The organism is Methanolobus sp. ZRKC4, assembly GCF_045291305.1.
GTDB lineage: Archaea > Halobacteriota > Methanosarcinia > Methanosarcinales > Methanosarcinaceae > Methanolobus.
Genome location: NZ_CP146983.1, coordinates 403,035 through 460,705, shown reverse-complemented (window position 1 = coordinate 460,705; position 57,671 = coordinate 403,035). Strand labels below are relative to the sequence as shown.

The following is a 57,671-nucleotide window of genomic DNA, read 5'->3' as shown; positions in this document are numbered from 1 at the left end:
ATGAAGGATTAAAGCCTAGGTTTTCAGGAGGATGTCCTTCCAAACTCACTGATGATCAAAAAGAAAAACTAAGGGACATGTTACATGAAAGAGATGATTGGTCTACAAAAGAAGTTCAGGAACTCATTTATAATGAATTTAAGGTTCAATACACCATTAAGCAAATACTAGTGATCTTGAAGAAGTTTGGCATGCATCATGCCAAACCATATGCGCATGATTATCGAAGACCACAAAATGCAGAAGATTGTTTAAAAAAAACTTACCGTTAATCGATGATGATTGCGTTATCGGATTTCTTGATGAATCATCTCCCCAAACAACATCAAATACGGTTCGTTTATGGTCTTTCAATAAACCTGCCATCTTCAAAAACACAACCAGGATAAAAGCAAACTCCTTCGGTTTTTATGCATTGAATGGTAATTCTGTTATTGATTTCAAAGAACATTCAACCAAGGAGGATGTATGTTCGTTTTTATCAGCTGTTAAAAACAATAACATGGGAGAGAGAATCGTAATTATTCTCGACAATTTTAGATCACATCGAGCAAAATATACAGTGGAATTTGCACAGGCAAATGATATTGAATTGGTCTATTTACCTCCATATTCACCCGACTTGAATCCAATCGAATTCATCTGGAAAAGTGTCAAAAGAATTATTTCTCGCAATTTTGTGAAAGATCTGGATCATATGAAAAATCTGATTGCTGAGGAGTTTATTGATTGTTCATCGAAGATTAGCTTCGCAAGAAAATGGATTGAGACATTTCTGGATAATAAGTTGAAAATGTTAAGTTAATAACTATAATCATCTTGCCGTTCCCAACCTCGGCATTTTCCTAGTAACCAGAAGCCAATTTGAGAATCATGATAACTTTACCTTTGATTAAATATATGTATCATGAGGCGTTACTGTAGTAACGTGAAAGAGTGAGGCTTTGGACTCCCGTTGCAGGGCTCTTCCTCAGCATTTTCCTTGTGAACGGAAGCCTATTTTGAAATTATAATTACTAATTTTGCGATAAAATATATGTGCTATTAGGTCTTAACGTAGCACGGTGAGAGGGTACGGCATTATATCGGTGAGCCCATTCCAACCACCAGCATGACTACTATATTAATAGGAAGCTCGATGGCCCTATCATCATTGAAGAGTTTTTCAAGAATGGTCAAAAAATCACCGAATGCAAGGAAAGGCACATCAGATATAAATTTATTGTTTTGTTCCTGATTTTTATATTGTGTCCTGAATGATTTAGATGAAAAACAGGATCAATAGAGACATTAAAGACATAAAGAATTTGACAAGTCCAAAAAACATCATATAATGAAAAAGAAATCATGAATTATTTCTGCTTCTTCTTTCCATGAAGACGTTCTAGCCTATTTAGTCTTACTCCTAGCCACATGGCATAGAGGATGCCGATAACAAAAACAGAACAAATGTACTTGATAGTTAAATCGAGTTCTAGTGAACTAACAGTAACCAATATACCGAACACTGCGACAAAAACAACTACTGTGAACTATAGTTATTCCAGTCGGCATTGGAATCAATTGTTACCAAGTAACACATCCTTAAAGAAAAAATAAATTGGATTCAAAAACCTAACATTTGATTTTTTTGAATGGTGTGACCATAGAAAACGAGGATACCATGCAAAATGGACAGGCATGTAATGGATACTAAGATGCATACTATGATGTTTGAGTTTCAAGTATATAAAAGAAAGTTGAAACGCTTAATTGCTTGCTTTTTGAAAAAGAAGACTCATATAAGATTAAGCAACCATGTTCATCAAAAACCCACATCGTTACATTCATGTACCAAAACCCTGCTTTAAATCTTCATGAAAAAGATTGTCATCATCGATTACGGACTCGGTAACCTCAGAAGTGTTCTCAAGGGGCTTGAATACGCAGGTGCCAATGTAGTCATATCCAGTGATCCTGCCGAAATTAAAAGCGCAGACGGGGTCATCCTGCCGGGAGTCGGCGCATTCAAAGATGCAATGAAGAACATTGCAGGGCTGCTTGATACCATAAACGAGTATGTGGATTCCGGGAAGCCAATGCTTGGAATCTGCCTTGGACAGCAGATACTAATGAGCAAGTCAGAAGAAGGCGGCCACACGCCCGGACTTGATCTTATCAAAGGTGAGGTCCAGAGGTTTCCGCATTCCGATCTCAAGGTTCCCCACATGGGCTGGAATTCCATCAGTATAAACAGCAAACATCCTTTTTTCGAAGGCATACCCGATGGGTCCTTTGTTTACTTTGTTCACTCATATTTTGTGGACACCGGAGAGAAGAACACACTCATATCATGTGATTATGGCACAGACTTTGCAGCATCTGTAGTCAACAACGCAGGTAATGTCATAGGCACGCAGTTCCACCCGGAAAAAAGCGGAGATATGGGCCTGAAGATGCTCGAAAACTTCGTGGCAATGTGTTAAAAAGAGGCAAACATGGACATCGAAGGCTACGCAAAAAGAGGACTTAAAAACAACGAGTCTGACATCGAAGACAAACTCATTGCCAGGATACTTGAAGTAAAGAAGACAAGTCCTGAACATGCACGTAAACTTGCACAGGCAACAATCACAGAAGCCAGAGCTACCCTTGATCTGAAAGGAGATGTGCTCGAGCCCACCATATCCGGCATCAGCATGGGAGAATTCGGTGTAGGTTCAAGAGGCATCGGCGATTTCTATACCCATGAAAAGATAGCGGAAGTCATCGGCAAGACCAATGCTGTGGTTGACACCACACACCTTGATGACTCAGGTGTTGTCAAGACAAAGGAAGCCGGAGAATACATCATACTGACCGTTGACGGGATACATTCCCGCTTAAGCGACTTCCCCTTCCTTGCAGGTTTCCACGTAGCCCGTGCAGCCCTGAGGGATGTATACGTAATGGGTGCACGTCCCGTGGCAATGCTCTCGGACATCCACGTAGCTGATGACGGGGACGTCGGCAAGATACTGGACCACATCGCAGGCATCACAGCCGTTGCCGAACTTTCCGGGATACCACTCATAACCGGAAGTACTCTCAGGATAGGCGGTGACATGGTCATCGGTGAACGCATGACAGGTGGCGTCGGAGCAGTGGGTGTTTCATCAGACCTCACCGCACGCGAGCAGACTCAGGTCGGTGATGTAATCCTCATGACCGAAGGAGCAGGCGGAGGCACCATATCCACAGCAGCACTGTACTACGGAATGCACGAGGTTGTTGACGAGACAATCAACATAAAGTTCCTGGAAGCATGTGAAAAACTCCTGGACTCAGGACTTGTAAAACATATACACGCAATGACAGACGTAACCAACGGCGGTATACGCGGTGACGCAAAGGAGATATCAAGAACCGCAGGCGTCAGGCTGGTATTCCGGGAGCAGGAAATGAGAAAGCTTGTTAACCCCGTTGTACTTGACATGCTCGAATCCCTGGAAATCGACTATCTGGGAGTCTCCCTTGATGCTTTGCTCATAATTGCACCTGAGGAATATGCCGAAGATATAATGAAGACCATACGAAGTGCAGATGTAGATGTTGCTGTTATCGGAAAAGTAGTGGAAGGCACAGGCTCTGAAATAACAATTGACGGAGAGGTCAAGGACTTCACCCCACGCTTCAGGGAATCCGCATACACACCCATCAAAAAAATGATAGGCGAAGAAGAGCCCCGTGACTTTGCAGAGATGCAAAAAGCCATTGATACAGCAGCACTCAATGCCATCGAAAAGAAAAGACGTGTAATAGAGATGGTAAAAAGAAAATAGAAAGGTTTTACCTTTCTTATTTTCCTTATATTACTTATCTAATTCACCCTCTTTCTCTAATTTCTCAACCACAAGCACCACACCATCTTTTTCAATTATTGTCACTTTATCGCCTTTTTCAATTACACCCGATGAGCGTGCTTTCCAGTATTGCCCATGATGGAGAACGTACCCTTCCTGACCATTGCCTATTGGGTCAAGAGCCTGCGCACTGTCACCAACCAGTTCACCGAACAACGGTCTTCTCTTTCTGACCTCAACCACCTTGTAAATGACAAAAACAAGGAAAAGCCCGAGGATAATAGTCGGAGCTGAGACTGAGATTATCAACGTCCTCTGGAAGTCCGCAGGAGTGTAGTTTCGCGGGAAATCCGTTGGAGCAAGAAGCACGCTTCCAGCAACAATACACACAAGCCCTGCAATCCCGAATATCCCGAAACCCGGTGCCTGAAATTCCAGCACTAGCAGACCAATACCTACCAGGATGAGGAAAACAGCCCCGATGCTAACATCAAAACCGGTACCTATGAGACCAAGTGCAATAGCCACGACTCCGAACAGTTCTGCACCAAATCCGGGATTTGAGATCCCGAGTATTATCGCATAGATACCCAATAACAGCAGCAACGAAGAGACAATAGGGTTGGATATGATATTCATGAAAGCAAGGCGCAGAGACGGTTCATAATAGGTGATATCCGCCCCCCCTGTGTTGAGCACTCTTTCTTTAACCTCTACCCCATCAACCTGTGACATCAGATCCTCGACGGATGGAGACACATACTCTATCACCCCATATTCAAGGGCAGTATCAGCATCAAGATTCAGGTTCTCAGTAATGAACTCGGCAGCAGCAGTCTGGTTACGACCGTGTTTCTCGGCATTCTCAGTTGCACGTGTCACCAGGGCATTTACGACCTTGGAATCATTAACAGGTTCAGTACCACTTGGAGTCACGGTCACAGGCTGGGCAGAGCCGATGACAGTAAACGGAGCCATTGCAGCAATATCCGTACTGATAAGAATGAGCGTCCCGGCAGACCATGCCTGCGTACCCTCCGGATAAACATAGCCGATCACAGGCACATCGGTAACTGCAATCTGCTCCACAATATTGAGAGTCTCATCAAGACCCCCCCCGGGAGTATTCAACGTTATTACAAGAGCCTCATAATCCTCCCTTTCCGCAAAAGCGATAGCATCGGCAACAATATCATCAGTGACCGGTGTGATGGAATCGGATATCTCAAGAACCAGTACTTTCTCCTGCCCGGCAGCACAGGCCATACCTGAGAACAGGGACAAAGTCAATGTCAAAAAAAGAAAAGTGCTCAGGAAGAACCAGCACTTGTGTCTCATGTTTCCTCCCTTCACTCTTTCTTAGCAAACGCCTTTGAAAGTGCCGCTACCTCTCCAACATTGGCAGAGTTGGCTACAACAATCATGTTCTTTTCCCTTGCTATTTCCGCATATGTCTGCAGTTCCCTTAGTTTGATGGCAACCGGCACTTCCTCGTACAGGCGTGCAGCTTCCTTCATCTTCTCAGCAGCATTGAACTCACCGTCTGCAAGGATCATACGGGCACGCTTCTCACGTTCTGCCTCTGCCTGTTTTGCAATTGCACGCAGCATTGTCTCGTCAATGCTCACATCTCTTATCGTTACATTGGTAACCTTGATACCCCAGGGATCCGTGGAAGCATCCAACAGTTCCTGTATCTGAAGGTTTATTTCCTCTCTCTTGGACAGAACATCATCCAGTTCGATCTGACCGATTACATCACGGAGGGTTGTCTGGGACAGGGTCGATGTAGCATACCTGTAGTTCTCAACTTCATTGACAGCCTTTGAGGGCTCTATAACCTTGTAATAAATAACAGCATCAACTGCAACGGTGACATTGTCCTTGGTGATAACCACCTGTTTGGGAACATCTATGGTAACCACACGAAGGTCCACTTTCACCACCGTATCTATGATAGGGATGATGAAGAACAGACCGGGGCCTTTCACCCCACTCAATCGCCCTAAACGGAAAATTACCACACGTTCATATTCCTTTACTATCTGTATCGCTTTTGACAGTATAAAGACTGCCACAATAGCTAAAGGTAAAATAAAATCAACTAAAGGCATGTAACCACTCTCCTGAAGAATTTTAAGTACAGTACATATAAAGAACCTGTTTCTTATGAATATATCGGTGACTACCAGGAAAGAATTTAGAATAATATAAGAAGAGGAACACAAAAACAAGAACTGAGATTTTTATAGGAGACGGGCCTGAAATCTGGTTTGAGGGGATTGTACACGAAAGCATGATAGCAAATTGTTATCATTGGATCAATAACCTTCAGGCCCAGCAAACAATAGAACTATTTTATTCTTTATTAATGTGATTGATTTTGATGTTAATAATTTCAAACTAGCTTTTTGAAACGATAGCAAGCGAGCAATATATAAATAGAATATATAATTATTGGTCCGTTTTATCTCTTGAACACACGCAAAGACATAAATCTAACATACACCATTTAAGACTTGATATAATGAGCGAAAAATGTCAGGAGTGCGGCGGAAAAGGCTACAAGGTCGTCGGCTCAAATAAATGCCCCGAATGCAAAGGGGCTGGGAAATCAAAATCTATAGATCTTATGAAACTTTCCGAGAAGGATATGGCCAGTTTTTTGGAGAATGGCTCTTCCTGTACTAACTGTGAAGGAAGCGGAGAGATAGAGGAAAGGGAGACATGCGCTGCATGCTCCGGTAAAGGTGTTTTTTACAAGTGTAAGATATGTGGAACACCTATGGACAGGCTTTATGAAGGAAATGAAGTTTGTTCCTCATGTACAAAGAAACAGATCGTGTACAAGCTTGACAACTCATGTACTCTGGATGAACTTGAAGTTGGAAGTATTACCACGCGGTTGTCAGGAACCTTGCTGATTTTGGAGTTTTCGTCGACATGAACTCCAGTCTCAGAGGACTGATACATTCCAGCAATATGAGTGGACCACTGGAAGTAGGAGAAGCTGTAATTGTAGGCCTCAAGGAAATAAAACCAAGAGGTAAAATGGATCTGGTACCCCGTAAGCTCAAAGAATACGAGACCGTGGAACTTGAAAAAGAACTCCCTATAAAACTTGCAAGTGAAGTCACCCAGATGGTGGGCAAAACGGTAAAGATCCAGGGAGAGGTCATACAGGTAAAGCAAACTGCAGGACCGACCATATTTACCATTGCTGACGAGACAGGTCAGGTATCTGCTGCTGCTTTTGAGAGTGCAGGAGAAAGAGCCTACCCGCACATAAGCTCGGATATGATTGTTTCTGCAACAGGAGAGATAACTTCCCGTGGTGACAGCGTACAACTTGAGATCCAGAGCCTTAAAAGACTAAACGGACCAGAAGAAACAGAGATACTTCAGCGCATAGAAGCTGCCATTGACAGCAGGGCAGAACCCTATGATATAGAATATATGGTAGAAAGTGAAGTTCTTGAGAAACTCAGGCCCGCCATGATGAAAGTTGCAAAGGAGATACGCAAGGCAGTCATCAAATCGATTCCCATACTGCTCCGCCACCATGCGGATGCAGACGGAATGACAGCCGCCATAGCAATTGAAAAAGCAATTTTACCCCTTATACGTGAAGTTAACGGCCAGGACGGAGAATACTATTTTTACAAGAGAGCCCCTTCCAAGGCACCTTTCTATGAGATAACGGATGTTGTACGTGACATAAGTTTTGCACTTGAAGATGCAGCACGTCACGGCCAGAAGATGCCCCTTGTCGTAAGTGTCGACAACGGTTCTACACTTGAGGACGTGCCTGCCATGAAACAGGCCAGGGTATACGGCATCGAGATGGTCGTAGTGGACCACCATCATCCGGACAAAGAAGTTGACGATTACCTTATAGCACATGTGAACCCCGCACACGTTGGCGGCGACTTTGGCATGACAGCAGGAATGTTGTGTACAGAAGTAGCACGCATGATAAACCCGGAAGTTGAGGAGCAGATAAAGCATCTGCCTGCAGTTGCGGCCGTTGGGGACCGTTCTGAGGCTGAAGAGGCGAAAAAGTATATCGAGATGGTATCGGACACATACTCCTTGCAGGATTTGAAAGATATTGCTCTTGCACTTGACTTTGAAGCATATTGGCTCAAGTTCAACAACGGAAAAGGTATACTTGATGACATACTCAACTTTGGTGATACAAAAGTACACAAGAATCTCGTGAAACTACTGTGTGAGCAGGCAAACGAGATGATAGATGAGCAGATAGACGTATGCATGGCCCACGTTAAAACGCAGACACTTCCAAACGGAGCACTGTTGAATGTCCTGGATGTCGAGAACTATGCCCACAAATTCACCTTCCCTCCACCGGGAAAGACGTCAGGAGAAGTCCATGACCGCCTGTGCAAAAAATTTGAAGGCAAACCTGTGATAACCCTGGGTTATGGTCCTGACTTTGCAGTCATTCGTTCAAAGGGCGTCAGGATGAATATCCCACAGATGGTAAGGGAACTCCATGACGAAGTAAAAGGCGGCGGAGTCAACGGAGGAGGTCACCTTGTCGTAGGCAGCATCAAGTTCGTGGAAGGTATGCGTACCGACGTCCTGTCCAAGCTTGCAGAAAAAATAGGAGTCGTAGAAGTAGATTAATACTTCTACCTTAATATCTATTGACCTTAAATTCTTTTTTTTATATTCAGTCCACACGTACAATACTTACAAGGGCATGTATCGGAACCTCAGAGAGTGATGTTGAACCACTTTTATCAACAAGAACTGCAACTGCAACCGGTTTAGCACCTGCTATCCTCAGGTGATCGATTACATCATTCATTGTGCTTCCTGTTGTAATGACATCGTCAACAATCACGCATTTCTTGTCTTTAATACTTGCAAAGTTTCTGCTGAACGCACCTCTGGTCTGCGCCTCTTCACTTTGCTCGTTGTACGCGTGGTAGACAGAGAGTTCAAGCTCAAGTTCATCCGCCATGAGACTCGCAAGGGGAACACCACTAAGGCCGATTCCGACAATGACTTCTGCCTGGGTGCCTGCTTTTTCCAGGGAATCAAGTACCATATCACAAAGAGCAATACCAATGTGGCGGAGTCTGAAAGCACTTGTGCCGATATTGCTCCAGTTAACGGAGATGTCCTTGGGAGCAGGAGGAACCTCTTCTTTTTTGGAACGGGTCAAAAGCCATGTAACCGTGTCCCTTGAAACATTCAATTCATCTGCTATCTGCCTTGTAACAAGCCCGTTAGCCTGCAACTCCTCAGCTTTCTGGATCAATTTATCAATATTCTTCATGTGAACCCCGCTATCGTAAGATAAGATTCATTAGTTCCTAATACATGTGAAAGATGTTATATTTTTCTTTTACGCCTTTTTTTCAAGGTACACCCACAAACCTCACAGACTTCTCCGGTGTCAAAGCGCCTGCGGCATCCCGTACATTCTTTTTCCCACTGGAGCACATCACGTATCTTTTTCTGAACCACAGGCATTACTTTTATGCCCAACACTTCCGCAACATTCTGAACTGCATAGTCATCGGAGAACAACACAGCTTCATTCCCATACTCAAGGGCCTTGGAAAGTATATCTATATCTGTTGCCGATAATTCCTCGGCATCCCGTGTTTTGTTTGCGATGTCCAAGACAGACTTTCGAAAACTATCCTCCGGCATTTCCACACGTGCCCCACTTTCACGGGCGAGCTCAAAACGCATTGATGCCTCATTACTTTTGAGTTCATTGATAACTGAAGGTATAGTAATTATTCTGTGAGGTTCGATTCCGACCCCCATTATGAAGACCGCAGAATCTGCAATGTAATATTCCATGTAATAACAAATACCGTCTGAACATAGATTAATTCTTTGTCAGTTTCAAAAATGAACACACTTCTTATCCCCCGAAGAATATGCAAATCAAATATATAATTATACGTTGTATAAAGAAGAAAGGAAATGATAAATTATGACAAGAATATCAAGTGGAAATATTGACCTGGATAAAAGATTACAAGGAGGCTTTCCTGAAGGAGAGTGTGTTCTCATAACAGGAGAACCCGGAACTGGTAAAACTATTTTATGCATCCAATTCCTTTACAATGCATGCAAACAAGGCAAGAAATGTATGATGATAGCTACTGAAGAGACACCTGAAAAGATACTTCTCCATGCAAAAATGTTGGGTTTTGATCTTGAGCCCTTCTTTGAGAACAAGCAGCTATCTATGATACACTTCCTTGAAATGAGAGCAAAAAATGTAACTGATGGGTATAACAATATCAGCATGTATATAGACGACCTGAACAACCTTGGACACATCATCCAGGAAGATACTGAGGTCGTTGTTCTTGATAACATGGGCACTTTTTCAATAGGGATGGATTTGAAAACATTCAAAGACAAAATTGAGAAATTGGCATATGTACTGTCAAATCAAAAAATGACATCTTTGTTGATGATGGATGGAACGGCCCATGAACTCACGCACAGGATTGCCGAGTACTCCACATACGGGACAATCAAATTGATGGTTAAGGAAAATCCATATACAGGAAAAATGGAGCGCTTCATGCATATTCCCAAGATGAGAGGAACAGAAATTTCACTAGATCCTATTATTTATGATATAACCGACGAGGGTATAAAATTGTCAATATCCCAGGGCAAAAAAGATTAAGCATAATTGCCGATAGTCTCTAAAATAGCAGGTCTGGTAACATGGACATCAGTAAAGCCAAGGATATTATTGTTGATTTCATAAGGGAAAGAGCAAAGGAAGCAGGAGTAAAAGGAGCTGTTGTAGGAATTAGCGGGGGTATTGATTCAGCTTTGACAGCATACCTTACTGTTGAAGCCCTTGGTAAAGAGAATGTGCTGGGAATCCACATGCCTGAGCTCAATCTCACCCCTGCGGAAGATGTTCTTGATGCAACGGAGGTTGCAGAACGCCTTGGTATCGAATTCAAGACTGTAAATATATCAGAGATACTTTCCGGATATATGAACACAATTCCAGAGAGTTCAGCTTTCAATTCACATGCTAACGGTAACCTAAAGGCAAGGATACGCATGTCAATACTCTATTATTATGCCAATATCATGGGAAGGATGGTCATGGGAACAGGCAACAAAACGGAGATACTGCTTGGCTACTTTACAAAATACGGCGACGGCGGTGTTGACATTGAACCAATAGGTGATCTCTATAAAACAGAGGTCAAAGAGATGTCAGCACTCATGGGAGTTCCGGAAGAGATAATCACAAAAGCTCCTTCTGCAAGGTTATGGGCAGACCAGACCGACGAGGATGAGCTTGGCATCACATATGAACTGGTTGACAGGTTCCTTGCTCTTTTACTGGAAGGAGAAAGCCCACAGGTTGCACAGAATACACTTGGCCTAACAGGCACCCAGAGAGATTCAGTGGTAAAACGCATTAATGTAAACCTCCACAAACAAAAAGCTCCTGCAATAGCAGAACTTAACTCTCTTAGATAAGCAAAGATAAAGACTATCTGCCAGGGAAAACGGGCAGATTCTCTTCTTCAAATCTCAGAAGCTGCTTTGCAAGATGCCTTCTTGCACAGGGTGGAACCTCATAGAATCCAGCTTCAATTTCTCTTTTCACTTCTAATCGTTCTGTAACATCAGACCTTGTGCTACATTTTTTGCATCTGTAGCCCTGACCTGAGCCAGCAGATTTCATTCTCTTTCCACAGGAAGTGCATACCGGATTTTTAACCTCATATTTTGGAGAAAGCCCGGTTATCTTAATTTTTTCAATATTAACTGTTCTTTCAGTAACACTGCCATAGACAACAACCACATCACCTGGGATCAGTTTGCGTATAAGTTCCCTGAAGTTCTTTGTAGGCTCAAAGGCAGCACAGTCAATTGTATCCCCAACAGCATCCTTCAGAGAGAAGATAGTATGCCCTCCCTTGATTGTCTTTGGTTCGCAAAACACCACTCCTTCCAGAATATAGGAATGCATTTCCTGAATATCACTGATTGTTGATACCGGGATCAGATGCATATCAGTACCTTGATTTGTCTTATATCTGCATATACGTTCCACCGGTTCGGAACTAACAAAGGATGCAGACCTTTCCACAGAAGATGCATTCCTTCCCCTTATTCCGTAAAGGACAGGATCGCCAGAGTGAGGTACGCAAACTACCATGTTATTTTTTATATCAACGGTGTCCCATGTATCGGGATATGTCTGTACATCAGCTTCAAAGAGAGAATCTTCATCAACGCAGCGCTGGGTACCCCATACGTCTGTTTCTCTGTATGCAAGATACTCATATGTATGATCCCAATCAGGACTTAGAATTGCACCACATGCAGAAAGAGCACCGATAAGTCCACGGCCATTCTTGAATACTTCAAATGTGATGTCAAGTTCTGAAGCCAGTTTTTTCGCTTCATCTATTGTTATCACTTCTTTGACAGCACGCCTGAAAAAATCGCTCAGTGTATCTCTAACCTTGTCGAACTGATCATCAGTAATAAAAACCACACCAGGGTTGGTGTTCTCATTCTCCATGCACGCCATGGAAGTAACCCTTTGGAGCACATGTTCCATTACTTTCCCTGGTTCTTTGCACTGCACAAACAACGCTACAGATGCATTCCCACGGGTCTTGTATGGAATAGTAGGATTAAGGCGGACAAGTATAGGTTCTGCTATGATATTTGCAAAAGATGAAAGCTCATCCCTTAAAAGAGCACAGAGGTAGGTAGTACACATACCTTCCCTTGAATCCGTATCGTCAATACCTATAACCATTTTAGTGTATTCAGTACTCATTGAACCAATAGCAAATATGACTGATCAGTGTTAAATGATTCTCTGATGATCAGGATTTTTCATCATTAATTGCTGGAAGAAGCACATGTATCTCAGTCCCTTTGCCTTCTTCACTTGTTGCCCAGATAAAACCAGCGTGTGCCTCCACTATACCCTTACATAGATATAATCCAAGACCGTTGCCACCATATCGACGTGTAAGAGAACCGTCCATCTGATAGAACCTTTTGAAAATATGTTTTATTTCATCTTTGGGAATACCTATTCCAGTATCTTTTACAACAGAGGATTTCGATAAACTACCATCAATACTCATACAATTCAATAAAATTTAAATAATAGCAAAGCAAATTTACTATTATGGATTCTTTTACTGATTTTGCCTTAAATGAAGAATATAAGCGTCTCCAATCTGTCGGAGATAAGCTTGCTGAAATTGAATATTTAGTAGATTGGAAGCCTTTTCGCCCTATTCTGGAGTCAATGTACATAAACAGAACAGCTTCAGGCGGACGGCCTGAAGCTGATGTTATTGTAATGTTCAAGATGCTTGTTCTGCAACAATGGCATGGTCTTTCTGATGCTGAGCTTGAAAAGCAGTGTATTGACAGGATATCCTTTAGGAAATTCCTGGGATTTCCTGAATATGTACCAGACAGTACAACTGTCTGGTCATTCAGGAAGAGAATTATCGACAATGGTAAAGAAAAAGCGGTGTGGGATGAAATGCAGAATCAGCTTGATGCTCTTGGTTTGAAGATTAAAAAAGGAATGATCCAGGATGCAACTTTTATTCACTCAGATCCAGGACATGCAAAAGCAGATGTACTCAGAGGAAAAGATGCGAAAACAAGAAGAAGCAAAGATGGAACCTGGACTAAGAAAAATGGTAAATCTCACTTTGGATACAAACTTCATACAATTATTGATAAGGATTATGAACTAATCAGAAGATTTGAGACAACAACTGCATCACTTCACGATTCACAGGTTGATCTGTCTGAAAAGGGTGAAGTGGTGTATAGAGATAAAGGATATTTTGGAGCAATAGCAAAAGGTTTTGCAGCAACAATGCAACGAGCTGTAAGAGGACATCCTTTAGGAATAATGGATATCCTCAGAAATGAAAGAATAAGTGTGAAAAGAGTCCCTTGCGAAAGAGTGTATGCAGTGACAAAAGAAATATTTAAAACCAGAAAGGTTCTTGTTACAACTGTAGAAAGAGTGAATGCAAAAATGTTGATGACAGCTTTTTGTTTTAATCTGCATCAATTGAGGACACTAAAAACCAAAGGAGTAATTTAGGATAGCGGGAGCTATACTAAAAATAAGGATTAATGAAGAGAAATTAAACAAAATGATAAAAAATGAGAGGATATAATTGAGTTTGAATACTTTAATGATCTAAAATGAGGGAATATCGAAATCCTCAACAACATGTACATTGTCCTTTTCTTGAAATGCAGCCACAGTTACCGAACCTTCGGAAGATGTAAATTTGAATGCATTTTCAAGTATATGGGAAAATACCTGTTCCAGATAGGTTACATTGCCACAAACAAAGGGAAGAGGTGAAACATATTCTTTATTCAAAACCGGACTTTTTTCATTTCGCATAGAGAACTGATCATCAGTTACTTTGTCAAGCACATTGACAATATCGATAGAATCAAGATGATACTGTATATTCCCTGAACGAATATTCTGCATATACAACAGGGAATCTATCAATTTATGCAATCTCTTAGCATTCTGCAAAATAATTCCTACTCCCTTCCTTTGTTCTTCCTCCATGGTTCCAAGGTGTCCATCGAAAAGAAGTTCACTGTACCCTTTGATAGGAATAAGGGGGGTCTTTAGTTCATGAGTTATATTTGCCATGAATTCATCTTTCATACGATCCAGCGATTCAAGTTCCTTATAGTTTTCAGCCAGCTCCTCTGAATATGTTTTTATTTGGTCCTCATTTTGTTTTTTCTGCAGGAGCTTCCATGTTCCTTGCATAAGAAGCGTCATTTGCCTTATATCAGAACTGTTATAATCGCTGTCTTTATTTCCCACACCTGCAATCATAACGATCCTGTCATTATCGAACACAGGAATTCCAAGATGGTTTCGGATATCCATATGACCTTTAGGTAGTCCTTTTTTAAAGGAACCATCCCGTGCATAATCATTCGTTACTACTGGTTTTCGCTGTCGTATAGGTTCGCCCCAAAGTCCCATTTCCTCAAAACTGAAGATAGTACTTATGTTATCAATTCCACAAAGTTCCACTGCTTTTTTTGATGGGTCATACACATTTGTAGTGGCCTCATCTTCATTTATAAAAGCAATATATCCAACCTGGCTTTCTGTGAGCTCAACAGCTTTTTCAAGCGAGAAATTTATGACATTGAACCTATCTCAAAACTATAAATACTACTTCTTTGTATTTTATTATGGGGATATGAATGGAATTCAGAAAACTTTCTGATGTGCAATGGAAATTTATTCGACCGCATTTACCACCACAACCAATAACTGGAAGAAAGAGAGCTGATGACCGTAAGGTCATCAATGGTATTCTCTTTGTTCTGATAACCGGTTGTAGATGGGGGGATATGCCAGCTAGCTATGGTTCCAGAGCAACTGCTTGGAGAAGGCTAAAAAGGTGGTCAGAGGAAGGAGTGTGGAATGAGATTATGGAATCCCTTCGGGATTCCGCTTACCAAAAAGGTAAGTTCTCCATGGATCTTGTATGTGTTGATAGTAGTTTCATCGAAACAAAAAAAGGGGAGAAAATTCCGAATACAACGGCCACAAAAAAAGAAATGGAATAAAGATACATGTTTGTGTAAGTTCTGAAAGCTTTCCTTTGACCGTTCTGATAGCTTCTGGAAAAGCACATGATAGGCAGCAGTTTGTTAAGATCATGGAAAGTATCAAGGTCAAAACTGCTGGAAGGCCAAAAACAAGACCATTGGAAGTACTTGCAGATTCTGCTTATGATGATGTGGCCATCAGGAAATACTTGAGACATCGGGCAATCAAAAGTAACATTCCTGTTAATATCAGGAATCAGAAATATCCAAAAAGAGGAAGACCTACAAGATTCGAGTATGAGTCATATCGTAAAAGAGGGACAATAGAACGTTTCTTTGCATGGTTGAAAATGGGATTCAGAAAAATAGCAAGTAGATATGAAAGGCTTATGTTGTTTTCAAGGGACTACTGGATATTGCATGTTTTCTATTATGTTGGAATAAAGTTCAAGAGACGTTTTGAGATAGGTTCATTGTTTGTTGTTGAACCGGTAAATTGATTAAGCTCAACAAGGGCCTCTAACCTCAGTTCATCTAAGAAAAAAGCTTTCTTTGCAGCTTTCATTTCAGTTATATTTTTAAAAACAAGGATAGATACACTATCTGTTATTTTTGCAAAATTGAACAATATATCTTTTACAGAATTATTTTTGCACAATATCCTACATTCTTTAGTATCGACATTGTTTATTTCATCCCATGACGAAGATTGGTTTGAACACCAGGATTCAAAGATTGTTTTTCTACGTTCCTGATTGGGATGCACAAACTCCCACCATTGATCCATTTCCGGTACATCTTCAAGAGTGTAACCGAAAGTTTCCGTGAATTTCCTGTTAAAATAAATTGGGCTAAAATTAGAATCCAACAAAGCAACAGATATAGGAGATAATTCTACCACTCTTTTGAAAAGGAGATCACTTTCTTCAAGTTCTTTCCGGGAGATTTTTTGTTGGGGAATTTCTTCACCTGAAATAATAATACCCTTAAAAAGACCATCATTTGTAAGTGAAACGGCATTCCAAAGAACAGAAATTTTTGTGCCATCTGTTTTCAGAAGGGGAATTTCAAGATCCCCGACAGAAGTTATTTCGCCAGAAATGAATTTATCCCATATAGAACGAGATTCAGATTTAAATTCATGAGGTACCAGTACGTCAAACCATTGCGTCCCTGAAATCTCTTTTTCTTTATAGCCGGTCAATTCAAGAATTCTTTTGTTAACAAATGAAACACTACATTTCGTATCCAAAAAAAGAATTACCATTGGCATTATATCCATTGTTTCATTGGATATTTTATTTTCATTTACCAGATGGTTAATTTCTGCTCTATTGGACATAGGCATCAGGGATTGCTCCTAACACTACTTTTTGCATGTTCTTTGTTCTTATCCTGAACCTTCATATTCATATTACCAGCACGACCATTCTTAGAAAACAGGGAATTATTGTATATACAACTGTATTTCAACACATCTAATAAATAATTTTCTAGCTAGAGATTATTAGAGGACACTCCAAAAAATAGAAGTAAATATTATGTAACTATTCAGCCTGACTGTTTTAATGATGCAAAAAACAATATACTATGGCTTCATTTTATGTGTTAAAAAATATTCAGTAAAATATCATAAAAAACGTCTATCAATCTGAGGGGATTTGTATAGACCGCGAAGAAATACTTGCAGTTTATGAAGCTGGTCCAGAAGCAGTAGTAGAACTTGTAACTCGATTACTTGGGATAATTGAACATCAATCTCTCCAAATTGCACAACTTGAAGAGCGTGTCAGGCATTTGGAAGAAATGCTTGAAAAGAATAGTCGCAACAGTAGCAAACCACCTTCTACTGATTCTTATGCACGGAATAAACCAACCGTTAAAAGTCAAAGAAAAAAGACCAATAAGCATGTAGGTGGTCAAAACGGTCATCCTGGTACTACATTAAGAATAAATGATGATCCGGATGAAGTTATTGTTCATCCTGTTAATCAATGCGTCAATTGTGGGAGATCGTTAGCTTCTGTTCCCTCTGACTATGAAAGAAGACAGGTCTTTGACATTCCTCCTATAACTATCAATTGCATTGAACATCGTTGCGAGATTAAAACATGTCCCAAATGTTCTCATGTAAACAAAGCTCTTTTTCCAGATGGTGTAACTCAGCCGACTCAATACGGTCATCGAGTTAAGTCATTTGCAGTTTATTTGCACACTTACCAATTACTTCCTTATCAGCGTGTTACCAAGTTGTTCTCTGATATTTTGGGATGCAAGATAAGTCCTGCTACTTTGGTGAACACGGAACGTAGTTGTTTTGAGAAGCTTGGAGCTTTTGAAAATACAGTGAAACATCTCCTGAAAGAATCTCCTGTCATCAATCTGGATGAAACAGGAATGAGAATAAATGCAGTTCGTAATTGGCTTCATGTGGCAGGTACAGACAAACTGACCTATTATTTTGCACATCGCAAAAGGGGCTCAGAAGCAATGGATGCTATGGGCATATTACCAGGTTACACTGGTGTTGCAACACATGATTTTTGGAAACCGTACAACAAATATGAATGTCAACATTCATTATGTAATGCACATTTATTACGAGAGTTAACTGGAGCTTCCGAAAACAGGGATCAACAGTGGCCAAAGATAATGAGTGATCTCTTGATATGCATTAAACATCATGTTGATAATGATCTTTTAGATACTGAGCTAATTCAAAGGTTCAGTGAGGATTATGATCACATAACTTGTTTAGGAGTGAATGAAAATCCTCCTGATCCGGAATCAAATGTGCGGTCTAAAAAACGAGGACGTAAGAAGCAGACCACGGTAAAGAATTTGCTGGATAGGTTTATTGGCCATAAAGAGGATATCTTGCGATTTATGTACGACCAAAACGTTCCGTTTGATAACAATCAGGCTGAAAGAGATATCAGAATGACGAAAGTACAGCAGAAGATATCAGGTACTTTCCGCAGTGAACAGGGTGCAAAAAATTTCTGCCGTATAAGAGGATACGTGTCTACTGTTAATAAGAATTCTGAATCTGTTATCGATGCAATTAGTGCAATATTTTATGGCAATTCATTTGTTCCAAAGTTGCAGAATTGATCGTGGATGAAGAAATCAGCTTGGTGGAAGTGAGCTAGGCTGAATAGTTACAATATTATAACTATAGTTTTTGCGATAAAGTTATATAGACCTGCAAACAAAGCCTATTTTGTAATGACGAAGGAAATTCTAATACATCAGATAGTTGATGTATTAAAACAGGCAGGATTCATCGTTTCAAAACGCTGCAACATAAGGCCCCGGAGTTTCGATCTGGCGGCCAGGAATGCTGAAACACTCCTTTTCTGCAAGGTGTTATACAATATCGACGGCCTCAATGAAGAGACTGCAAAGGAGATGAGATGCCTTGCAAGGTACCTGGGTGGCTCGGCGTTGCTTGTAGGAGCAAAGACCAGAAACCAGCTGCTAGAAGATAGTGTAGTTTACATGCGTTATGATATTCCTGCGGTTAGTGTCCAGACCTTTTATGATTATTTTGTAGAAGATACTCCCCCGCTTGTTTCAGCATCACCGGGAGGACTCTATGTATCGATAGATGGCGATGTACTAAAAGAAGCACGTCAGAAAGTCTCCATGTCACTGGGATCACTTGCCTCCGAACTGGGAGTTTCACGCAGGACAATAAGCAAGTATGAAGACGGCAACATGGATGCTTCCATAGATATTGTACTGCATCTCGAGGAAATACTCGACGTAGCCCTAGCGCAATCCATAGATATTCTTCGTGGTTTTGAGAAAAAGGCAAATGTTGAAGCTAAACAGGAAAAGGTGCCTGAGACACAACCAGATGATGGTATCCTGAACATGCTCTACGCTCTTGGATATCAGGTGATGTCAACCAGCCAGGCACCTTTCAGGGCCATCTCAAAGGATACATCCGACACACTACTTACAGGCATCAGCAACTACAGCAGTGCAATGATAAAACGTGCTGACCTTATGAGCAGTATCTCATGTGTGACAATGACAAAATCAGTGTTCATCATCAACGGGGAAATTAAAGCCCAGAATGTTGAGAACACTGTTCTTATCGAAAAAAGGGAACTTGATCAGTTATCCGGCACTGAAGAGCTGGCGGAATTGATCGATGAGAGGACGAAAAAGCACAATATCAATATTTGATGTTTTGTTTCAGTGCCCACATTTAATCGTTTATCACATAGTTTCCAGTTGTTTTGAGTAAATCCAAAACCCTAATATATGGAAATCCCTTTAGGAGTAGCAATGACTACCAACATCGCAGTGCTTGTTTCAGGAAGGGGCTCCAATCTACAGTCTGTTATAGACAACATAGAAAACGGCTATATCCAGAATGCAGCAATAAAGGTTGTTATTAGTGATGTAGAGGATACCTATGCTCTGGAGCGGGCCCGAAATCATGGGATATCTGCTATTTTCATAGACCCTTCTGATTTCTCAAATAAGCAAGATTATGAAAAAGATATATTGGAAGTCCTGAAAGACAACGATGTTGACCTTATACTTCTTGCAGGATACATGCGCATAGTAGGAAAAAACCTCATTGCAGCATATCGAAACAGGATCATAAACATCCACCCGGCATTGCTTCCATCCTTTAAGGGATTACATGGCCAGCAGCAAGCTTTCGATTACGGAGTAAAGATATCCGGCTGCACAGTGCACTTTGTCGATGAAGGTATGGATACAGGGCCGATCATATTACAGAAATGCGTACCTGTCCTTGAAGGTGACACTGCGGACAGCCTTTCCGCACGCATCCTTGAACAGGAACATAAGATATTACCCGAAGCGGTAAAACTTTTCGTTGAGGGCAAACTTAAAGTGGAAGGCAGGATTGTAGTACGCACATAACTTAGATTCATTTACCCAGGAATTTATAATTACGGATATAACGGTTGATTGAAATGTCTTATATCTCGGAAGTTGACCCAGAGATCGCCGAAGCCCTTAAGCTTGAGGCGAACCGTCAGGATTACAAGTTAAACCTGATTGCATCAGAGAACTATGCAAGCCGTGCAGTAATGGAAGCACAGGGCTCTGTGATGACGAACAAATACGCTGAAGGATATTCAGGAAAACGCTACTACGGCGGATGTGAATTCGTCGATATTGCAGAGGATCTTGCAATCGAGAGAGCAAAGGCAATCTTCGGTGCCGAACATGTTAACGTACAGCCACATTCAGGTTCCGGTGCCAATATGGCATGCTATTTCTCAGTCCTCAAACCCGGCGACACTATCATGTCTATGGACCTATCACATGGCGGACACCTTTCACACGGAAGCCCTGTAAACTTTGCAGGCCAGCTCTATAATATAGTACCTTATGGTGTTGACAGGGAAACCGAAGCTCTTGATTATGATGCACTTATGGAAATGGCAAAGGAGAAAAAACCCCGGATGATAGTCTGTGGTGCTTCAGCATACTCTAAAACCATTGATTTCAAAGCTTTCAGGGACATAGCCGATGAAGTAGGAGCATACCTGCTCGCAGACATTGCACATATCGCAGGACTCGTTGCCGCCGGAGCACATCCAAATCCCGTACCCTATGCAGACTTTGTTACAACCACAACCCACAAGACCCTCAGAGGACCGAGAGGTGGAATGGCTATGTGCAAAGAAGAATATGCAAAGGACCTGAATAAGGCAGTGTTCCCCGGAATCCAGGGTGGTCCCCTCATGCACGTTATCGCAGCAAAGGCCGTTGCATTCAAGGAAGCCATGGGTGAGAAATTCAAGGCAGACCAGAAGCAGACAGTAAAGAATGCAAGTGTACTGGCTAAAGAGCTACAGGACAGGGGCTTTGACATTGTCTCAGGCGGAACTGACAACCATGTGATGCTGATCAACCTGAACAAGTTTGATATCACAGGAAAAGAGGCAGAGGCCGCAATGAGCAAGGCAGGTATTGTACTTAACAAAAATACCATTCCCTTTGAGACAAGGAGTCCTTTTATCACCAGTGGAATAAGGATCGGTACACCTGCACCTACGACCAGGGGAATGAAGGAAGAGAACATGAAAGAGATCGCAGGATTCATTGCAGAGGTTATCAACAACCTCAATGATGATACAGTCCTTCATGGTATCAACTCTGACGTCGAACAGCTTTGCAGCGGGTTCCCTATATATAAATAAGTGAAGCACATTCCTGTATTGGAAAAATATCACAGGGGTTTGCATAATGACAGAAGAGAACTACGATTCCAGGAAAATAGATGGAAGAAGCCTGTCAAAGAAGTTGGAAGAGCAGGTTAAGCAGGGAGTTGACAAACTTAAAGCACAAGAAGGAATTACTCCCGGACTTGCAACGATACTTGTTGGTGAAGACCCTGCATCCAGAATGTATGTACGCCTGAAACACAAGGCATGCGAAAGGGTGGGCATACATGCAGAAGACCAGAACATGCCAGAATCTTCCACCCAGGAAGAACTCATGCAGCGTATCCGGGAATTGAATTCAAGGGAGGACATACACGGAATCCTCCTCCAGTTACCTCTTCCGGAACACCTTGATGATAAGGCAGCAATGCTTGCAATCGATCCTGCAAAGGACGCCGACGGATTCCACCCATACAATATGGGCAAGCTCCTGATAGGTGAGGAAGGTCTTGTACCCTGCACACCAAAAGGCGTAATCAGGGCGCTTGAAGAATACAACGTACCAATACAGGGCAAGCACGCAGTTGTTGTGGGACACAGCAATGTTGTAGGAAAACCTATGGCTGCGATGCTTATCAACAGGAATGCAACGGTTTCTGTTTGCCATGTATTTACAGATGATCTGAAGAAGTACACCCTTGATGCCGATATCCTTGTAGTGGGAACAGGTGTCAAGCATCTTATAAAGGCAGACATGGTTAAGGAAGATGCAGTTATCTTCGATGTTGGCATCACCGAGGAGGACGGCAAGGTCTACGGTGACGTTGATTATGATAACGTGGTCAAAAAAGCCTCGTTAATAACTCCGGTTCCTGGAGGTGTAGGTCCCATGACCATCGCCATTCTTATGGAGCACGTGCTTATGGCAGCAAGAAACTCCTGATAAGCACATTTATATTTTAATTATGTCAATTATATATTATAATATCCTGAAATGATAGTACAGGTTAAATAATGGCTATTGATGTTGATATATGCGGCTTGAAGGTTGGAGATGAGCACCCTGTAAGATTGATGGGTGTTATCAACCTCAGCAAGGAATCCTTCTACAAAGATTCGGTTGTTAGTACTGATTCTCTTCTTGATGTTGCCCATAAAATGGTAGACGACGGCGCAACTATACTGGACATCGGTGCACGTTCTACGTGGCCTCTTGCAAAACCCGCCATTGGAAAGGAAGAAGAACTGGAACGCATGATCCCCGCACTGGACATCCTGAAGGATAACGTGGATGCACTAATCTCCGTAGATACGATATACTCCACCATTGCGGAAGAATCCCTGAAACATGGTGCAGATATCATTAATGACGTTTCGGGATTTACGGCTGATCCGCATATGATCAATGTTGTAGCAGATCACAATTGTCCCGCAGTGGTAATGGCATCAGAAGAGTTTCCAGGGGATCCTGTCGGAATGAATGCTATCATGGAGTCGCTTGCATCTATAATTGCCAGGGCTGATGCCAGAGGTATAGATACAAGCAATCTCATACTGGACCCGGCCATAGGGAAGTGGATTCCTGAAAAGGATCCAATATTTGATTTTGAGACCATAGACCAGTTCGAAAGTCTGAAGGTTTTCGGAAAGCTACTGCTTGCAGCAGTCTCAAGAAAATCCTGCATTGATGCTATACTGCACAAACCCGCAAGTGAAAGACTATATGGAAGCCTTGCTGCAACGGCAATCGTGGTCCACAAGGGAGCACATATAATAAGGACACACGACATCCCTGAAACAAAGGACGTGGTCGAGGTTGCAAGGGTAATGAGAAAGAGACAGTCCTTTGTGAAATCAGGGAATTTTGAGGTGGCCGTTATGGATATAACCCACCCAGATGATGCCGAATACCTCATGAAAAGTATTGGTGTCACCTCTGCCGGTGCTAAAGTCATGAAGAACAAAACCGTGAGCAAAGTAGTACGTGTGAATAACATCACCACTACTGAGGCACTGATAATCAAGCAGGAGATACTGGCGCGTGGAGGAGATGCCGCTCTTGAGCGTGACGCTGTTTCCCATGAAACCGAGAAGACAGATATTCTCATAATAGGAACGCTTCTGCAATTTGAAAAACTGGTCCGGAAACTATCATTCCAGGCACGCAATCTTCCACTTATTGCTGAAATGATAGCAGAGGTCCTTGAAAATGACATGGATGTAGAACACCGTTATCAGAGGGAACTATGATAGTCTCATCTGCAAAACCCTTTGAAGAGATAATCAAACTGCTGAAGGATGAGGATGATATCTTTATTATAGGCTGTGGAGCTTGTGCTGCAAAATTACATGTTGGTGGGGAACCCGAAGTCCTGAATATGCGCCAGCGCCTTGAGGAAGCAGGAAAGCATGTAGTTGGATGGTGCATCCCGAGTGCTGCCTGCAGTGTGGCATCCTTTGATTCACTTGTTAAAAAGAATCCTGTCATAAAGGAAGCAAAGTCAATCCTTGTTATGGCATGTGGAAGCGGGGTTTCTATTGTGTCTAAAGTAGCAGAGACACCAGTCTACCCTTCGAATAACACTGAATCTCTTGGAGGACGGTCACAGGGAGAAGTAGTCCCTGAACTCTGCGCCATGTGCGGAGATTGCAAGGTTTACTATTTCGGTGGAATTTGCCCCAAGGGCCAGTGTCCCAAACAGCTTCTCAATGGTCCCTGTGGTGGTTCAATTGAAGGAAAGTGTGAAGTTGACCCTGAAAAAGACTGCGTCTGGGAATTAATTTTCGAGAGATTAGAGAAAATCGGCAGGCTTGACCTGCTGGAAAAGGTTTGGGATGCCGAAGAGGATATTGAATAATTTGTATTACTGGAGTAATACTCTCCTGAAATTCCACATTCATTTCTAAATGTAAACCTAAATTCCGCGATGAATTTAAAAGCCGGACCTACATATAATCCCTCGATGTCCCTGACCTTCAAAGACAAACTCGAATCAGACGATTTTCTTATCACTGCGGAGATCAGTCCACCGAAGGGAACAGATCTCTGCGAAGCTCTTGCAGATGCAGAGCTTATACGAGACTTTGCTGATGCCCTCAACGTCACGGATAACCAGCGGGCAGTCATGAGAATGAGCCCCATAGCAGTCAGCAAGGCGTTGCTGGACGCAGGACATGAGGTTATCATGCAGTTGACATGCAGAGACCGCAATTGCCTTGCATTGCAATCTGAACTTCTGGGAGCATACGCGCTTGGTGTCAGGAACATTTGCGTGATGACAGGTGATTACACCACCAAAGGAGACCATCCTGGTGCAAAGCCGGTCTATGATATGGACTCAGTGCAACTTCTTGACATCATCCGAAAAATGAAAGAAGGATATGATCTTGAAGGTAACTTAATAGAAAAACCGCCTGTTTTTACAGTCGGTGCAGTCACGAACACCGACCCTACAAAATTTATGCAGATGATGAAGCTGCGGAAAAAGGCAAAAATGGGACTTGATTTCGTCCAGACGCAGGCAGTCTATGATACCGGGCAGTTCGAGGCATTTATGGAAGAAACAGGAGATATTGGAATTCCGATAATTGCTGGCGTCATTCCTCTTAAATCCACGAACATGGCACATTTCATGAACCGAAATGTTCCGGGCATCAATGTTTCCACTGAAATTATAGAAAGAATGGAAAATGCTGAAAATCCGATAGATGAAGGTATGTCCATATGCTCGGAAACTATAATTGAGCTTAAGAAGCTCTGCCGTGGAATCCATATTATGCCAATCGGAAAACACGATAAAACACCCATGATACTTGAAATGGCCGGGATAAGGAAGAACATTTGATGATTAAAACGCAGATAGACCATGCAAAAGGTGGTACCCTCACACCTGAGATGCTGGAAGTTGCAAGAATTGAGGGCATTGAAGAAGAACTCATTCTTGAAAATGTCGCAAACGGCAGTCTTGTCATAATGACACGCAAAGGATGTCCACCTGTTGCAATTGGTAAGGGTGCAAGCACCAAAATAAATGTGAACCTCGGAACATCTTCAGCCTCGATAGACCCTGCTGCTGAGATTGAAAAAGTAAAGATAGCACAAAAATACGGTGCAGGTACCATTACGGATCTATCTATGGGAGGAGATATATCTGCTATCAGGGAGATGGTGTTTGAGAATACAGAACTTCCCGTCACAACCGTCCCCATCTACCAGACTATAGTCGAATGCGGAATGGAAAGCGTGACCTTTGATGGCATTCTCTCATACATGAAAAAGCACATCGATGAGGGCGTAAGTTCGGTACTTCTCCACTGTGTCGAAAGGAAAATGCTGGAAAAGCTGAAAAATTCAGGAAGGGTCATGGGCATGGTATCCAAGGGCGGGTCCTTTACCAGCAGTTTTATGCTGCTCAACGATTGTGAGAATCCGTTCATTGAGTATTTTGATGAAATTATGCAGATACTCAGGAAAAATGATGTTGTTCTCTCCCTCGGAAATACAATGAGAAGCGGATGTATTCATGACCTGAAGGACAGTGCCCAGTTAATGGAGATAGAGACAAACGCCACTCTTGCAAAAAGAGCAAATGAAAATGGAGTACAGGTAATCATTAACGGAATGGGTGGACATATCCAGGCATCTGAGATACCTGCTTCTGTCAGATTGTATAAAGAAAAAGCAGACTTTCCTTTATTCGTAGCAGGCCCCTTGCCAACTGACATAGCCGTTGGATACGATCATATTGCAGGTGCTGTCGGTGCAAGCATAGCAAGTGGAGCAGGTGCCGATTACCTTTGCTACATAACTCCTGCAGAGCACCTGTCATTGCCAAATCCCCAACAGGTCAAAGAAGGCCTTATTGCATTCAGAATCGCAGCCCATATCGGCGATTCCATGAAATACGGCTTAAGCGAAAATGATCTCATGCTTGCCACAAAAAGAGCTAGCTTTGACTGGAGAGGACAGGCTGAGCTTGCTATTGACCAAGACAGACCGACTCAGATGTGTCCTGATGAAGGACCCTGTTCCATGTGCGGGGACTATTGCGCGATAAAGATAATGAAGAACTATCTTTCCGGAGAGGAGTAAGTGCAAACCGATCATCCATCTTTGCAGATGCTTGGAATTAAAACACCTCTTATCAAACCGGGAGACAATATTGCAGATGTCATAATCGATTCTCTCGGGAAGCAGGGAATGCGATTTCAAGATAATGATATCCTCATCATTGCCGAATCACCGCTGGCAACAGCCGAGAATCGCCTCATGTGCTTAAAGGATGTTAAACCCTCAGGAGAAGCAGAAGAACTGGCTCGAAAATACCAGCTCGATCCGCGAGAAATGGAGCTTATTCTGCAGGAATGTGATGAGATATTCGGAGGAGTGCCGGGTGCAGCACTCACTATCACAGACGGAACCCTCTCTCCAAATGCAGGTATCGACAGCTCCAATGCTCCAAAGGGTTACGTTGTACTACTTCCTGAGGATCCCCAGAAAAGCGCAGAGAGAATTCGCATGGACATCGAGAAACGCTGCAAGTGCCACATCGGAGTGATAATTGGGGATAGCCGCACTCAACCTCTCAGACTCGGATGTGTCGGCATAGCTCTTGGAACTTCAGGTATAATTCCTGTAGAAGATGAAAGGGGAAAACTGGATCTTTTCGGAAAAGAAATGAAGATAAGCCGCAAGGCTGTTGCAGACAACCTTGTCTCTGCTGCCCAGATACTCATGGGGGAAACGGGAGAAAGTGTACCTGCAGTACTGGTCCGTGGTGCACCGATCCAGGTTGTAAAGAAATCCCTGGAAATGCCTCTTTTTTCACCGGATGAGTGCATGTACTACAGTAACATAAGAAAAGCATAAACACTTCTGTACTATTTTTTAAGCTTTAACATAACTATAGAAATCCATAGAAAAAGTACAACTCATTAAAACTATATAGCACGGCCGATAAAAAAATAGCAAACTTAACTACATATTCTATTGGTACAAAATACAAATGTTCAGAACCAAAAATCCTGGCACAAAAGAAATAAGTAAATTATCCGTTCAGGGATAACTTTTTCTTTTTTGTTTAAATTAGAGTAATTATCTTTTATCAAAAATAATCAAAAGGAAAAGATAATTTACATATATCTTGCTTGCCTATTATATAATAATAGAATAAAAGGTACAATTAGGGTTTATTTTTAAAAAATAAAATATAATAGGCCTTATTTGGCCAAAAATGAAACGATACATTAATATATGGTTGTCCTGTCAAAACTAAAGGTGAATAATTAAATTAATCTTCTTTCATACTGAGGTATTACTATTTATGAAAAAAAGATAGAAGTAAAAAACCTTGTTAAAATTTTTGGAAAACATCCCCACAAAGCTCTTTCAATGGTAGAAAAGGGCATGTCAAAACAGGATATTTTCAAACAAACAAAACAGACAGTTGGTCTGTATAATGTTAACTTCGATGTTTACAATGGTGAAACATTTGTACTTATGGGACTCTCAGGCTCTGGAAAATCAACTCTTCTGAGATGTCTCAACAGGCTGATATCCCCAACTGACGGACATATACTCATCGATGGTGATGACATTGCCACAATGAATGACAAAGAGCTAAGGGAAGCCAGAAGAAAGAAAATGAGCATGGTTTTCCAGGGCTTTGCTCTTCTGCCCCATAGAACTGTTATTGATAACGTAGCTTTCGGGCTTGAGATACAAGGTATGCAGAAAGATGAGAGATATGTCAAAGCCGAGGAAGCTATTGCTAAAGTTGGCCTTAAAGGATATGAGCACAGCACCACCTCCTCACTGAGTGGAGGTATGCAACAGAGAGTCGGGCTTGCAAGAGCCCTTGCAACAGATCCCGATGTCCTGCTTATGGATGAGGCTTTTAGTGCTCTCGATCCTCTCATAAGGGCAGAGATGCAGGATGAGCTTCTTGCTCTTCAAAACAAGATGAAAAAGACTATTGTCTTTGTTTCCCACGATCTTGATGAGGCCTTGAAACTAGGTGACAGAATTGCCATAATGAAGGACGGCTACATAGCCCAGATAGGTACTCCCGAAGAGATACTCACCTCACCTGCTGATGACTATGTTTCAGAGTTTGTGGCAGGAGTGGACCGGGCAAAGATCCTGACTGCGGACAATGTGATGAAACGACCTGAACCTGTTGTTTCTATTAACTCTGCATTGACAGTTGCTACACAACTGATGAAAAAACACGGAATTTCTTCTATTTTTGTTGTCGATCCTGACAAGAAGATTAAAGGAATACTTCTCATTGATGATGCTGTCCAGGCTGTCAAGGACAAGAGAACATTGCATGATGTGTTGATAACAGACGTGCAAATCGTTGCACCCGACCTGCCCATCAAAGATATAATCCCGATGATGACAGACAGAAATTTTCCGCTGGCAGTTGTAAATGATAATCAGAAGATAATAGGTGTTATTGTCAGAGGTAGCATCCTTGGTGCTCTGGCCATAAAGGAGGATGATTCGAATGGTCTTACCTGAACTTCCAATAGGGGAAACTGTTGAATCAAGTGTTTACTGGGTCGATGATTATTTCGGTTTTCTCCTTGATGCTTTCAGTGAGTTTATAGATATTCTTGTATCTGGACTCAAGGATATACTATTATTCTTACCACCTATTGCATTCATTCTTATCGTTACTATCTTTGTTTATTTTGTTTCCAAAAAGAACCTTAGACTTGCAATCGGAACCGCGATCGGGTTTTTGCTCATAGAGAATATGGGACTTTGGAACCTTGCAATAGAAACGCTGGCTCTTGTGCTCTCATCGGCGCTTGTGGCCCTTACCATAGGTATACCATTGGGCATCCTGACTGCCAAGAATGAATTTGTGTTCCACATAATCAAGCCGCTGCTTGACTTTATGCAGACAATGCCTTCTTTTGTTTATCTTATCCCTGCTGTGATATTCTTTGGCCTTGGAAACGTCCCCGGACTGGTGGCAACTGTTGTGTTTGCAATGCCACCTGCGATACGCCTGACAAATCTTGGCATACGGCAGGTACCTGTGGAACTTGTAGAAGTTGCTGACGCCTTTGGAACCACTCCATTGCAGAAACTGGTGAAAGTGGAACTGCCCGTGGCCGTCCCGACGATAATGGCCGGAGTCAACCAATGCATCATGCTCTCTCTTTCAATGGTTGTTATTGCTGCCATGATCGGTGCACGTGGATTGGGATACCAGGTACTTGTGGGCATCCAGAGAGTGGATATCGGTCAGGGGTTTGAAGCAGGCCTTGCGATTGTTATTATCGCGATCGTGCTTGACAGGCTGACCCAGAACCTGACACCTAGAAAATAAAATTAACAGACCATACGGTCTTAATTTATACATAAAAAGTTGTGATAAAATGAAAAGACAAGTAAAACTCCTTGCAGTAATTACTCTGATTGCTGTGCTTGTAATGGTAAGCGGATGTACTGACCAGAACGCAAGTGGAGAATCCGGAACAGAGTTAGAAGAGACTACACAAACAAAAGAAGCTACTATCGGCTATGTACTCTGGGACGGTGAGATTGCCAGTACTAATGTAATGAAAATTGTTCTTGAAGAAGCAGGATATGATGTCGAGATTATTGCAGTTGACGCAGGTGCATTATACCAGGGACTTGCAGACAGTCAGTTCGACTTCACTACATCTGCATGGCTTCCACAAACCCAGAAGAACTACTGGGAAACATACGGAGACGACATCGACAGTGTCGCAGTCAATCTTGAGGACTGCAAAATCGGACTTGTAGTTCCCACATATGTAACCATTGATTCAATTGAGGAACTCAATGACAACAAGGACCAGTTTGAAGGTGAGATCATCGGTATCGACCCCGGAGCCGGTATCATGCAGACAACAGAAACTGCTATTGACAATTACAGTCTTGATTACGATCTCGTTGCCAGCAGCAGTGCAGGTATGGCAGCTGAACTCAAGAACTCAATATCAGATGAAGAGTGGGTCGTTGTCACACTCTGGACACCACACTGGACATTCAACAGCTTTGACCTGAAATACCTTGAGGATCCAAATGGAGTTTACGGCGAAGCAGACCATGTCGAAACACTTGCAAGGGTTGGCCTTGCAGAAGATGATCCCGAACTCTACGGCATCATAGGCAGATTCAACTGGACTCATGATGACATTCAGTCTGTTATGGCTGACCTTGCTGACGGTATGCCTGAAGATGAAGCTGCTCAGAAGTGGATTGACAACAATCCTGAAAAAGTGCAGGAATGGATTGCAGCAGAATAAGGGGTTTACTCTTATTCTTTTTTTTATTTATCCAACTATATTAATTTATAAACAAAAAGGAGTGATAGCTTGAGATATAATTTTTTGAAAATATTAGGATGCTTTCTAGTAGCAATTGCCTTAATGAGTGCAGGATGCACCTCACCTGCTGAAGAAGGGGCACCTGAAGAAACAACACAGGAACCTGTAACAATAGGAGTTATCCAATGGGATGATTCACGTGCTGGTGCAGCTGTATTCACACAGATCCTTGATGAAGGAGGATATGAATATGAAACCATTACTGCTGATCTTGGCGGTCTTTACCAGGCTACTGCACAGGGAGATATCGATGTCCTAATTTATGCATGGCTGCCGGCAACTCAGGCACCTTACTGGGAGCAATACGGAGACAAACTGACCAAAGCACAGGTTGTTGCTAGCGGTGCAAAGTGCGGACTTGTTGTTCCTGATTACGTACCAATAAACACCATCGAAGATCTTCAGGAAAACGCTGATAAATTTGATGGTACAATCAATGGTATTGAACCTGGCGCAGGTATAATGCAAAACACAGAAAGCTGTATTGTGGATTATGAGCTTGATGGTTTTGAACTTTATTCAAGCAGCACTGTGGGAATGGTCACAGAACTTCAGAGTAAGGTTCGCAATGAAGAATGGGTAGTTGTTACTCTCTGGAGACCACACTGGAGTTTTGCTCGTATAGAAGGTCTTAAATTCCTTGAAGATACCCAGGGAATCTACGGAGAAACTGACGATCTTGTAATTCTTACTAGAACAGGATTTGAAGAAGAGAACCCTGAGTTCTTCCAGCTTATCCAGAACTTTGAGATGGACCTTTCAGACATAGAATCACTAATGATTGATATTGATGGAGGTCAGACACCGGATGAAGCAGCGGCTGCATGGCTTGCTGAAAACCCGGAAAAGATGAATGAAGTTCTTGGAAACCAGGAATAAAAGAATAAAATTCAATCGAACATTTGAGAGAACTTGGTTCTCTCATTCTATTTTTACTGTTCTTTTGCGCTTTCAAGTCCATAAGCCTGCATTATCATATGATATTCAGAAGCAGGCATCCTTGAATAGAATGCTCTTTTGATGACCTCACTAAGTGATGGATGGATATCCATTGCATACATAATCGGATCTATACTCTGGGTTTCAGTATACATCAATGGAATTATCTGGTGAATTAGCACTGATGCTTGGGGGCCTATGATATGAGCACCAAGAATCTTCTGAGCTTTGCCATCAAGGATAACTTTCACGAATTCATCCCCCAAGGACATTGCCACGCCTTTTGCTGTTTCCTGGAGACGGTAAAAACCAATCACTATACCTTCTTCTCCGTATTTATCAATAACTTGTTTTTCATTCATTCCAACGCTGGCTATTTCAGGATATGAGAATACAGCATGTGGAACTGCATGATAGTCGACCTTCACCTTATGTTTCAGAGCAGCGTTGTAGTAGACAACTGATGATTCATGGTTTGCAACATGCTTGAACAGGTATTTTCCGTTAGCATCACCGAATGCCCAGACATTCTTCATGGAGGTTTCAAGGTGCTCATTGACCTTTATCCATCCACGTTCATCTGTCTCAATTCCTCCAAGTTCAGGTTTCAATATATCAGTATTCGGGCTCCTGCCGGTTGCAACAAGTATCTTAGAAGCTGTAACTTCTTTTTCCTCACCGGTCTGACGATGTTTTGCAATCACAGTCTTGCCTTTTGATGAAGACTTTACCTCAACAACCTCGTAGTCTGTGAGGATTTCCATGTACTCTGACATCATCTTCTTCGCAAGTACAGAAACTTCAGGTTCCTCTTCTGGAATGAACTGTGCATTCCTGCCTATTATAGTGACCGTGGAACCCATGGCTGAAAAGAAGTGTCCGTATTCAGCAGCAATATATCCGCCTCCGATGATAGCAAGACTTTCGGGGAGTTCAGTCAGTTCCAGTACTTCATCACTTGTGAGAAAATCAATCGTGTCCAGTCCTTTCACAGGAGGTATTGCAGGCTTTGAACCTGTACACAAAAATATCATTTTGGCGCTGATGGTTTCCCCAGCAACCGTCATGGTGTAAGGAGAAACGAACTCAGCTGTTTCATTGTAGAAATCCATTCGGGGAATATGAGTATAACCATGTCTGATATTTTCAATGTCTTCTGATATTGAACTGCGCATCCTGTCCATCACTGACTTGAAATCAATACTTTCAATTGATGCTTTGATACCGAAATTACCTGCATGCCCGATATCCCTTACAAGCTCTGCAGGGTAAAGAAGCATCTTTGAAGGTATACAGCCTCTGGTAAGACAGATTCCTCCCGGTTCATCTTTATCAATGAGAGCAACTTTCATTTCAGGATCTGCATCCATCATTGCAGTAACATAATTCATCCCGGAGCCTGTGCCTATTACAATAAGATCGTATTCTTTCATTTGATTCCCCACAGTATAATATTCCTATGAACATTGGCCGCTATACGTATAATTATTTCCGATAGAACTCTGATATATTAAGTGATACAAAAGCAGGATGAAGAACAAATATAAGTAATAATCCATATTAATATTATAATACCAACATACAAATACGAGCTAGCATCAATGACAAAAGAAAAAAAAGCCAACGAAGAAAGAGAGCAACTGGCCAGCAGAATAGGATTTCTGTTATTATCAGCAGGATGTGCCATCGGTCTTGGCAACATATGGCGCTTTCCATATATTACAGGGAAATATGGAGGAGCTGCTTTTGTCCTTATTTACCTTGCGTTTCTCGTTCTGCTGGGATTTCCCATTCTGCTTATGGAATATTCCATAGGTAGAGCAGGGAAACTGAACATTGCAGGTGCTATGAGAAAACTGGAGCCTGCGGGCAGCAAATGGCATATATTCGGATATATGGGCATTATAGGAAATGTTCTGCTCGTTATGTTTTACACTACTGTGGCAGGCTGGGGACTTGCATACATATATTATTCACTCACCGGAAGTTTTAGCGGACTTGAGCCACAAGAAGTAGGTAACTTTTTTGTGACATTCCTCAGTAACACTTTAGAAATAGTATTCTTGATGGCTCTTGTCGTATTCATTGGTTTCTGGGTTTGTTCAAAAGGACTTCAGAATGGAGCTGAGAAGGTTAGTAAAAATCTCATGGCAGGAATGATTCTAATTTTACTGATCCTTGTCTTTAAATCTGTAACTCTTCCGGGAGCATCTGCAGGAATTGACTTCTATCTGAAACCTGATTTCAGTCTGATAGGAAGAGAGGCTGTTTATGCAGCCATGGGACAGGCATTCTTCACATTAAGCGCAGGTGCAGGAGGAATGGCAATATTTGGAAGTTACATTGGAAAGGAGCGTTCACTTGTCGGAGAATCAATCAATGTAGTTGCACTGGATACTTCCATTGCCCTGCTTGCAGGACTTGTGATATTCCCTGCAGCTTTTGCTTTTGGAATAGATGCTGGCTCTGGGCCTGAACTCATTTTTATGACCCTGCCCAATATATTTAACCAGATGGTTGGAGGACTTATCTGGGGTGTTCTTTTCTTTGTGTTCCTTTCCTTTGCTGCAATGTCAACGGTTATAGCTATTTTTGAGAATATAATGGCATTCACAATTGATGAATGGGGATGGACACGCAAAAAAGCAGCTTTTGTTAATGCTATTGGAATCTTTATTCTTTCTTTGCCATGTGCACTTAGCTTCGGTCCACTAAGTAGTATACAACCTTTCGGACCTGGTAGTGGAATACTGGATCTTGAGGATTTTATCTTCAGTAATAATATTCTCCCAATTGGAGCTCTCTCAATAGTGATGTTCTGCACGCTAAAAATCGGATGGGGATGGAATAATTTCATAGAAGAGGCAAATACCGGAATGGGGAAGAAAATACCGGAATGGGTCAGTCCATATGCAAGATACATATTGCCTATTGTTGTTTTGATAATACTTGTTCAGGGATGGTTGAACCTATTTAAATAAAATAATAAATAACAGCAAAAAATTTAAATGAGGTCTATAGAGCCTCATTTATTGAACAAGAGAGAAACAATCATTTTAATTATCTTATGCTATATAGGTGCTTTTGAGTATATAATTATACCAATACATTACAGATGAATAAAAACAATGGTTTTTCATGTTAAGCTTTTTTTTAATGACAATGCGTCCATGATTTGAGATTATAATAATGGTAACTATTCAGCCTGATAAAAACACTATCAATAGCAATCTTGACAAAAAGTTGAGACCTACATTTTATTAGGATCATTAATTTTGATTGTTGTCATTGATTGCTTTTTTGATTCTTAGGTTGTTAGTGAGCAAACATCTCCGTTTTGATTAAATCAGTATCAATAGGCTAATTGTGGTAGGCTGAATAGTTACTAATAATGTAACTATTCAGCCTGACTGTTTTAATGATGCAAAAAACAATATACTATGGCTTCATTCTATGTGTTAAAAAATATTCAGTAAAATATCATAAAAAACGTCTATCAATCTGAGGGGATTTGTATAGACCGCGAAGAAATACTTGCAGTTTATGAAGCTGGTCCAGAAGCAGTAGTAGAACTTGTAACTCGATTACTTGGGATAATTGAACATCAATCTCTCCAAATTGCACAACTTGAAGAGCGTGTCAGGCATTTGGAAGAAATGCTTGAAAAGAATAGTCGCAACAGTAGCAAACCACCTTCTACTGATTCTTATGCACGGAATAAACCAACCGTTAAAAGTCAAAGAAAAAAGACCAATAAGCATGTAGGTGGTCAAAACGGTCATCCTGGTACTACATTAAGAATAAATGATGATCCGGATGAAGTTATTGTTCATCCTGTTAATCAATGCGTCAATTGTGGGAGATCGTTAGCTTCTGTTCCCTCTGACTATGAAAGAAGACAGGTCTTTGACATTCCTCCTATAACTATCAATTGCATTGAACATCGTTGCGAGATTAAAACATGTCCCAAATGTTCTCATGTAAACAAAGCTCTTTTTCCAGATGGTGTAACTCAGCCGACTCAATACGGTCATCGAGTTAAGTCATTTGCAGTTTATTTGCACACTTACCAATTACTTCCTTATCAGCGTGTTACCAAGTTGTTCTCTGATATTTTGGGATGCAAGATAAGTCCTGCTACTTTGGTGAACACGGAACGTAGTTGTTTTGAGAAGCTTGGAGCTTTTGAAAATACAGTGAAACATCTCCTGAAAGAATCTCCTGTCATCAATCTGGATGAAACAGGAATGAGAATAAATGCAGTTCGTAATTGGCTTCATGTGGCAGGTACAGACAAACTGACCTATTATTTTGCACATCGCAAAAGGGGCTCAGAAGCAATGGATGCTATGGGCATATTACCAGGTTACACTGGTGTTGCAACACATGATTTTTGGAAACCGTACAACAAATATGAATGTCAACATTCATTATGTAATGCACATTTATTACGAGAGTTAACTGGAGCTTCCGAAAACAGGGATCAACAGTGGCCAAAGATAATGAGTGATCTCTTGATATGCATTAAACATCATGTTGATAATGATCTTTTAGATACTGAGCTAATTCAAAGGTTCAGTGAGGATTATGATCACATAACTTGTTTAGGAGTGAATGAAAATCCTCCTGATCCGGAATCAAATGTGCGGTCTAAAAAACGAGGACGTAAGAAGCAGACCACGGTAAAGAATTTGCTGGATAGGTTTATTGGCCATAAAGAGGATATCTTGCGATTTATGTACGACCAAAACGTTCCGTTTGATAACAATCAGGCTGAAAGAGATATCAGGTACTTTCCGCAGTGAACAGGGTGCAAAAAATTTCTGCCGTATAAGAGGATACGTGTCTACTGTTAATAAGAATTCTGAATCTGTTATCGATGCAATTAGTGCAATATTTTATGACAATTCATTTGTTCCAAAGTTGCAGAATTGATCGTGGATGAAGAAATCAGCTTGGTGGAAGTGAGCTAGGCTGAATAGTTACATAATAATTACAAAAGATAGCCAAACAGATATGCAAGTGAACCAAGCTGCATCACATTGATAGTTCTTTCTCTTAACCTTCCAACATTACTTTTTGACATGTCCCTAAGAAGGGATTTTGAAATAAAGATGTAGAAGATCACAGGAATCATAATCAAAATCAGGAAGAAAAAGTCATGATAAAGAAGAGAATCTATATTCACAAAATACGGAAGTGGGTCGAGTATCATAACCAATACATACAGGATAACAAAAACTGAAGCTGCAAATCCTGATGACGTCCTCAATGGAAGGGTTTGTACACCAAATTCCCTGTCACCTTCCATATCCCTGATGTCAATCATTATCTCAAAAGCCAGTCCAACGATGAAACCCATTATTGCATAGTAGAAAATCAATGCCTCTATTACATAGTCTGATACTAGCGTTCCAACAAGGATCATGGAAAGAAAACCGTAGGCCATTATGATATTTTTGACTAAAAATATCTTTTTCAAATAATAACTATAAGCAAAAAAAAGAACTGCATTGAAGATCAATAGTAAAGAAACAATTTGATTAAGCCCCAGGGACACTAAAAAAGAAAGAATGAGACTTGCCACACCCACATATAGAGCAGTTTTTCTCTTTATTTTACCCTGTGCAATAGGCCTGTCAGTCCTACAGTTTGCCCTGTCAATCTCAAAATCGAAGTAATCATTTACAGCAAAGAAACCCATACCAAGAAAAACAACAGATATTGATGCTAGACCATATTCAAAAATATGTCCTGAGATATCAGATGATAAAATTCCTGATAAGAATATAGTAAGGGCACCAAACAATGCATTTTCAAATCGGACCAAACTCAAAAAAGACCTGATCGAAAACGAGTTTTTCATATTGCTAACCAAATTCAATCAGGAATATCTGCCATTTTCAGAGATACCAGTGACATTAAGTCATCAAGTTCATCAAGAGAGTTCATCTCATCAGAACTTATCAGAAGCTCGACCTCATTGTCTGATTCAATATAAGCACATGGAAATGAAACATTTTCAATGTCATATTTTTCAAGGAATTCGTCCTTGTGTAGAAATTCTACCGGAAATTTCAGTCCTGAAACAAATTGCTTCCAGCCACTTTTCATGCCCACGTTGCCATATGTAAGACCACAAAGATTGCAATCATATGTGGATGGTGAAGCGATCTTATGAACATAATCCTCTATCGAATTAAAAATTCCACTGTCCGCATTATAAACAAAAATAATCTTTTTCGTCCCCATGATTAACACCCTTTTATGAAGGATGGTTCCATGTTACTTTAGAATTGCTTTTTTTCATATTAAATTATGGGATACATATTACATTTGATTCCAGACTAAATCAGGGTCAATGATTCCCATCACCATATGCATGCACAATCAAAATAACAATAAAAGATTGTAAGAATCAATAGTATCAGAATAACAAATAGATTAGTTTGTGTTAAAATCAATTTAGAAAAAAGAAAGTAGTAGTTAGTGTTGAGTGAGTTGGCAGCGATCCATAGTTCCCGAAGACTCGCGTACTTCAGTACAATATGGAACGCTGGCAGACTTATCTTCTGTGTTCGGAAAGGGTACAGGAATTGCCCTGCCGCTATGGCCGCCAGACTCACTTACGATGAATTTTTTTTATAGGTAAAGCCAAGGTCCGGATTCGAACCGGAATGGAATCGCTCTGCAGGCGATTGCGTAGCCGCTCCGCCACCTTGGCGTTTTGAGCGATAAATTATTGGGACCATTATGTTAAATACTTTACCTTTTGATCTTGTATAATTTGCATGTACATATCAGATTTCGCCTGGACAAAGTAAGGTAGATAGGCACGGATGGTTAGTAGCCGCGGACTGAACACCTCGTTGCCTTGGTGCTTACATCCCGACCCTATCAAACCGATCTTCTATCGGAACCCTTAATGCAGTCTCTTTTCAGGTCAGATTTCGAGCTTAGATGCATTCAGCTCTTATTCCTTAGCGCGTAGCTGCTCGGCGATGCCTTGTCAGACAACCGATACACCAGAGGCGCCGCTACCCTGTTCCTCTCGTACTAAAGGTAGCTTACCCTCAGACCACGTACACCTCTAGTAGATAGTAACCGACCTGTCTCACGACGGTCTAAACCCAGCTCACGATCTCCTTTAATAGGCGAACAACCTCACCCTTGGCCGCTGCTGCACGGCCAGGATGGAAAGAACCGACATCGAAGTAGCAAGCTGCCGGGTCGATATGTGCTCTTGCCGGCAACAACTCAATTATCCCCGAGGTAACTTTTCTGTCATTTTTGGCCCGCACCAAGCGGGACACAAAAGTTCGCTAGAACCGACTTTCGTCTCGTCATCCACTACTGTGCTGAATAACGTCAGGCTGACTTATGCTCTTGCACTCTTCAGTGGGTTTCCGACCCACTTGAGTCAACCTTTGTGCGCCCTTGATATCTTTTCAAGGGCGTCCCGCCCCAGGCAAACTGCCTACCTATCGGGGTCCTCCTCGCGGAGTTAGGATCGTAATCTCAGAAGGGTAGTGTCCCAATGGCGACTCCATCGATGCTGGCGCACCGACTTCGATGTCTCCTACCTACACTGTACATCCAAGATCACAACCCAACGACAGGCTGCAGTAAAGCTCTACGGGGTCTTCACTTCCCCCTAGAGGTCTCTAGACTGTGCACTAGAAAGTAAGCTTCACCGGACTCTGGCTAGGGACAGTAGAGCTCTCATTGATCCATTCATGCAAGTCGCCAATTAAGCGACAAGGTACTACGCTACCTTAAGAGGGTCATAGTTACCCCCGCTGTTTACAGGCCCTTCGTCCCGTTGAACCGGGTTTTCAGGTACCTGCACTGAGCAGGATTCAGAGATCGTACTAGCCTTTTCAGGTTTGCGATCTCCTATGTTGATATTAGACAGTTAGAGCTCTCTTGTCACTGCGACCTGCTGTCTTCACAGCAGGCACTCCTTCTCCCGAAGTTACGGAGCTAATTTGCCGAATTCCCTTAGCCAAAATATTCCGACACGCCTTAGCCTTTTCAGCTAGGGGCACCTGTGTCAGTTCTCGGTACGGACATCTGACTCCCTTTTCACGGGTTCCCGGGTGCAGTTGATTTTCACCATAACACATTCGTCTGCTTCTCGCCATTACGGCTCTCCACAGATTTAGGTGCTTAGACGGCGCGACGACGCCGCTCAACCTGCCCAAAAACGTCGGTTTTAATGTCAGATGGTACAGGAATATTAACCTGTTTCCCTTTTGATGTACTCGGATTACGGTACAACTTAGGACCGACTAACCCTCGGCTGACGATCATTGCCGAGGAAACCTAGCCCCTTCGGCGGATAGGATTCTCACCTATCTATGCTGCTACTATTACCAGGATTTTCGTTTCCGCACGGTCCACAGGACTTCACAGCCCTGCTTCTGCCCGAACGCAACGCCTTCCTACAAGATCACCTTTCGGTGCTCCGTGGTATCGGTGGTCGACTTGAGCCCCGTCCATTTTCGGGGCCCTAAACCTCGACTGGTGGGCTGTTACGCACTCTTTAAAGGATAGCTGCTTCTAAGCTAACCTTCCAGCTGTCTAGGGCTTAGGACGCCCTTTAGTATTAACACTTAGTCGACACTTGGGGACCTTAACCACGGGCTGGGTTGTCTCCCTTACGGACTACAAGCTTACCCCGGTAGTCCGGACTCCGACTTTCTATGACGACGGTGGTTTTGGAGTTTGACAAGAGAGTGAGGAATTTCTTCCCCAGGATCTCCAATCAGTGCTCTACCCCACCGACTATCTCCAGTCAGGTCATGCTACGACATGTTTCGGAAGGAACCAGCTGATGCCGGGTTAGATTAGCCTTTCACTCCGAGACGCAGGTCACACGAATGATTTGCAGATCAATACCGCTTGCGGTCCTCCACGTAGCTTTCGCCACGCTTCAACCTGCCCACGCCTAGATCACCCGGCTTCGGGTCGTATCATAATGACTCCACGCACTTGTATACGCCGCTCCTCACCTTGCGGTTGCGAGCATGTTGCTTTCGCTTCGGCTTCCTAAGTAAAAAGTTAGCCATCGCCATTTTGATACACTCCCTGGCCCGTTCTTCAAAACGTAAGATATGACATCGGCAATGACACTCGTACTGCAGCCTCGCGACTGTTTCCTTCGTGTCAAAGATCCTTTCATGCCATATCGCTCCATCGCTTCCAGGTTTCAGGCACTTTTAACCTCCCTTTTTGGGGTACTTTTCAGTTTTCGGTCACCCTACTAGTTCGCTATCGGTCTCAAGAAGTATTTAGTTTTGGAAGTTGGTGCCTCCCAAATTCGCGCGAGAATTCCGACCCACGCTACTCAGGCTACATCCCAGATCCTTTGATTAATACCTACGTGACTTTCACACTCTTTGGTCTAACGTTCCAGAAAAGTTTGATTATAATCAAGTGGGATCTTTAGGAAAAGCCTATAACACCACATCTCCCACATGTTACCAGTGGGATTCAGTTTGAACTTTACCGTGTTCATTCGCCATTACTAACGGCATCTCTTCGATTTCTTTTCCTGCCCCTACTAAGATGTTTCAGTTCGGGGCGTTCCCGATCATTACTGATCAATGCGCAAAACGCATTAGGAAGACCCATTAGGAAATCTCAGGTTCATCGGTTCCATGCACCTACCCTGAGCTTATCGCAGCTTGGCACGTCCCTCATCAGCCCTTGAGCCGAGCCATCCACCTGAAAGCATAATTACCAGAGTCCACCTCACTTTATCCAGTGAGCGTCTGATATATGCATGCTTATACATGATCTCATTATGTTCAACATGGGGTTGTTGAACACTTCATCCTTCCCGGGCAAAATTACTTGCCTGGTGCACTTAAATGGACTTGCTGGGATTCGAACCCAGGGCCTTCGCCTTGCAAAGGCGACGATCTTCCAACTGATCTACAAGCCCTTGAGCGTCCCGCTTGTTTGATGGATTTGACAGTTATTCGATTTCTGACCGGTTAGTGGTGATAGACTTTGTGCCTATCTTGCTTAGGAGGTGATCCAGCCGCAGATTCCCCTACGGCTACCTTGTTACGACTTAACCCCCCTTGCGAAATTTAGGTTCGAACACGGCACAAAATCCGTGCCCTCACCCATACCTCACTCGGGTGGTTTGACGGGCGGTGTGTGCAAGGAGCAGGGACGTATTCACCGCGCTATATTGAAACGCGATTACTACGGATTCCAGCTTCACGAGGGCGAGTTGCAGCCCTCGATCCGAACTAAGGCCGGGTTTATGAGATTACCAACCCCTTTCGGGGTAGGAGCCCATTGTCCCGGTCATTGTAGCCCGCGTGTAGCCCTGGAGATTCGGGGCATACTGACCTACCGTAGCCCGCACCTTCCTCCGCTTTAGCAGCGGCGGTCCCCACAGAGTACCCATCATCCCGAAGGATATGCTGGCAACAGTGGGCACGGGTCTCGCTCGTTGCCTGACTTAACAGGATGCTTCACAGTACGAACTGACGACGGCCATGCACCTCCTCTCAGCGATTCAGGTAAGACCTTCAGCCTGACCTACATATTGCTGTCGCCCCAGGTGAGTTTTCCGGCGTTGAGTCCAATTAAACCGCAGGCTCCACCCGTTGTAGTGCTCCCCCGCCAATTCCTTTAAGTTTCAGCCTTGCGGCCGTACTTCCCAGGTGGCTCGCTTCACGGCTTCCCTGCGGCACCTGAAACGGTCGCACCATCCCAGACACCTAGCGAGCATCGTTTACGGCTGGGACTACCCGGGTATCTAATCCGGTTCGTGCCCCCAGCTTTCGTCCCTCACCGTCGAACCCGTTCTGGTAAGACGCCTTCGCCACTGGTGGTCCCACAAGGATTACAAGATTTCACTCCTACCCCTGTAGTACCTCTTACCTCTCCCGGTTCCAAGTCTGACAGTATCCCCCAGAAGCCTAACAGTTAAGCTGTCAGATTTCCCGGAAGACTGATCAAACCGGCTACGGACCCTTTAGACCCAATAATAGTGATTACCACTCGGGCCGCCGGTGTTACCGCGGCGGCTGGCACCGGTCTTGCCCGGCCCTTGCTATCACATGTTATTTATACATATGGACAGCCAACATAATATGCTGGCACTCGGTGTCCCCTTATCGCGGTTTCCCGCATTGTAAAGATTTCGCGCCTGCTGCGCCCCGTAGGGCCTGGATTCATGTCTCAGAATCCATCTCCGGGCTCTTGCTCTCACAACCCGTACCCGTCGTCGGCTAGTAGGTACATTACACCCACTACTACCTGATAGGCCGCAGATCCATCCTAAGGCACCGGAGCTTTTAACCACAGAACATTCCAGTATCTATGATTTATCCGGAATTATCCCCAGTTTCCCGGGGTTATGCCGGACCTTAGGGCAGGTTATCCACGTGTTACTGAGCAGTACGCCATGTTCACGAAGAACATTTGACTCGCATGGCTTAATCGCACACCGATAGCAGTAACCTCTGGCAGGATCAACCAGAATTGTTGATCACACACAAAGTTTTGGAAGTCATTTTAAGGAATCGATTGGAGAATTCTATTTGAGAGAATTTCCTATGCACATAGTTTGGTTAATTCCTTATTGTAGTATATAATACACTACCGGTCAGAATTAACCGAACTGCCAAATCCAACGTCAGACAGGAAATAACTCCTGCCTCCACATAATAAGGCGGTGATTGTAAGTGTTTCTCGCATTTCGCGAGGACCCCTAAAAGACTGCAATCGTATATATACCTTCCGAATCAAGAGATTCGAAAGCAAAGAAGGAACCTTTGTAACACCTGCCTGATGAAATGAAATTAGTACTTCATCAATTTGTTCTCACAAAGCGAATTTTCCTGATGCGTTACCCGCATCATTGGGCTCAGTGAGAGCACCCTTACAAGTCAATGCTGATATATAAGGATTGCGGAGAAATCAGTAATTCCTACTCACCACATGACAAGAATAATTGAGAAATATACGGAAGTGCTTTATAGCATAAAATACAAGCCGGAACTGATTAATATGAATTCAACTGTCGAACTGAGGGATCGCTTTTTACAGCGATGAACCAATTGTAAACAAACGCAAGACTATTTTTGACACTACACTGCGCGATGGTGAACAAACACCTGGCGTATCTCTTACAAACGAGCAAAAACTCAAAATTGCACGACAGCTGGACAAACTCGGCGTAGATGTTATCGAAGCCGGTTTCCCGATATCTTCACCGGGAGAAAAGCAGAATGTAAGAGCTATTGCCAGCGAAGGCCTCAGCCTTGATGTCTGTGGTCTTGCCCGCGTCCTCCCAAAAGATCTGGACGCATGCATAGATTCAGGAGTAGATATGGTACACACTTTTGTATCAACATCTGACATCCAGAGGATACACACCATCAGGAAGAGCAGAGAAGAAATCCTGAAAATGGCAGTAGATGCTGTGGAACGAGTAAAGGAACATGGCGTGAAATGCATGTTTTCCGCAATGGATGCAACAAGAACAGATGAAGATTACCTCATGAATATCTTCAAAGCTGTTGAAGGCGCAGGCTGCGACATAATCAATGTTCCTGACACTGTAGGCGTGATGTCGCCATCAAGAATGTATAACCTCATCAAGGGAATACACAATGAAGTGAACATCCCCATCGATGTACATTGCCATAATGACTTTGGAATTGCAGTAGCTAACAGCCTTATGTCCGTTGAAGCAGGTGCCAGCCAGGTCCAATGCACCGTAAACGGAATAGGAGAGCGTGCAGGCAATGCAAATCTCGCAGAAGTGGTAATGGGCCTCCATTCAATCTACGGTGCAAAAACCAACATAAAAACAGAATACCTGCTTGAAACCTCAAAGATGGTTGAGAACTATACAGGTATCCACATTCCACCCAATACACCAATAGTTGGCGACAACGCTTTTGCCCACGAGTCAGGCATTCACACACATGGAGTTCTTGAAAATGCTGACACATTTGAACCCGGCATAATGACCCCCGAAATGGTAGGTCACAAGCGCCGCATTGTTGTAGGGAAGCACGCCGGCAGGCACGCTGTCAAGAAATCACTTGATGAGATGGGATTCGAGACAACTGATGAGCAACTCGAGGAGATTCTTTCCAGAATAAAGGATATCGCTAACAAGGGAAAGCGTATTTGTGATGCGGACCTGCATGCGGTTGCATCAGCAGTCCTTGGCAGAAACCTTGGTCATGAAACCATCATGCTGAAGGAATTCTCCGTAATGACAGGGAACCTCACAACACCAACAGCCGTTGTCAGAGCAAAGATAGGTGATGAGGAAGCTGTTGCTTCTAACTTTGGAGTAGGACCGATAGACGCTACCCTCAAAGCTGTAGAAGAAATGATTGGTGGATATACCAAGGTCAAAGTACGTGATTTCAGCCTTGAGGCCATAACCGGCGGAAGTGATGCCCTTGCAGAAGTGACCATATCCGTAGAGGATGAAAAAGGTCGCATCGTCAGTGCACAATCAGCCAGTGCAGATATTGCTACCGCATCCGTGGATGCCCTAATCGCTGCCATCAACATACTTCTGGAAAAGAAGAAACTTCAGAACACAGAGTAAGCAAGTATAGGACCGTGATTTCACGGTTCTTTACTTCTTTTTTTATTTTCGTTCATTTTCGAAACACTTTTCTTTGAACCAATTCATAAAACAGGTCATACCTAAATACCAGGACCAGAATTGAATGCATATGAGTTATGAAGTGATAGATTCCCATTGTCATCTCGATTTTTCAAAATTCAACAAAGACCGGCATGAGACAATAGAGAGGGCCAGAGCAAACGGTGTAATTGAAATGATTAACTCCGGCATAGACTACAAAACAAATGCAGACTCCCTTGAACTGGCCAAAAAATACGATTTTATCCATGCAACCCTCGGACTCAGTCCCCAAATGGTACCCAATTCTAATGACGGGAAAATAAAACAAATACTCTCACAGATGGAACGCAACATAGACAAAGCCGTTGGAATCGGGGAAGCAGGGCTTGATTTTTATTATTGTAAGACGGATGCCGGAAGAAAACGGCAGGAAGCTGTATTCAAACAGGTCATCGAAATTGCAGACAGGTACAACAAGACCCTGGTGATACATGGCAGAGATGGAGAGGAACTTGCACTTGAATTGAGCAAGGAACTGAACAAAGTAGTCTTCCATTGCTTTGGTGGCTCACTTGAGACTATGGAAAAAATAGTTGACTCAGGACACTACATATCGGTCCCAACTCTGGTTTGCTTTTCAGAACACCACAAGAAAATAGCACAGAACCTGCCTCTTGAAAATATGCTTATTGAAACTGATAGCCCCTACCTTTCACCAAGAAAAGGCCGGAACGAGCCGGCATTTGTATGTGATTCCGTCCCGGTGATAGCACAGCTCAATGAAGCTGATGAAGCTGAAGTAGCCATGGCGACAATGCAAAATACCCGCAGGGCATTTGGGCTCTAAATCTATTCCTTTTAAAGGAGAATAAACATGCAGGTCAAACATTTCAACATCGGTCTTTACGATGCCAACTCATATCTCATCAATGGAAAAATTCTCATCGACACAGGAATGAGTACTGAAGGTCTAATTGCAGCAATCGAAGAAAGCATAGAGATAAAAGATCTTGAACTTATCATACTCACACATTGCCATTATGATCATACGGCATCGGCACAGGAGATTGCACGTCTGAGTGGTGCAAAGATAGCAATTCACAAAAAAGATGAGCCTTTTCTGAAAAATGACAACATGAGCGCTTCCGCCATGTTCGGACACCGGGCACCATCCATTGAACCTGACATGTTACTTGAAGAGAGAGACAGAATACCCATAGGAGATGACGAGGAACTTGAAGTCATTCACACCCCCGGACACACTCCCGGAGGGATCTGCCTGTATGAAGCACAAACTAAAAGCCTCTTTTCAGGAGATACAGTGTTCCCCAACGGAAACATTGGACGTACGGATTTTCAAGGAGGAAACTCCTCTGAATTAACCGAATCCATCAGTAAATTGGTGAAGCTTGATGTCAAGACACTTTACCCGGGGCATGGAGAAGTCACTTCAAATGATGTAAACAGACAAATTGATTTATCTCTGAACATGTCCAGAAGCATACTCTAAGGACGCATCATGAAACATAAAAAGAATAAAAAAGGCAATAAAACTGATTCTTTGAAGTTTCTCCCAATGAGCCTTGAAGAAGCAAAAAGAAAGGGCTGGGATGAACTCGATATTATAATCGTCACTGGCGATGCCTATGTTGACCATCCCGGTTTTGGAATCAGCATCATAGGCAGGGTACTGGAAGATGCAGGCTATAGAGTAGGTATTATTGCACAACCCAAGTGGGACGATGTAGAAGACTTCAAAAAGCTTGGAAAGCCACGCCTGTTTTTCGCCATCAGTGCAGGAAATACGGACTCAATGGTCAGTAATTACACCCCGTCAAAGCGATTAAGACACGATGATGCATACTCTCCGGGAAATAAGTCAGGGCTGCGTCCAAACAGGGCAACCCTTGTCTACTCCAATCGTCTGAGAGAAGCGTATCCCGATGTTCCCCGGATCATCGGCGGCATTGAAGCATCCCTGCGTCGCTTTGCACAATATGATTACTGGTCTGACAAGGTACGCCAATCCATCCTTGCAGATGCACCTGCAGATATCCTTGTTTACGGCATGGGAGAACTCCAGATACGAGAGATCGCAGACAGACTGGACAAAGGCATACCTGTTTCGGATATTACCGATATAGACGGAACTGTCTGGAAGACAGATATCAAAACCTGGAAAGCAAACCGGGAAGAACTTCTCAGGGACCGCATAGAGATTGCACCATATTCAGAAATCTCAAAGAACAAGGAACTCTATGCAAAAACATTCAGGACAGTATACCAGGAACAGGACCACATAAGTGGCCATGCAATCATACAGGTCCACCCAAAAACCGTGATAGTCCAGAACAAGCCCATGCGCCCCCTGACAACCAAAGAGCTGGATCATGTATACGAGCTTCCGTTCACCCGTGAGACACACCCGTCATACAAAGAGCCAGTTCCTGCCCTGGACATGGTAAAATTCTCTATTAATACCCATAGAGGATGCTTTGGAGCATGCTCTTTCTGTGCTATTGCCCTGCACCAGGGAAGAATAATACGCAGCCGTAGCATGGATTCCATACTCAGGGAAGCAGAAAGCTTCAGGGATATGAAAGGATTCAAAGGCACCATCAACGGACTTGGAGGGCCTTCTGCCAATATGTATGGAATGGACTGCAAAAACTGGGAAGAAAAAGGGATATGCAAGAACAAAGCCTGCATCTATCCTAAGGCTTGTCCTTCCCTTGACACCAGCCATAAGAAACTCATAGAACTAATGCGCAGGCTCAGAGAGCTGCCCGGCATCTCAAAGGTATTCGTCGGTTACGGCGTACGCTATGACCTTGCACTGCTTGACGAAGAATACATGGAAGAACTGTGTGCCCACCATGTCAGCGGACAATTGAAGGTTGCACCTGAACACTATTGTGATCATGTAACCGATGTGATGAAAAAGCCCGACAGGGAAATTTTTGAGAAATTCGAGCAGAAGTACCGGAAAATAAACAAGAAAATTGGCAAAGACCAATACCTTGTGGCTTTCCTCATGTCAGGCCATCCGGGATGCACCCTTAAGGATATGGTCGAGACTGCAGAATACATCAGAGATACCGGCCGGTACACCAAACAGGTACAGGACTTCACGCCCACACCCATGACCTCTGCAACATGCATGTTTCACACAGGGATAGATCCCTTCAGCGGAAAGAAAGTCTACGTAGCTACTTCTCAAAAAGAAAAGAGTATCCAGAGAGCCATGCTGCATTATAAAGAGCAAGCAAACTATAATCTCGTCTATGAAGGCCTTAAACGCACCAACAGGCTTGATCTTGTGGGTAACACCTGGAACTGCCTCATTGGCCGGAAGAAGCAGGGAAATAACGGATGGTGATGTTTAGAATAAAATCGTTATCTTTTTAAGATATATGTTTTAACTGTATTTCAAATGCATATTTATTAAACAAAAATGTGAGTAATGCAAATGAAATACAAGTTACTACTGATTAGCCTATTAATACTTTTCATCCAGACATCTTCTTCCACAGCCAGCCCGGTCATCAGTATCGATGAAAATATCAACGAAAATCTTTTTTACTCAAATTCATACACGAATCCGGACAGCATTGAAGCTCATCAGATAGTTGTGTACAGCGAAGATGGAGAACACTCCCAAATAGGTCTGCATTACAGACTGACACCACGGACAACCACCAGTCCGGATGGCAATTATAGCGTTTACAAGAAAGCATTGGATTCTACCAACGGCGTGGGGGTTGAGGATTTTGTCATAAACAACACCATAGGGCAGACCGAGACGAACATCAAGAATATAATTACAATGGGCTACTACGCTGTTGCATTTTCTCCTGACAGTAAAATGTACGCCGCACCAAGGATAGTATTCTCAGAGGATTGCAGAAACGGCCAGTATGTCATTGACATTTGCTCAGTCCACAACAACACCTTGCTCCACAGGGAATTGCTTCCCTTCTACAAGGAGAGCACAAAGGATACACCCATGGACTGGGACAGGGCAGCTATTTATGAGATTTACTGGTCAGAAGATGGTTCTGCCATCATTTATGAAGCCCTAGGAGCTGACATCGACGGCGGAAGATATCCAACATACCTTGTGAGCAGGAAACTCAACATCGATTACCAAAAACTCAGGCAGATGAATGGATATGAAGAAACAGAACTGAAAAGCACGCAGGATGATACTGGAGAAAACGGAGATTCTGCCCCAAGTTTCCCAATTCCAGGATTTGGAGGAATCGGTGCAGCGATTGCTCTTGTTTTTAACAGGAAATTGAAAAGAGCATAAAAATCTGCTCTTATTTTTTAAAACGGTCCAATATTCAAAAATAGAAACTAAAATGACTATTCCATAGCCATTTCAAGCAGATCTATGATATCAAGCACTTCAACCCTCGGCTCACCACGCTTGAGATTTGTTCTGCATAGAGGACATGACGTAACGAGATAATCCACACCTTCAGGTATTTCCTCGAGCCTTTTCTTTGAGAGCTCCAGCGAAAGCTCGGGATATCCCTTCAGGACACCGCCACCGGCTCCGCAACATCTTGATTTCTCGCGGTTACTCTTCATCTCTTTGAGGTCGGACACCTTCTTGATTATCTCCCTTGGTGCATCGAAGACGCCGTTGCACCTTCCAAGATGACAGGGATCATGATAGGTTACTTTCAGGTCAAGTTTATTCAGGTCCATTTCGGCCAGGCGGTCCGCCAGGAATTCGGAGACATGAATAACATTAAGCTCTTCGGGATAATCGTTCTTCAATGCTGTGTAGCATCCGGCACAGCCAGTGATTACAGTGTGTGCACCAGTCTTTTTGATCTGCTCCAGGTTCTTTGAGGTAAGCCTGGAAGGATCGGAGCCAGTCCTCATAAGAGGTGAACCACAGCACACCTCCTCTTGAAGTACAGTAACATCGAACTTTTTGAGTATGTCAAAGGTCCTCTTTGTAAGCTCGGGATATCTGTATGACCCCAGGCAGCCTGCAAAGAATACATAATCAGCCTTTTCTTTGGCATCCTTTGCAGAATCACCAAGCCAGGCCATCCTGTCTTTTTCCTCCCCAAGTGGATTGCCCTTATCCAAAGCCTCGAAGCGCAGCTTCTTCTGTGCATCGGTCATCTTGCCCTGAAGCACAAGCTGGTGCCTGAAGTTTTCTACAACCTTGACAGGAGCTGCTCCTGACGGGCAAAGTTGCTCACAAAGTCCACAGGTAGTACACATGTTCAGGCTGTTAAGCACGTCCTTATCGGCTTCAAGTCCCAAGGAGACACCATGTGCCACAAGCATTCGTCCACGGGCACTTGAAGATTCCCAGCCGACTACATCAAAGACAGGGCAAACCGAGCGACATGTACCGCACCGGACGCATTTCAGTAGTGAACGCATATCTGATCCAGCCATACTCAGACCCCCATCTTACCAGGATTCAATATTCCCTTGGGGTCAAGGGCCTTTTTTATAATCATCATTACATCGAGGGCTTTCCCAAGCTCCAGTTCAAGATAATCCGCTCTTGCACCACCAACACCATGTTCGGCGGTAACAGTGCCACCCATCTCGATTGCCGTGAGATGAATCTTATCGGCCGCCCTGTTAAGCTTATCCCAATCACCATCTTCCAGCACGTCGATACACATACCTGTGTGGAGGTTCCCATCGCCAATATGACCATATGTCATGATCGGAAGACCGAATTCGTCTGAAATCTCACGTACCTTGTGTAACATCCTGGGTATTTCCTTTATGGGCACACCTACGTCCTCACCCACGTATACACGGGTGCGCATGGGGTCCAGGCGTGAGACCGCTGCCCCGACGAGCCTTCTGGCAGCCCATATCTCATCACGTTCTTCCTTGTTGGCCGCGGCCCTGATGTTTGTTGCCAGTGATTTGCAGGCATCTTCTATCATCACAATACCTTCACGTACGGTATTCTCAGTACCATCTACCTCAAAGAGCAGGATGGCTCCGGCCTTAGGAAGACCAATATGCGGATCATAAGCATTTATTGCCTGTATTATATTGCTGTCAAGTATCTCACAGGCAGAAGGGACGATACCCGAAGACAATACTTTTACTACTGCTTTGCCTGCAAGTTCCGGGTTCTCAAAAGAAGCAAGCAAGACTGAGCGTTCCTTTGGAAGGGCCCGTACTTTTAATGTTGCCTTGGTAATGATCCCGAGCGTACCCTCCGAACCTACAAAAAGGTCCGTCAGAGAATAGCCTGAAACCGATTTCATGGTCTTAGAACCTGTATTTATCACAGTGCCATCGGCCAGCACCACCTCAAGAGCAAGCACATAGTTGCGGGTAGTGCCGTACTTTACAGAACGCATGCCACTCCCGTTGTTTGCTATGAGCCCTCCCAGGGTGCACATTGCAGAACTTCCCGGGTCCGGAGGGAAAAAGAAACCATGAGGCTCCAGGTGAGCATTCAGCTTTTCCTGGACTATACCAGGCTCCACAACAATCTGGAGATTATCAAGATCCAGATCAAGGACTCGCTTCATGGATGACATATCGAGTACTATGCCGCCCTCGACGGGCACTGCTCCTCCGGCAAGACCTGTGCCTGCACCTCTTGGAGTTATTGGAATCTCATTGTCATAAGCAAGTTTAACTATCTCTGATATCTGCTCGGTGGTGTCCGGCCTGATTACAAAATCAGGCATTCCCCGTATCTGGGAAGCATCACATGAATAACAATAAAGGTCTGCGGACGACGCGGAAACTCTTTCATTTCCGGCTATTTCCTGCAGATTTTTAAGTATATCGGATTTTTGCATTGAATCGTTTTTTAAGTGAGATAGTCCGATTTATACTTGTTGGTAAAGGCAAAACTTTACATCTACCTACACCATTTAGCCAGCAATGACACGATACTTTGAGGTACTGCAACGTGATGGCGCTGCAAGGATAGGAAAACTTCTCCTGAAGGAAACCATCCGAACACCTTTCATAATAGATACAAGAAGCCTTAGTTCTCCTGACAGCCTGATAATAGATGGTGGCTCTCTCTGGAAATATAGCGATCTGGAAGAAAGCGAAGAATGGTACCAGAAAATAAGACAAGATTCTGGAGAAGATGTCCTGATAATACTTCCTCACCAGAATCTTACACCTGATGCACCGCAAGACCTTGCAATAAAACTTGCAGAAAGGTCAGAAATAGAAGCTAGTGGTGCCACAGGAACCATTTACATACCCGGACAAAAGGTAAAGCAAAGTGACCTCTATGTAATAGAGGGCGCAGGGTGTTTTGAGAACAATGCAAGACGTATGATCAACACGCTTATTGAGATGAAAAGTGAGATCGCACCCGATACGGCGGTCTACGCACCCAATATATGCACCCCTGAAAACCTTGCAATGCTGGTCTATCTTGGTATTGATATCTTTGACAATACAAAAGCCATAATTGCTGCACACAATGACATATATTTCACTACCGCAGGACAATTCTATCTCGATTCACTGGCAGAACTGCCGTGCAAATGCAGTTCATGTTCATCAACGGATTTAGTCAGCCTTATGAAAATGGACAAGAAGAGCCGTGCTTCAATTATAGAAAAGCACAACATCAATGCCATGGAAGCTGAAGCAGCTCTTGTCAGAGAGAAAATACGCTTAGGAATGCTGCGTGAGTATATAGAAGGACAGTGCAGAGTAAGACCCTGGCTTACCGCCCTGATGCGACTCATGGATGCAGAGTATAATTATATGGAAAGTAAGAGCACCATTGCCAGGAAAAACTCGCTCATTGCAACCTGCGGAGAATCGCAGAACAGAGTAGAGATCGTCCGATTTGCCAGGAGGATACAGGAAAGATATACACCACCTGAAAAAGATGTACTTCTGCTCCTGCCGTGCTCTGCCAAGAAACCATACTCAACATCTAATTCTCACTGGAGATTTATCAATGCACTTGGAAAGAGCCGCAAATTTGTTCATGAGGTCATTATCACATCACCTCTTGGAATCGTACCAAGGGAACTTGAACTGACATACCCTGCATCACACTATGACACAACAGTTACCGGATACTGGGATGCGGAAGAAAAGGAATGGGTAGCATCCTGTCTTGAAAAATACCTGTCACAGCATCAATATACATCGATCATTGCACATGTTGAGGATGCATACCGCCAGATATGCGAAATTGTGGCAGAAAAACTTGGCATAGATATTATTTACACCAGTCGTGGTAATGTGACATCGCCTGAATCATTGAAAAATCTCAGTGAAACGATGTCAGGACTTTGCACCGGAAGAAAAAGAGGTTATGAGCAGACACAAAAAGACCTTATGAAAGCTGTTGCAGATTACCAGTTTGGAAGAGGATTCGGACAAATACTCGTGCCCGAAGATTCAATTATCAAAGGACCCTTCCCCAAACACCAGGTATTCGTGGGAAAGAAACAACTCACCACATTGATCCCTCAATACGGCACCCTCGCAATTACCATTGAAGGTGTGAAAGCTATGATGGATCAGGGCAAATATATCGTGAAAATAGATGACTTCGTCCCTCGTGGTTCACTTCTTGCACCCGGAGTAATGGATGCTGATCCACTGATAAGACCAAACGATGAAGTGCTCATTTGTGGCAAGAACGCAATTGCAGTTGGAAGAGCAGCCATGAGCGGAGATGAGATGAAGAAAGCCAGCCGCGGAGTTGCGGTAGACCTGCGCCATGTTGAAAAAATTAAATAAGGCACATACATTGTGCTTTAAGGAAAAATGATAGTAAGAAACTTTGAACCTTCTGATTTTGAAGAGGTTCTGGAAATAGAGTCAGAGGCGTTCTCGGAACATAATCCATTCCTTTACATGAACTTCTACGAGATGAACAGCGAAGGATTCCTTGTTGCCGAATATAATGGTTATGTAGTAGGCTTTATAGTAGGATATAAACTGTCAGCCAGCGAAGGAAGGATATTTTCACTCGCAGTGAGAGATGGATTCAGAAGCATGGGCATTGGAGCTAAGCTCATGAACGCCATTATTCCTGTTTTTATGGGCAAGTTCCTGCATTATGCAAGCCTGGAAGTAAGGATTACCAATATCAGGGCACAGGAATTTTACAAACGTATGGAATTCATTCCCTGCTGGATAGAGAATGGATACTACTCTGACGGAGAGGACGGAATAATAATGAAAAAACGTCTTACTCCATTTGATGCCACTTTCCTGAATAACACAAATGAACCTGTGTTATCAGGAAAGAAACATGCTTTCAGGCTTCACGACTATATTTAGTTCGTATTACCCATGTGCCCACTTGCACGCAGAGCAAGTTCATGCATCCGCTCAGAAGTTCTCCCTATACCAGATATATCATCCTGTGATAGTGAAGCTGCTATATCGTTTCCAAGAACAAAGATAGCATGTTTGTGTTCAGCTTTGCTCCTGTGAACATGCAGAGGACTTATAGATAACGAATCATATCCGTCAAACGATTCATTTATTCCCATGTGTTCAAAATGCCTTTTTATTTGAGCCATCAATGTGTGCAATTGTATCAATTCATCTTTGTGCATACCAACCAACCTATACCTAAAATTAAATTGTGTTTGCTATTTTGTGCACTGTTTAAATAATGCACTAATGCCAGTTGGTCAATTTCAAAATAAAGGTATTTCCCACGGAAACCACTTCCGTGAGTTGAGTATATAAATTTTGCTGTTTAATTTCAATGATTAAACATGACAAATAACCATAATCAAGAGTAAATAAAAAAGGAGCATACTAATAGAAAATCAATATTGAAAAAAAAATAAATATACTGTGCGCAAGCACAGTACACAGGATTACAAAGATCCAGCTGTGAATACTTTAACAGAAGCAGGTCTCTTGGTCACACTACCTATTTTTGCACCTATCAAACGCTCTATACCTTTATCTACAGCAATATCAAGGATCCTCTGAGTGATAACGCCATCAAAAACAACTGTTTTCACTTCGTCCCTGTAGTCCTTGAGAGTACTGACAAGATCACGAACTGCTGTTTCATTAACAACATTATCCCCGCCATCAAGGAAACGTGCACTGAATGTGCCTAGAAGATCATCTGCGTGAGACTTGAATCTCTTGTTTTCAGGAGATACCGGAACTTTTGATTTAGGAACAGCAACTGGCTCCTTCTTTAGATCTTGCTGTGGTTCTTTTGTTCTCGTATCCCTGCCACGTGTGTCTCTGCTACGTGTGTCTCTGACACGTGTATCCCTGCCACGCGTGCCTTTTTCACGTGTATCTCTTTCACTTGTATCTCTTTCACGTGTATCCTTGTCACGTGGTTCCCTGGAGGTTCTCTGGACTTTTGTGGCACCAACACGTTTGACCTCAGGAGCAGGCCTTCTTTCCTTACGTTGTGGAAGGCGTGGGCCACGAGCATTATCATTCAGAGGTGCCTGATCCTTGACAACATACTTATCGATCACCTGCTCTACAGGGACTTTCTGCCTCAAAGACCGCACAATCTCTTTCTGTACGAGGTCCTCAACACTCTTTCCGTCAGGAGCACGCGCAATATAATCAACATTAGCTATCTGAACCATTTCCTTGACAATGAGCTCGCCGCCACGATCACCATCGGTAAATACAGTAACCGTATCTTTCTTCTTTGTGAGTTCTGCGACCTCAGGAGGAACATTGGTGCCTCCAACACATATAGTGTTCTTTATGCCGTAGCGAAGAAGATTCAGAACATCTGCCCGCCCCTCAACAACTACAATAGCATCCGAGTCAAACACAGCAGGACCACAAGGAATCTTGTTTTTACCGAAATACTGCATTTCCTCAACCCTTACGGACTGACGCACCTGATCTGCGATCTCCTGGGATTCAGGAAGGTTCTCATCAAACATGCCTGTGAGAATGAACTTTGCTCTTTCTATGATCTGATGCCTTTTGGTTGCCCTGACATCTTCCATCTGTGTTATTTCGATCTTTGCACTGCAAGGACCTACCCGATCAATAGTTTCCAGAGAAGCAGCCAGAATTGAAGTCTCAACCCTGTCCAGGCTTGAAGGGATGAGAATCGTACCCCTGGTCTTACCACCCTTTGCATTCACAACAACCTCGATCCTTCCGATTCTCCCGGTCTTCTGGAGATCACGCAGGTCAAGATCCGATCCCAGAAGTCCTTCGGTTTGACCGAAGATAGCTCCTACTATATCAGGACGTTCAATTATCCCGTCAGCATTAATCTTAGAATGAATGATATATTTTGTAGTATCTGCATTTTGCATGATGATTCTCCGAATTTTTGTATGATGATACCAGAACAATTCGGAATACAAAAATAGCAAGTAGGCAACAACTAGCAAGACTTCATCATCTTGTCGAAAGGCCTGAAATGTGAAACTAAAAATTCAATGAATAAACATGAAGAATTCCACTTAATCCAAACCAACGCCAAGCTAATAACAGCAGTAACTATGCACTTCGCATGTAATGTAAACATGCTACTCAAGCTGTTGCTGACAGTGGTCAATAAGCAGTATTTCCAAATCCCTCATTGAATACTTGTAGCTTTTGACCTGTTAAGCACCTTTTATGTGATTAACGAATACCTAATCGGTAGATGATTCATATTGAATCGGTAGTGATTACGAATAACTAAATTTGTATTGTTGAAAGATACCTTTGTTCGTAGTATCTGTATTATCTTGTTTTCAAGTATTAATGTAATCATAATGATGATTACGTTAAGTAATATAATTCAAAGTTTTATAAACTTATGGGTGATATTGAGAGCGGGATAGTTAAAAATAACGTAACTATTCAGCCTGATAAAAACGCTATCAATAACAATCTTGACAAAAAGTTGAAACGTAAATTTCATTAGGATCATTTATTTTGATTGTTGCTATTGATTGATTTTTTGATTGTTAGATTGTTAGTGAGCAGACATCTCTATTTCGATGAAATCAGTACCAATAGGCAAATCGTGCCAGGCTGAATAGTTACAAAATAACAATACCCAATTTTGATTTGGACAGAATCTACCAGGGGAATAGAATTAATATCCAGATAAGCTTTTAGAAGAATATGCGAGAAAAAAAGACGAACAAC

45 protein-coding genes, 2 tRNA genes, 3 rRNA genes and 3 pseudogenes (2 of these 53 cut by a window edge) are annotated in these 57,671 nt (G+C 42.8%); 33 read left to right on the top strand and 20 right to left on the bottom strand.

Translation table 11 applies throughout. The annotated features are described in order from the left end of the window. The 3 genes and pseudogenes from V7O67_RS02300 to V7O67_RS02290 all read left to right on the top strand — a co-directional run. Positions 1 to 805 (top strand): annotated as a pseudogene (locus V7O67_RS02300) (IS630 family transposase); it begins 217 nt to the left of the window's first position. A gap of 1,051 nt (positions 806 to 1,856) precedes the next feature. Continuing rightward, positions 1,857 to 2,465: an imidazole glycerol phosphate synthase subunit HisH gene (gene hisH / locus V7O67_RS02295; RefSeq protein WP_406670711.1), complete on the top strand. Its 609-nt coding sequence runs from the start codon at positions 1,857 to 1,859 to the stop codon at positions 2,463 to 2,465. A gap of 12 nt (positions 2,466 to 2,477) precedes the next feature. Next, positions 2,478 to 3,800, top strand: coding sequence for an AIR synthase-related protein (locus tag V7O67_RS02290; protein WP_406670710.1), 1,323 nt, complete (start codon positions 2,478 to 2,480; stop codon positions 3,798 to 3,800). A 30-nt stretch (positions 3,801 to 3,830) separates the two neighbouring features. Here V7O67_RS02290 and V7O67_RS02285 read toward each other — a convergent pair whose 3' ends face one another. After that, complete coding sequence (locus V7O67_RS02285) at positions 3,831 to 5,159, bottom strand: NfeD family protein (RefSeq protein WP_406670709.1); 1,329 nt, start codon at positions 5,157 to 5,159, stop codon at positions 3,831 to 3,833. Positions 5,160 to 5,170: 11 nt separating this feature from the next. Further along, positions 5,171 to 5,935: a slipin family protein gene (locus tag V7O67_RS02280; protein WP_406670707.1), complete on the bottom strand. Its 765-nt coding sequence runs from the start codon at positions 5,933 to 5,935 to the stop codon at positions 5,171 to 5,173. Between the two features lie 413 nt (positions 5,936 to 6,348). Here V7O67_RS02280 and V7O67_RS02275 point away from each other — a divergent pair. After that, positions 6,349 to 8,471, top strand: a pseudogene (locus tag V7O67_RS02275) (OB-fold nucleic acid binding domain-containing protein). Between the two features lie 46 nt (positions 8,472 to 8,517). On the opposite strand, the gene V7O67_RS02270 reads toward V7O67_RS02275, so the two are convergent. Together V7O67_RS02270 and V7O67_RS02265 are read right to left on the bottom strand one after the other, a co-directional pair. Further along, positions 8,518 to 9,129 carry an orotate phosphoribosyltransferase-like protein gene (locus tag V7O67_RS02270; RefSeq protein WP_406670705.1) on the bottom strand — a complete coding sequence of 204 codons (612 nt, stop codon included), beginning with the start codon at positions 9,127 to 9,129 and terminating at the stop codon, positions 8,518 to 8,520. Positions 9,130 to 9,185: 56 nt separating this feature from the next. After that, positions 9,186 to 9,665: an NOB1 family endonuclease gene (locus V7O67_RS02265; protein WP_406670704.1), complete on the bottom strand. Its 480-nt coding sequence runs from the start codon at positions 9,663 to 9,665 to the stop codon at positions 9,186 to 9,188. 136 nt (positions 9,666 to 9,801) lie between these two features. Here V7O67_RS02265 and V7O67_RS02260 point away from each other — a divergent pair, with 136 nt between their 5' ends. Next, positions 9,802 to 10,512, top strand: coding sequence for an RAD55 family ATPase (locus V7O67_RS02260; protein WP_406670703.1), 711 nt, complete (start codon positions 9,802 to 9,804; stop codon positions 10,510 to 10,512). 41 nt (positions 10,513 to 10,553) lie between these two features. After that, positions 10,554 to 11,333, top strand: coding sequence for an NAD+ synthase (locus V7O67_RS02255; protein WP_406670702.1), 780 nt, complete (start codon positions 10,554 to 10,556; stop codon positions 11,331 to 11,333). Positions 11,334 to 11,346: 13 nt separating this feature from the next. Here V7O67_RS02255 and V7O67_RS02250 read toward each other — a convergent pair whose 3' ends face one another. Continuing rightward, positions 11,347 to 12,651, bottom strand: coding sequence for a tRNA(Ile)(2)-agmatinylcytidine synthase (locus V7O67_RS02250; RefSeq protein ID WP_342303663.1), 1,305 nt, complete (start codon positions 12,649 to 12,651; stop codon positions 11,347 to 11,349). Positions 12,652 to 12,700: 49 nt separating this feature from the next. Continuing rightward, positions 12,701 to 12,967 (bottom strand): ATP-binding protein, encoded by a 267-nt coding sequence (locus V7O67_RS02245; RefSeq protein WP_342303664.1) that lies wholly within the window; start codon positions 12,965 to 12,967, stop codon positions 12,701 to 12,703. Between the two features lie 44 nt (positions 12,968 to 13,011). Here V7O67_RS02245 and V7O67_RS02240 point away from each other — a divergent pair, with 44 nt between their 5' ends. Next, on the top strand, positions 13,012 to 13,956 hold the full coding sequence (locus V7O67_RS02240) for an IS5 family transposase (protein ID WP_342303665.1): 945 nt from the start codon (positions 13,012 to 13,014) through the stop codon (positions 13,954 to 13,956). 99 nt (positions 13,957 to 14,055) lie between these two features. Here the strand turns inward: V7O67_RS02240 and V7O67_RS02235 are convergent, their stop codons facing one another. Further along, complete coding sequence (locus tag V7O67_RS02235; protein ID WP_342306432.1) at positions 14,056 to 15,042, bottom strand: GAF domain-containing sensor histidine kinase; 987 nt, start codon at positions 15,040 to 15,042, stop codon at positions 14,056 to 14,058. A gap of 62 nt (positions 15,043 to 15,104) precedes the next feature. On the opposite strand from V7O67_RS02235, the gene V7O67_RS02230 reads away from it, so the two are divergent. Continuing rightward, complete coding sequence (locus V7O67_RS02230) at positions 15,105 to 15,473, top strand: transposase (RefSeq protein ID WP_406670700.1); 369 nt, start codon at positions 15,105 to 15,107, stop codon at positions 15,471 to 15,473. Beyond that, positions 15,470 to 15,955 (top strand): transposase, encoded by a 486-nt coding sequence (locus V7O67_RS02225; protein WP_406671412.1) that lies wholly within the window; start codon positions 15,470 to 15,472, stop codon positions 15,953 to 15,955. Before V7O67_RS02230 ends, V7O67_RS02225 begins: the two co-directional genes overlap by 4 nt. Here the strand turns inward: V7O67_RS02225 and V7O67_RS02220 are convergent. Continuing rightward, complete coding sequence (locus V7O67_RS02220) at positions 15,886 to 16,797, bottom strand: PAS domain-containing protein (protein WP_342303668.1); 912 nt, start codon at positions 16,795 to 16,797, stop codon at positions 15,886 to 15,888. The genes V7O67_RS02225 and V7O67_RS02220 overlap by 70 nt on opposite strands. A 323-nt stretch (positions 16,798 to 17,120) precedes the next feature. Here V7O67_RS02220 and tnpC (V7O67_RS02215) point away from each other — a divergent pair, with 323 nt between their 5' ends. From tnpC (V7O67_RS02215) to V7O67_RS02150, 14 genes are all read left to right on the top strand, one after another. Next, the gene (tnpC, locus tag V7O67_RS02215) at positions 17,121 to 18,569 is read left to right on the top strand and encodes an IS66 family transposase (RefSeq protein WP_406671410.1); all 1,449 of its coding nucleotides are present in this window, start codon (positions 17,121 to 17,123) and stop codon (positions 18,567 to 18,569) included. Between the two features lie 114 nt (positions 18,570 to 18,683). After that, complete coding sequence (locus V7O67_RS02210; RefSeq protein WP_406670698.1) at positions 18,684 to 19,652, top strand: transcriptional regulator; 969 nt, start codon at positions 18,684 to 18,686, stop codon at positions 19,650 to 19,652. A gap of 102 nt (positions 19,653 to 19,754) precedes the next feature. After that, positions 19,755 to 20,363 carry a phosphoribosylglycinamide formyltransferase gene (purN, locus tag V7O67_RS02205; protein ID WP_406670696.1) on the top strand — a complete coding sequence of 203 codons (609 nt, stop codon included), beginning with the start codon at positions 19,755 to 19,757 and terminating at the stop codon, positions 20,361 to 20,363. A gap of 53 nt (positions 20,364 to 20,416) precedes the next feature. Next, the gene (gene glyA / locus V7O67_RS02200) at positions 20,417 to 21,652 is read left to right on the top strand and encodes a serine hydroxymethyltransferase (RefSeq protein WP_406656098.1); all 1,236 of its coding nucleotides are present in this window, start codon (positions 20,417 to 20,419) and stop codon (positions 21,650 to 21,652) included. Between the two features lie 46 nt (positions 21,653 to 21,698). Continuing rightward, complete coding sequence (gene folD, locus V7O67_RS02195) at positions 21,699 to 22,559, top strand: bifunctional methylenetetrahydrofolate dehydrogenase/methenyltetrahydrofolate cyclohydrolase FolD (protein ID WP_406656096.1); 861 nt, start codon at positions 21,699 to 21,701, stop codon at positions 22,557 to 22,559. 71 nt (positions 22,560 to 22,630) lie between these two features. Further along, positions 22,631 to 23,866, top strand: a complete 1,236-nt coding sequence (folP, locus tag V7O67_RS02190) for a dihydropteroate synthase (protein WP_406656095.1) — start codon at positions 22,631 to 22,633, stop codon at positions 23,864 to 23,866. Beyond that, positions 23,863 to 24,474, top strand: coding sequence for a methylenetetrahydrofolate reductase C-terminal domain-containing protein (locus tag V7O67_RS02185; protein WP_406670694.1), 612 nt, complete (start codon positions 23,863 to 23,865; stop codon positions 24,472 to 24,474). Before folP ends, V7O67_RS02185 begins: the two co-directional genes overlap by 4 nt. A 105-nt stretch (positions 24,475 to 24,579) precedes the next feature. Next, the gene (locus tag V7O67_RS02180; protein WP_406658281.1) at positions 24,580 to 25,461 is read left to right on the top strand and encodes a methylenetetrahydrofolate reductase; all 882 of its coding nucleotides are present in this window, start codon (positions 24,580 to 24,582) and stop codon (positions 25,459 to 25,461) included. Continuing rightward, positions 25,461 to 26,708, top strand: a complete 1,248-nt coding sequence (gene thiC / locus V7O67_RS02175) for a phosphomethylpyrimidine synthase ThiC (protein ID WP_406656086.1) — start codon at positions 25,461 to 25,463, stop codon at positions 26,706 to 26,708. Before V7O67_RS02180 ends, thiC begins: the two co-directional genes overlap by 1 nt. Next, entirely contained in the window at positions 26,709 to 27,485 is a 777-nt protein-coding gene (gene cofE, locus V7O67_RS02170; protein WP_406656084.1) for a coenzyme F420-0:L-glutamate ligase, read from the top strand. A 522-nt stretch (positions 27,486 to 28,007) separates the two neighbouring features. Then, entirely contained in the window at positions 28,008 to 29,141 is a 1,134-nt protein-coding gene (locus V7O67_RS02165; RefSeq protein WP_406670693.1) for a glycine betaine/L-proline ABC transporter ATP-binding protein, read from the top strand. Beyond that, positions 29,128 to 29,961 carry an ABC transporter permease gene (locus tag V7O67_RS02160; RefSeq protein WP_406670692.1) on the top strand — a complete coding sequence of 278 codons (834 nt, stop codon included), beginning with the start codon at positions 29,128 to 29,130 and terminating at the stop codon, positions 29,959 to 29,961. Before V7O67_RS02165 ends, V7O67_RS02160 begins: the two co-directional genes overlap by 14 nt. 49 nt (positions 29,962 to 30,010) lie before the next feature. Then, positions 30,011 to 30,907: a glycine betaine ABC transporter substrate-binding protein gene (locus V7O67_RS02155; protein WP_406670691.1), complete on the top strand. Its 897-nt coding sequence runs from the start codon at positions 30,011 to 30,013 to the stop codon at positions 30,905 to 30,907. A gap of 123 nt (positions 30,908 to 31,030) precedes the next feature. Beyond that, positions 31,031 to 31,867: a glycine betaine ABC transporter substrate-binding protein gene (locus tag V7O67_RS02150; protein ID WP_342303680.1), complete on the top strand. Its 837-nt coding sequence runs from the start codon at positions 31,031 to 31,033 to the stop codon at positions 31,865 to 31,867. Positions 31,868 to 31,920: 53 nt separating this feature from the next. Here the strand turns inward: V7O67_RS02150 and V7O67_RS02145 are convergent, their stop codons facing one another. Continuing rightward, on the bottom strand, positions 31,921 to 33,360 hold the full coding sequence (locus tag V7O67_RS02145) for a dihydrolipoyl dehydrogenase (protein ID WP_342303681.1): 1,440 nt from the start codon (positions 33,358 to 33,360) through the stop codon (positions 31,921 to 31,923). Positions 33,361 to 33,528: 168 nt separating this feature from the next. Here V7O67_RS02145 and V7O67_RS02140 point away from each other — a divergent pair, with 168 nt between their 5' ends. Together V7O67_RS02140 and tnpC (V7O67_RS02135) are read left to right on the top strand one after the other, a co-directional pair. Beyond that, a complete protein-coding gene (locus V7O67_RS02140; protein ID WP_342303682.1) occupies positions 33,529 to 34,908 on the top strand; it encodes a sodium-dependent transporter in 1,380 nt (459 codons plus the stop codon). Between the two features lie 528 nt (positions 34,909 to 35,436). Continuing rightward, a pseudogene (gene tnpC / locus V7O67_RS02135) lies at positions 35,437 to 36,862 on the top strand (IS66 family transposase). Positions 36,863 to 36,920: 58 nt separating this feature from the next. Here tnpC (V7O67_RS02135) and V7O67_RS02130 read toward each other — a convergent pair. The 7 genes from V7O67_RS02130 to V7O67_RS02100 all read right to left on the bottom strand — a co-directional run bounded on the left by V7O67_RS02130 (position 36,921) and on the right by V7O67_RS02100 (position 43,436). Next, positions 36,921 to 37,757, bottom strand: a complete 837-nt coding sequence (locus V7O67_RS02130) for a UbiA family prenyltransferase (RefSeq protein ID WP_406670690.1) — start codon at positions 37,755 to 37,757, stop codon at positions 36,921 to 36,923. Between the two features lie 50 nt (positions 37,758 to 37,807). Continuing rightward, entirely contained in the window at positions 37,808 to 38,179 is a 372-nt protein-coding gene (locus V7O67_RS02125) for a hypothetical protein (protein ID WP_342303684.1), read from the bottom strand. Positions 38,180 to 38,426: 247 nt separating this feature from the next. Then, a 5S ribosomal RNA gene (gene rrf, locus V7O67_RS02120) occupies positions 38,427 to 38,548 on the bottom strand. A gap of 31 nt (positions 38,549 to 38,579) precedes the next feature. Then, positions 38,580 to 38,651: transfer RNA gene (locus V7O67_RS02115), tRNA-Cys, on the bottom strand. A 99-nt stretch (positions 38,652 to 38,750) separates the two neighbouring features. Then, a 23S ribosomal RNA gene (locus V7O67_RS02110) occupies positions 38,751 to 41,678 on the bottom strand. Between the two features lie 125 nt (positions 41,679 to 41,803). Continuing rightward, positions 41,804 to 41,876: transfer RNA gene (locus V7O67_RS02105), tRNA-Ala, on the bottom strand. An 85-nt stretch (positions 41,877 to 41,961) separates the two neighbouring features. Next, positions 41,962 to 43,436 (bottom strand): 16S ribosomal RNA (locus V7O67_RS02100). The 16S, 23S and 5S rRNA genes sit together here with 2 tRNA genes alongside, the layout of an rRNA operon. A gap of 552 nt (positions 43,437 to 43,988) precedes the next feature. On the opposite strand from V7O67_RS02100, the gene V7O67_RS02095 reads away from it, so the two are divergent. From V7O67_RS02095 to V7O67_RS02075, 5 genes are all read left to right on the top strand, one after another. Beyond that, positions 43,989 to 45,527, top strand: coding sequence for a 2-isopropylmalate synthase (locus tag V7O67_RS02095; RefSeq protein WP_406658280.1), 1,539 nt, complete (start codon positions 43,989 to 43,991; stop codon positions 45,525 to 45,527). A gap of 130 nt (positions 45,528 to 45,657) precedes the next feature. Continuing rightward, complete coding sequence (locus tag V7O67_RS02090) at positions 45,658 to 46,416, top strand: TatD family hydrolase (protein ID WP_406656074.1); 759 nt, start codon at positions 45,658 to 45,660, stop codon at positions 46,414 to 46,416. A gap of 27 nt (positions 46,417 to 46,443) precedes the next feature. Beyond that, entirely contained in the window at positions 46,444 to 47,079 is a 636-nt protein-coding gene (locus V7O67_RS02085; RefSeq protein ID WP_406656073.1) for an MBL fold metallo-hydrolase, read from the top strand. Between the two features lie 66 nt (positions 47,080 to 47,145). Beyond that, positions 47,146 to 48,948 carry a YgiQ family radical SAM protein gene (locus V7O67_RS02080; RefSeq protein ID WP_406670689.1) on the top strand — a complete coding sequence of 601 codons (1,803 nt, stop codon included), beginning with the start codon at positions 47,146 to 47,148 and terminating at the stop codon, positions 48,946 to 48,948. Between the two features lie 90 nt (positions 48,949 to 49,038). After that, positions 49,039 to 49,881, top strand: a complete 843-nt coding sequence (locus V7O67_RS02075) for a hypothetical protein (protein ID WP_406670688.1) — start codon at positions 49,039 to 49,041, stop codon at positions 49,879 to 49,881. A 56-nt stretch (positions 49,882 to 49,937) separates the two neighbouring features. Here V7O67_RS02075 and V7O67_RS02070 read toward each other — a convergent pair whose 3' ends face one another. Further along, positions 49,938 to 50,996, bottom strand: a complete 1,059-nt coding sequence (locus V7O67_RS02070) for a (Fe-S)-binding protein (RefSeq protein ID WP_406670687.1) — start codon at positions 50,994 to 50,996, stop codon at positions 49,938 to 49,940. A gap of 2 nt (positions 50,997 to 50,998) precedes the next feature. Beyond that, positions 50,999 to 52,381: an FAD-binding oxidoreductase gene (locus V7O67_RS02065; protein ID WP_406670686.1), complete on the bottom strand. Its 1,383-nt coding sequence runs from the start codon at positions 52,379 to 52,381 to the stop codon at positions 50,999 to 51,001. Between the two features lie 85 nt (positions 52,382 to 52,466). Here V7O67_RS02065 and arcS point away from each other — a divergent pair, with 85 nt between their 5' ends. Both arcS and rimI read left to right on the top strand, forming a co-directional pair. Continuing rightward, on the top strand, positions 52,467 to 54,308 hold the full coding sequence (gene arcS / locus V7O67_RS02060) for an archaeosine synthase subunit alpha (RefSeq protein WP_406670685.1): 1,842 nt from the start codon (positions 52,467 to 52,469) through the stop codon (positions 54,306 to 54,308). A gap of 27 nt (positions 54,309 to 54,335) precedes the next feature. Beyond that, the gene (gene rimI, locus V7O67_RS02055) at positions 54,336 to 54,854 is read left to right on the top strand and encodes a ribosomal protein S18-alanine N-acetyltransferase (RefSeq protein ID WP_342303692.1); all 519 of its coding nucleotides are present in this window, start codon (positions 54,336 to 54,338) and stop codon (positions 54,852 to 54,854) included. Here the strand turns inward: rimI and V7O67_RS02050 are convergent. After that, positions 54,851 to 55,135, bottom strand: a complete 285-nt coding sequence (locus V7O67_RS02050) for a UPF0058 family protein (protein ID WP_342303693.1) — start codon at positions 55,133 to 55,135, stop codon at positions 54,851 to 54,853. The two genes, rimI and V7O67_RS02050, sit on opposite strands and share 4 nt — an antisense overlap. A gap of 270 nt (positions 55,136 to 55,405) precedes the next feature. After that, positions 55,406 to 56,845, bottom strand: a complete 1,440-nt coding sequence (gene dnaG, locus V7O67_RS02045; RefSeq protein WP_406670684.1) for a DNA primase DnaG — start codon at positions 56,843 to 56,845, stop codon at positions 55,406 to 55,408. Positions 56,846 to 57,647: 802 nt separating this feature from the next. Here dnaG and V7O67_RS02040 point away from each other — a divergent pair. Next, positions 57,648 to 57,671, top strand: the beginning of a protein-coding gene (locus V7O67_RS02040; RefSeq protein WP_342303695.1) for an FAD-dependent oxidoreductase. It continues 1,347 nt past the right edge of the window; 24 of the gene's 1,371 nt are visible here — the first part of the coding sequence; it begins with the start codon at positions 57,648 to 57,650; its stop codon lies off the right edge, out of view.

Bases quoted from the DNA above. Each gene is read 5' to 3' on its own strand.
- hisH (WP_406670711.1), top strand. From the start codon at position 1,857: ATGAAAAAGATTGTCATCATCGATTACGGACTCGGTAACCTCAGAAGT.
- V7O67_RS02290 (WP_406670710.1), top strand. From the start codon at position 2,478: ATGGACATCGAAGGCTACGCAAAAAGAGGACTTAAAAACAACGAGTCT.
- V7O67_RS02285 (WP_406670709.1), bottom strand. From the start codon at position 5,159: ATGAGACACAAGTGCTGGTTCTTCCTGAGCACTTTTCTTTTTTTGACA.
- V7O67_RS02280 (WP_406670707.1), bottom strand. From the start codon at position 5,935: ATGCCTTTAGTTGATTTTATTTTACCTTTAGCTATTGTGGCAGTCTTT.
- V7O67_RS02270 (WP_406670705.1), bottom strand. From the start codon at position 9,129: ATGAAGAATATTGATAAATTGATCCAGAAAGCTGAGGAGTTGCAGGCT.
- V7O67_RS02265 (WP_406670704.1), bottom strand. From the start codon at position 9,665: ATGGAATATTACATTGCAGATTCTGCGGTCTTCATAATGGGGGTCGGA.
- V7O67_RS02260 (WP_406670703.1), top strand. From the start codon at position 9,802: ATGACAAGAATATCAAGTGGAAATATTGACCTGGATAAAAGATTACAA.
- V7O67_RS02255 (WP_406670702.1), top strand. From the start codon at position 10,554: ATGGACATCAGTAAAGCCAAGGATATTATTGTTGATTTCATAAGGGAA.
- V7O67_RS02250 (WP_342303663.1), bottom strand. From the start codon at position 12,651: ATGAGTACTGAATACACTAAAATGGTTATAGGTATTGACGATACGGAT.
- V7O67_RS02245 (WP_342303664.1), bottom strand. From the start codon at position 12,967: ATGAGTATTGATGGTAGTTTATCGAAATCCTCTGTTGTAAAAGATACT.
- V7O67_RS02240 (WP_342303665.1), top strand. From the start codon at position 13,012: ATGGATTCTTTTACTGATTTTGCCTTAAATGAAGAATATAAGCGTCTC.
- V7O67_RS02230 (WP_406670700.1), top strand. From the start codon at position 15,105: ATGGAATTCAGAAAACTTTCTGATGTGCAATGGAAATTTATTCGACCG.
- V7O67_RS02220 (WP_342303668.1), bottom strand. From the start codon at position 16,797: ATGTCCAATAGAGCAGAAATTAACCATCTGGTAAATGAAAATAAAATA.
- V7O67_RS02210 (WP_406670698.1), top strand. From the start codon at position 18,684: ATGACGAAGGAAATTCTAATACATCAGATAGTTGATGTATTAAAACAG.
- purN (WP_406670696.1), top strand. From the start codon at position 19,755: ATGACTACCAACATCGCAGTGCTTGTTTCAGGAAGGGGCTCCAATCTA.
- glyA (WP_406656098.1), top strand. From the start codon at position 20,417: ATGTCTTATATCTCGGAAGTTGACCCAGAGATCGCCGAAGCCCTTAAG.
- folD (WP_406656096.1), top strand. From the start codon at position 21,699: ATGACAGAAGAGAACTACGATTCCAGGAAAATAGATGGAAGAAGCCTG.
- folP (WP_406656095.1), top strand. From the start codon at position 22,631: ATGGCTATTGATGTTGATATATGCGGCTTGAAGGTTGGAGATGAGCAC.
- V7O67_RS02185 (WP_406670694.1), top strand. From the start codon at position 23,863: ATGATAGTCTCATCTGCAAAACCCTTTGAAGAGATAATCAAACTGCTG.
- V7O67_RS02180 (WP_406658281.1), top strand. From the start codon at position 24,580: ATGTCCCTGACCTTCAAAGACAAACTCGAATCAGACGATTTTCTTATC.
- thiC (WP_406656086.1), top strand. From the start codon at position 25,461: ATGATTAAAACGCAGATAGACCATGCAAAAGGTGGTACCCTCACACCT.
- V7O67_RS02165 (WP_406670693.1), top strand. From the start codon at position 28,008: ATGGTAGAAAAGGGCATGTCAAAACAGGATATTTTCAAACAAACAAAA.
- V7O67_RS02160 (WP_406670692.1), top strand. From the start codon at position 29,128: ATGGTCTTACCTGAACTTCCAATAGGGGAAACTGTTGAATCAAGTGTT.
- V7O67_RS02155 (WP_406670691.1), top strand. From the start codon at position 30,011: ATGAAAAGACAAGTAAAACTCCTTGCAGTAATTACTCTGATTGCTGTG.
- V7O67_RS02150 (WP_342303680.1), top strand. From the start codon at position 31,031: ATGAGTGCAGGATGCACCTCACCTGCTGAAGAAGGGGCACCTGAAGAA.
- V7O67_RS02145 (WP_342303681.1), bottom strand. From the start codon at position 33,360: ATGAAAGAATACGATCTTATTGTAATAGGCACAGGCTCCGGGATGAAT.
- V7O67_RS02140 (WP_342303682.1), top strand. From the start codon at position 33,529: ATGACAAAAGAAAAAAAAGCCAACGAAGAAAGAGAGCAACTGGCCAGC.
- V7O67_RS02125 (WP_342303684.1), bottom strand. From the start codon at position 38,179: ATGGGGACGAAAAAGATTATTTTTGTTTATAATGCGGACAGTGGAATT.
- V7O67_RS02090 (WP_406656074.1), top strand. From the start codon at position 45,658: ATGAGTTATGAAGTGATAGATTCCCATTGTCATCTCGATTTTTCAAAA.
- V7O67_RS02085 (WP_406656073.1), top strand. From the start codon at position 46,444: ATGCAGGTCAAACATTTCAACATCGGTCTTTACGATGCCAACTCATAT.
- V7O67_RS02080 (WP_406670689.1), top strand. From the start codon at position 47,146: ATGAGCCTTGAAGAAGCAAAAAGAAAGGGCTGGGATGAACTCGATATT.
- V7O67_RS02075 (WP_406670688.1), top strand. From the start codon at position 49,039: ATGAAATACAAGTTACTACTGATTAGCCTATTAATACTTTTCATCCAG.
- V7O67_RS02070 (WP_406670687.1), bottom strand. From the start codon at position 50,996: ATGGCTGGATCAGATATGCGTTCACTACTGAAATGCGTCCGGTGCGGT.
- V7O67_RS02065 (WP_406670686.1), bottom strand. From the start codon at position 52,381: ATGCAAAAATCCGATATACTTAAAAATCTGCAGGAAATAGCCGGAAAT.
- arcS (WP_406670685.1), top strand. From the start codon at position 52,467: ATGACACGATACTTTGAGGTACTGCAACGTGATGGCGCTGCAAGGATA.
- rimI (WP_342303692.1), top strand. From the start codon at position 54,336: ATGATAGTAAGAAACTTTGAACCTTCTGATTTTGAAGAGGTTCTGGAA.
- V7O67_RS02050 (WP_342303693.1), bottom strand. From the start codon at position 55,135: ATGCACAAAGATGAATTGATACAATTGCACACATTGATGGCTCAAATA.
- dnaG (WP_406670684.1), bottom strand. From the start codon at position 56,845: ATGCAAAATGCAGATACTACAAAATATATCATTCATTCTAAGATTAAT.